52 protein-coding genes (1 of these 52 only partly in view) are annotated in these 55,888 nt (G+C 67.7%); 22 read left to right on the forward strand and 30 right to left on the reverse strand.

Features of this window, described 5'->3' with window-relative positions; all coding sequences use genetic code 11:
- Positions 1-20: 20 nt before the first annotated feature.
- From AC5I49_RS28285 to AC5I49_RS28295, 3 genes are all read right to left on the reverse strand, one after another.
- Positions 21-3,089: an efflux RND transporter permease subunit gene (locus AC5I49_RS28285; RefSeq protein ID WP_495790210.1), complete on the reverse strand. Its 3,069-nt coding sequence runs from the start codon at positions 3,087-3,089 to the stop codon at positions 21-23.
- Positions 3,082-4,248, reverse strand: a complete 1,167-nt coding sequence (locus AC5I49_RS28290; RefSeq protein ID WP_495790211.1) for an efflux RND transporter periplasmic adaptor subunit — start codon at positions 4,246-4,248, stop codon at positions 3,082-3,084. The genes AC5I49_RS28285 and AC5I49_RS28290 overlap by 8 nt, the downstream gene beginning before the upstream one ends.
- Positions 4,249-4,325: 77 nt before the next feature.
- The gene (locus AC5I49_RS28295) at positions 4,326-4,943 is read right to left on the reverse strand and encodes a TetR/AcrR family transcriptional regulator (RefSeq protein ID WP_046240240.1); all 618 of its coding nucleotides are present in this window, start codon (positions 4,941-4,943) and stop codon (positions 4,326-4,328) included.
- An 89-nt stretch (positions 4,944-5,032) separates the two neighbouring features.
- Between AC5I49_RS28295 and AC5I49_RS28300 the strand changes: the two genes are divergently transcribed.
- Positions 5,033-6,532: an efflux transporter outer membrane subunit gene (locus AC5I49_RS28300; RefSeq protein WP_495790212.1), complete on the forward strand. Its 1,500-nt coding sequence runs from the start codon at positions 5,033-5,035 to the stop codon at positions 6,530-6,532.
- Positions 6,533-6,674: 142 nt separating this feature from the next.
- Positions 6,675-7,001 carry a DUF4148 domain-containing protein gene (locus tag AC5I49_RS28305; RefSeq protein WP_016450897.1) on the forward strand — a complete coding sequence of 109 codons (327 nt, stop codon included), beginning with the start codon at positions 6,675-6,677 and terminating at the stop codon, positions 6,999-7,001.
- A gap of 71 nt (positions 7,002-7,072) precedes the next feature.
- Here AC5I49_RS28305 and AC5I49_RS28310 read toward each other — a convergent pair whose 3' ends face one another.
- Positions 7,073-7,540: a nuclear transport factor 2 family protein gene (locus tag AC5I49_RS28310; protein WP_495790213.1), complete on the reverse strand. Its 468-nt coding sequence runs from the start codon at positions 7,538-7,540 to the stop codon at positions 7,073-7,075.
- An 84-nt stretch (positions 7,541-7,624) separates the two neighbouring features.
- On the opposite strand from AC5I49_RS28310, the gene AC5I49_RS28315 reads away from it, so the two are divergent.
- Positions 7,625-8,203, forward strand: a complete 579-nt coding sequence (locus AC5I49_RS28315) for a TetR/AcrR family transcriptional regulator (RefSeq protein ID WP_160852866.1) — start codon at positions 7,625-7,627, stop codon at positions 8,201-8,203.
- A 101-nt stretch (positions 8,204-8,304) separates the two neighbouring features.
- Here AC5I49_RS28315 and arsC read toward each other — a convergent pair whose 3' ends face one another.
- From arsC to AC5I49_RS28355, 8 genes are all read right to left on the reverse strand, one after another.
- Positions 8,305-8,736: an arsenate reductase (glutaredoxin) gene (gene arsC, locus AC5I49_RS28320; protein WP_016450895.1), complete on the reverse strand. Its 432-nt coding sequence runs from the start codon at positions 8,734-8,736 to the stop codon at positions 8,305-8,307.
- 24 nt (positions 8,737-8,760) lie between these two features.
- Positions 8,761-10,050 carry an arsenic transporter gene (locus AC5I49_RS28325; RefSeq protein WP_473210059.1) on the reverse strand — a complete coding sequence of 430 codons (1,290 nt, stop codon included), beginning with the start codon at positions 10,048-10,050 and terminating at the stop codon, positions 8,761-8,763.
- A gap of 53 nt (positions 10,051-10,103) precedes the next feature.
- Positions 10,104-10,610, reverse strand: a complete 507-nt coding sequence (locus AC5I49_RS28330) for an arsenate reductase ArsC (protein WP_016445462.1) — start codon at positions 10,608-10,610, stop codon at positions 10,104-10,106.
- 6 nt (positions 10,611-10,616) lie between these two features.
- Entirely contained in the window at positions 10,617-11,117 is a 501-nt protein-coding gene (locus tag AC5I49_RS28335; RefSeq protein WP_016445461.1) for an ArsI/CadI family heavy metal resistance metalloenzyme, read from the reverse strand.
- 12 nt (positions 11,118-11,129) lie between these two features.
- Positions 11,130-11,453, reverse strand: coding sequence for an ArsR/SmtB family transcription factor (locus AC5I49_RS28340; RefSeq protein WP_016445460.1), 324 nt, complete (start codon positions 11,451-11,453; stop codon positions 11,130-11,132).
- Between the two features lie 678 nt (positions 11,454-12,131).
- A complete protein-coding gene (locus AC5I49_RS28345) occupies positions 12,132-14,690 on the reverse strand; it encodes a TonB-dependent siderophore receptor (RefSeq protein ID WP_495790214.1) in 2,559 nt (852 codons plus the stop codon).
- 58 nt (positions 14,691-14,748) lie between these two features.
- Entirely contained in the window at positions 14,749-15,750 is a 1,002-nt protein-coding gene (locus tag AC5I49_RS28350; protein ID WP_495790215.1) for a FecR domain-containing protein, read from the reverse strand.
- Positions 15,747-16,268: a sigma-70 family RNA polymerase sigma factor gene (locus AC5I49_RS28355; RefSeq protein WP_016445457.1), complete on the reverse strand. Its 522-nt coding sequence runs from the start codon at positions 16,266-16,268 to the stop codon at positions 15,747-15,749. Before AC5I49_RS28355 ends, AC5I49_RS28350 begins: the two co-directional genes overlap by 4 nt.
- Positions 16,269-17,327: 1,059 nt before the next feature.
- Between AC5I49_RS28355 and groES the strand changes: the two genes are divergently transcribed.
- Together groES and groL are read left to right on the forward strand one after the other, a co-directional pair.
- Positions 17,328-17,618 (forward strand): co-chaperone GroES, encoded by a 291-nt coding sequence (gene groES / locus AC5I49_RS28360; protein ID WP_016445456.1) that lies wholly within the window; start codon positions 17,328-17,330, stop codon positions 17,616-17,618.
- A gap of 48 nt (positions 17,619-17,666) precedes the next feature.
- Positions 17,667-19,310 carry a chaperonin GroEL gene (gene groL / locus AC5I49_RS28365; protein WP_016445455.1) on the forward strand — a complete coding sequence of 548 codons (1,644 nt, stop codon included), beginning with the start codon at positions 17,667-17,669 and terminating at the stop codon, positions 19,308-19,310.
- 108 nt (positions 19,311-19,418) lie between these two features.
- Here groL and AC5I49_RS28370 read toward each other — a convergent pair whose 3' ends face one another.
- A complete protein-coding gene (locus AC5I49_RS28370; RefSeq protein WP_034364479.1) occupies positions 19,419-20,696 on the reverse strand; it encodes an aminotransferase-like domain-containing protein in 1,278 nt (425 codons plus the stop codon).
- Between the two features lie 123 nt (positions 20,697-20,819).
- Entirely contained in the window at positions 20,820-22,235 is a 1,416-nt protein-coding gene (gene hglS / locus AC5I49_RS28375) for a 2-oxoadipate dioxygenase/decarboxylase HglS (RefSeq protein ID WP_160852860.1), read from the reverse strand.
- Between the two features lie 165 nt (positions 22,236-22,400).
- On the opposite strand from hglS, the gene AC5I49_RS28380 reads away from it, so the two are divergent.
- Positions 22,401-23,321: a LysR family transcriptional regulator gene (locus AC5I49_RS28380; RefSeq protein ID WP_012207461.1), complete on the forward strand. Its 921-nt coding sequence runs from the start codon at positions 22,401-22,403 to the stop codon at positions 23,319-23,321.
- Here the strand turns inward: AC5I49_RS28380 and AC5I49_RS28385 are convergent.
- Genes AC5I49_RS28385 through AC5I49_RS28415 form a run of 7 tightly spaced genes read right to left on the reverse strand, consistent with a single transcriptional unit; the run spans position 23,296 to position 31,497 of the window.
- Positions 23,296-24,255 carry a CobW family GTP-binding protein gene (locus tag AC5I49_RS28385; RefSeq protein WP_495790216.1) on the reverse strand — a complete coding sequence of 320 codons (960 nt, stop codon included), beginning with the start codon at positions 24,253-24,255 and terminating at the stop codon, positions 23,296-23,298. The two genes, AC5I49_RS28380 and AC5I49_RS28385, sit on opposite strands and share 26 nt — an antisense overlap.
- Position 24,256: 1 nt before the next feature.
- Positions 24,257-25,921, reverse strand: coding sequence for an amidohydrolase (locus AC5I49_RS28390; RefSeq protein WP_495790217.1), 1,665 nt, complete (start codon positions 25,919-25,921; stop codon positions 24,257-24,259).
- 19 nt (positions 25,922-25,940) lie between these two features.
- A complete protein-coding gene (locus AC5I49_RS28395) occupies positions 25,941-26,963 on the reverse strand; it encodes an ABC transporter ATP-binding protein (protein WP_016450885.1) in 1,023 nt (340 codons plus the stop codon).
- The gene (locus AC5I49_RS28400; protein WP_034397073.1) at positions 26,960-27,988 is read right to left on the reverse strand and encodes an ABC transporter ATP-binding protein; all 1,029 of its coding nucleotides are present in this window, start codon (positions 27,986-27,988) and stop codon (positions 26,960-26,962) included. Before AC5I49_RS28400 ends, AC5I49_RS28395 begins: the two co-directional genes overlap by 4 nt.
- Positions 27,988-28,896, reverse strand: coding sequence for an ABC transporter permease (locus AC5I49_RS28405; RefSeq protein WP_043790046.1), 909 nt, complete (start codon positions 28,894-28,896; stop codon positions 27,988-27,990). The genes AC5I49_RS28400 and AC5I49_RS28405 overlap by 1 nt, the downstream gene beginning before the upstream one ends.
- A gap of 4 nt (positions 28,897-28,900) precedes the next feature.
- Positions 28,901-29,878, reverse strand: coding sequence for an ABC transporter permease (locus AC5I49_RS28410; protein WP_012207467.1), 978 nt, complete (start codon positions 29,876-29,878; stop codon positions 28,901-28,903).
- A 17-nt stretch (positions 29,879-29,895) separates the two neighbouring features.
- Positions 29,896-31,497: an ABC transporter substrate-binding protein gene (locus AC5I49_RS28415; protein ID WP_310044458.1), complete on the reverse strand. Its 1,602-nt coding sequence runs from the start codon at positions 31,495-31,497 to the stop codon at positions 29,896-29,898.
- Positions 31,498-31,739: 242 nt separating this feature from the next.
- Here AC5I49_RS28415 and pdxR point away from each other — a divergent pair, with 242 nt between their 5' ends.
- Positions 31,740-33,251 carry a MocR-like pyridoxine biosynthesis transcription factor PdxR gene (gene pdxR, locus AC5I49_RS28420; RefSeq protein ID WP_495790218.1) on the forward strand — a complete coding sequence of 504 codons (1,512 nt, stop codon included), beginning with the start codon at positions 31,740-31,742 and terminating at the stop codon, positions 33,249-33,251.
- A gap of 18 nt (positions 33,252-33,269) precedes the next feature.
- Here the strand turns inward: pdxR and AC5I49_RS28425 are convergent, their stop codons facing one another.
- The 3 genes from AC5I49_RS28425 to tal form a co-directional block, all read right to left on the reverse strand.
- On the reverse strand, positions 33,270-34,169 hold the full coding sequence (locus AC5I49_RS28425; protein ID WP_016448714.1) for a transporter substrate-binding domain-containing protein: 900 nt from the start codon (positions 34,167-34,169) through the stop codon (positions 33,270-33,272).
- Between the two features lie 231 nt (positions 34,170-34,400).
- The gene (gene pgi / locus AC5I49_RS28430) at positions 34,401-36,023 is read right to left on the reverse strand and encodes a glucose-6-phosphate isomerase (RefSeq protein WP_016448715.1); all 1,623 of its coding nucleotides are present in this window, start codon (positions 36,021-36,023) and stop codon (positions 34,401-34,403) included.
- Between the two features lie 4 nt (positions 36,024-36,027).
- Complete coding sequence (tal, locus tag AC5I49_RS28435; protein ID WP_495790219.1) at positions 36,028-36,981, reverse strand: transaldolase; 954 nt, start codon at positions 36,979-36,981, stop codon at positions 36,028-36,030.
- A 208-nt stretch (positions 36,982-37,189) separates the two neighbouring features.
- Here tal and AC5I49_RS28440 point away from each other — a divergent pair, with 208 nt between their 5' ends.
- Entirely contained in the window at positions 37,190-38,035 is an 846-nt protein-coding gene (locus AC5I49_RS28440; protein ID WP_016448717.1) for a MurR/RpiR family transcriptional regulator, read from the forward strand.
- Between the two features lie 28 nt (positions 38,036-38,063).
- Here AC5I49_RS28440 and fabF read toward each other — a convergent pair whose 3' ends face one another.
- On the reverse strand, positions 38,064-39,350 hold the full coding sequence (fabF, locus tag AC5I49_RS28445) for a beta-ketoacyl-ACP synthase II (RefSeq protein ID WP_047218864.1): 1,287 nt from the start codon (positions 39,348-39,350) through the stop codon (positions 38,064-38,066).
- Positions 39,351-39,555: 205 nt separating this feature from the next.
- Here fabF and AC5I49_RS28450 point away from each other — a divergent pair, with 205 nt between their 5' ends.
- A complete protein-coding gene (locus tag AC5I49_RS28450) occupies positions 39,556-40,158 on the forward strand; it encodes a TetR/AcrR family transcriptional regulator (RefSeq protein WP_046240742.1) in 603 nt (200 codons plus the stop codon).
- A 15-nt stretch (positions 40,159-40,173) separates the two neighbouring features.
- On the opposite strand, the gene AC5I49_RS28455 is transcribed toward AC5I49_RS28450, so the two are convergent.
- The 3 genes from AC5I49_RS28455 to AC5I49_RS28465 form a co-directional block, all read right to left on the reverse strand.
- On the reverse strand, positions 40,174-41,400 hold the full coding sequence (locus AC5I49_RS28455; RefSeq protein ID WP_495790220.1) for a M20 aminoacylase family protein: 1,227 nt from the start codon (positions 41,398-41,400) through the stop codon (positions 40,174-40,176).
- Positions 41,401-41,534: 134 nt separating this feature from the next.
- Positions 41,535-42,683: a porin gene (locus AC5I49_RS28460; RefSeq protein WP_495790221.1), complete on the reverse strand. Its 1,149-nt coding sequence runs from the start codon at positions 42,681-42,683 to the stop codon at positions 41,535-41,537.
- Positions 42,684-42,865: 182 nt separating this feature from the next.
- The gene (locus tag AC5I49_RS28465; RefSeq protein ID WP_495790222.1) at positions 42,866-43,954 is read right to left on the reverse strand and encodes a porin; all 1,089 of its coding nucleotides are present in this window, start codon (positions 43,952-43,954) and stop codon (positions 42,866-42,868) included.
- A gap of 331 nt (positions 43,955-44,285) precedes the next feature.
- Here AC5I49_RS28465 and coq7 point away from each other — a divergent pair, with 331 nt between their 5' ends.
- Positions 44,286-44,903: a 2-polyprenyl-3-methyl-6-methoxy-1,4-benzoquinone monooxygenase gene (coq7, locus tag AC5I49_RS28470; RefSeq protein WP_016448723.1), complete on the forward strand. Its 618-nt coding sequence runs from the start codon at positions 44,286-44,288 to the stop codon at positions 44,901-44,903.
- A gap of 117 nt (positions 44,904-45,020) precedes the next feature.
- On the opposite strand, the gene AC5I49_RS28475 is transcribed toward coq7, so the two are convergent.
- Complete coding sequence (locus AC5I49_RS28475) at positions 45,021-45,473, reverse strand: OsmC family protein (protein ID WP_016448724.1); 453 nt, start codon at positions 45,471-45,473, stop codon at positions 45,021-45,023.
- 366 nt (positions 45,474-45,839) lie between these two features.
- Here AC5I49_RS28475 and ilvA point away from each other — a divergent pair, with 366 nt between their 5' ends.
- The 3 genes from ilvA to AC5I49_RS28490 are packed head-to-tail and all read left to right on the forward strand — an operon-like array spanning position 45,840 to position 48,818.
- Positions 45,840-47,393, forward strand: coding sequence for a threonine ammonia-lyase, biosynthetic (gene ilvA / locus AC5I49_RS28480; RefSeq protein ID WP_046240741.1), 1,554 nt, complete (start codon positions 45,840-45,842; stop codon positions 47,391-47,393).
- 22 nt (positions 47,394-47,415) lie between these two features.
- Complete coding sequence (locus tag AC5I49_RS28485; RefSeq protein WP_495790223.1) at positions 47,416-48,228, forward strand: adenosylcobinamide-GDP ribazoletransferase; 813 nt, start codon at positions 47,416-47,418, stop codon at positions 48,226-48,228.
- Positions 48,225-48,818, forward strand: coding sequence for a histidine phosphatase family protein (locus AC5I49_RS28490; RefSeq protein ID WP_310044440.1), 594 nt, complete (start codon positions 48,225-48,227; stop codon positions 48,816-48,818). Before AC5I49_RS28485 ends, AC5I49_RS28490 begins: the two co-directional genes overlap by 4 nt.
- A gap of 6 nt (positions 48,819-48,824) precedes the next feature.
- Here the strand turns inward: AC5I49_RS28490 and AC5I49_RS28495 are convergent, their stop codons facing one another.
- Positions 48,825-49,298, reverse strand: a complete 474-nt coding sequence (locus AC5I49_RS28495) for a type II secretion system protein N (RefSeq protein WP_016448728.1) — start codon at positions 49,296-49,298, stop codon at positions 48,825-48,827.
- A 22-nt stretch (positions 49,299-49,320) separates the two neighbouring features.
- Between AC5I49_RS28495 and gspG the strand changes: the two genes are divergently transcribed.
- The 9 genes from gspG to gspD form a co-directional block, all read left to right on the forward strand.
- On the forward strand, positions 49,321-49,797 hold the full coding sequence (gene gspG, locus AC5I49_RS28500; RefSeq protein ID WP_016448729.1) for a type II secretion system major pseudopilin GspG: 477 nt from the start codon (positions 49,321-49,323) through the stop codon (positions 49,795-49,797).
- An 82-nt stretch (positions 49,798-49,879) separates the two neighbouring features.
- Positions 49,880-50,335 carry a GspH/FimT family pseudopilin gene (locus AC5I49_RS28505; protein WP_016450872.1) on the forward strand — a complete coding sequence of 152 codons (456 nt, stop codon included), beginning with the start codon at positions 49,880-49,882 and terminating at the stop codon, positions 50,333-50,335.
- Positions 50,332-50,730: a type II secretion system minor pseudopilin GspI gene (gene gspI, locus AC5I49_RS28510; protein ID WP_016448731.1), complete on the forward strand. Its 399-nt coding sequence runs from the start codon at positions 50,332-50,334 to the stop codon at positions 50,728-50,730. The genes AC5I49_RS28505 and gspI overlap by 4 nt, the downstream gene beginning before the upstream one ends.
- Positions 50,731-51,438, forward strand: a complete 708-nt coding sequence (locus tag AC5I49_RS28515) for a prepilin-type N-terminal cleavage/methylation domain-containing protein (RefSeq protein ID WP_016448732.1) — start codon at positions 50,731-50,733, stop codon at positions 51,436-51,438. It begins immediately after the preceding gene.
- Positions 51,435-52,412, forward strand: coding sequence for a type II secretion system minor pseudopilin GspK (gene gspK / locus AC5I49_RS28520; RefSeq protein ID WP_016448733.1), 978 nt, complete (start codon positions 51,435-51,437; stop codon positions 52,410-52,412). The genes AC5I49_RS28515 and gspK overlap by 4 nt, the downstream gene beginning before the upstream one ends.
- 44 nt (positions 52,413-52,456) lie before the next feature.
- A complete protein-coding gene (gene gspL, locus AC5I49_RS28525; RefSeq protein WP_016448734.1) occupies positions 52,457-53,701 on the forward strand; it encodes a type II secretion system protein GspL in 1,245 nt (414 codons plus the stop codon).
- Positions 53,698-54,240 (forward strand): type II secretion system protein M, encoded by a 543-nt coding sequence (locus tag AC5I49_RS28530; RefSeq protein WP_034364462.1) that lies wholly within the window; start codon positions 53,698-53,700, stop codon positions 54,238-54,240. The genes gspL and AC5I49_RS28530 overlap by 4 nt, the downstream gene beginning before the upstream one ends.
- 2 nt (positions 54,241-54,242) lie before the next feature.
- Positions 54,243-55,046: a type II secretion system protein N gene (gene gspN, locus AC5I49_RS28535; RefSeq protein WP_495790224.1), complete on the forward strand. Its 804-nt coding sequence runs from the start codon at positions 54,243-54,245 to the stop codon at positions 55,044-55,046.
- Positions 55,047-55,049: 3 nt separating this feature from the next.
- A protein-coding gene (gene gspD, locus AC5I49_RS28540) for a type II secretion system secretin GspD (protein WP_277848976.1) crosses the window boundary here: on the forward strand, positions 55,050-55,888 show its 5' end (the start). 1,528 nt of this gene lie beyond the right edge of the window; 839 of the gene's 2,367 nt are visible here — the first part of the coding sequence; the start codon lies at positions 55,050-55,052; the stop codon falls past the right edge of the window.

Genomic DNA, 55,888 nt, shown 5'->3' on the forward strand with positions numbered 1-55,888 from the left:
GCTGGCGCATTTGCCGTGGATCAGCGCGGGGATTCGCCGGGCCTGATCCTGAACCAGATCGAGTACATGGCGGGCAGGAAGACCAGCGTCAGCACCGTGCCGGCCAGCGTGCCGCCGATCAGCGTATAGGCCAGCGTTCCCCAGAACACCGATTGGGTCAGCGGGATGAAGGCCAGGATCGCCGCCAGCGCGGTCAGGATCACGGGCCGGGCGCGCTGGACGGTGGCCTCCACCACCGCCTGGAACGGCGCAAGCCCCTCCTGCTCGTTGTGCTGGATCTGCCCGATCAGGATCAGCGTGTTGCGCATCAGGATGCCCGACAGCGCGATCAGCCCCACCAGTGCATTGATGCCGAAGGGCTGCTGAAAGACGATCAGCGTCGGCACCACGCCGATCAATCCCAGGGGGCTGGTCAGGAACACCATGACCATGGCCGATATCGACCGCACCTGCAAGATGATGATGATCAGCGTGATGGCGATCATGATCGGGAACAGGGGCAGCATGGCCGTCATGGCTTTGCCGGATTCCTCGATGGAGCCGGCCTCGTCGATGCGGTAGCCCGCAGGCAACGCCTTCCTGATGGGCTCCAGCTGCCGGGTGAGGGCCGCCGAGACATCGGGCGGCTGCAGGCTGTCATCGATGTCTCCGCGAACCGTGATGGTGGGCATGCGGTCGCGGCGGCGCATGACGGGCTCCTCCATCTGCACGGTGACCTCGCCCAGCTGCGACAGCGGTATGCGCTGGCCAGTGGCGTTGGTGAGCGTGAAGTCGCCGACCCTGGCCACATCGTGGCGGGTGCCGCCCGCAGAACGCGCCATCACCTGCACGGTGCGGATGTCCTCGCGCACGGTGGTCACGGGCACGCCGCTGAGCAGGAACTGCAGCTGCTGCGCGACCGCCGCGGAGGTCAGGCCCATGGCCTGCAGCCGGTCCTGGTCCAGGGTGAAGCGCATGACAGGGGTGCGCACGCCCCAGTCGGAGTTCACGGTCCGCATCATCGGGCTGTCGTGCAGCACCTGGTGCACCTGGCCGGCAATGTCGCGCAGCCGCTGCGGGTCGGGGCCGGAGACGCGATACGCCACGGGGAACGGGGAGTACGGCCCGAACACGATCTGCGATGCGCGCACCTGCGCCTGCGGGGCCAGTCCCTGGGCGATGGCCTCGCGCAACCTGAGCTTGAGTGCGTCGCGCTGCGCCTGGTTGGCGGTGCGCACGACGATCTTGGCGAACGACGGGTCGGGCAGCTCAGGGGAGATGGCCAGAAAAAAGCGCGGTGCGCCCTGGCCGATATAGGCGGTCACGATCTCCGATTCGGGCTGCTGCAGCAGCCAGGCTTCCACCGTGCGGGTGGTCTCGCTCGTCTGGCCGATGGAGGTGCCGTAGGGCATCTGCACCTCGACCATCACCTCGGGCCGGTCGGAGATGGGAAAGAACTGCTTCTTCACGATGGACATGCCCAGCACGGAAGCCACCATGAGCCCGCCCACGACTGCGGCCACCATGCCCTTGCGGGCGATCACCTTGCCCAGCACGCGCCGCAGGCGCTCGTAGCGGGGCGTGCCATACATCGCCGCATGTCCGCCTTCGACCTTTTTGAGAGGGGGCAGCATCTTCACGCCCAGATAGGGCGTGAACACCACGGCCACCACCCAGGACACGATGAGCGCGATGCCGACGATCCAGAACATGTTGCTGGTGTACTCGCCCGCCGTGGAGCGTGCGAATCCGTTGGGCATGAAGCCCACCGCCGTCACCAGCGTTCCGGACAGCATGGGCGCCGCGGTATGGCTCCAGGCGTAGGCGGACGCGGCCACGCGGTCGTAGCCCTCCTCCATCTTCACCACCATCATCTCGATGGCGATGATGGCGTCGTCCACCAGCAGGCCCAGCGCAAGGATCAGCGAGCCGAGCGTGATGCGGTCGAAATTCTTTCCCGTGGCGGCCATGATGATGAACACGGCCGCCAGCGTCAGCGGCACGGCCGCAGCCACCACCACGCCAACGCGCCAGCCCATGCTGGCGAAGCACACCACCAGCACGACCAGCAGCGCGGCCAGGAACTTGAGCATGAACTCATCGACGGAGGCGCTGATGTTCACGGCCTGGTCCGTCACCTTGGTCAGGCCCATGCCCAGCGGCATGTCTGCGTTGATGGCGCCCACCTCCCGGTCCAGCGCCTTGCCCAGGTCCAGCCCGTTCCAGCCGTCGCGCATGACGACGCCCAGCAGCAAGGCAGGCTCCGCACCGTTGCGGATGATGAAGGTCGAGGGGTCTTCGTAGCCGCGCTGGACGGTGGCGATGTCGGACAGCTTGACCGTGCGGCCCTGGGCCACGATGGGCGTGTCGCGGATCTTCTGCAGCGCGTCGAACGCCCCGTCGATGCGGATGAACACCTGGGGTCCCTGGGTCTCCACCGACCCGGCAGGCGTGAGTGCGTTCTGGTTGTTCAATGCCGCGAAGACGTCCTGCGGGCTGATGCCCAGCGTGGCCAGGCGCTCGTGCGAGAACTCCACGTAGATCCGCTCGGATTGCTCGCCGACGATGTTGACCTTCTTGACGCCCGGCACATGCAAAAGACGCTGGCGCAAGGCTTCGGCATCGCGCACCAGCGCCCGGGGCTCCTCGCCGCGCGCCTTGAGGGCGTAGATCGCAAAGGTCACGTCGGCGTACTCGTCGTTCACCATCGGGCCGATCACGCCTGCCGGCAGGTTGCGGGCCTCGTCACCGAGCTTCTTGCGGGCCTGGTAGAACTCCTCCTGCACCTCGCCGGGGGGCGTGGAGTCGAGCAGGGTCAGCGTGGTGAAGGCCAGCCCCGGCCTGACGAAGGTTTCGGTGCGGTCATACCAGCGCAGCTCCTGCAGGCGCTTTTCCAGCTTCTCTGCCACCTGGTCCTGCATTTCCTGCGGGGTGGCGCCAGGCCAGGCCGTGATGATGGTCATGACCTTGACGGTGAAGGCCGGATCCTCCGCCCGGCCCAGCTTCAGGAAGGCAAAGACACCCGTCAGCGAAATCAGCAGGATCAGGAACAGCGTGATGGAACGCTCACGGACGGCAAGCGCCGACAGGTTGAAACGGCCTTCACTCACGGGACACTCCCTTGGACACGGAGGACGCCGTGGACGTTGTTGCCGTTGTTGCCGTTGAAGGCGCCGGCGCCTCGCTGTCCAGCCGCACCTGCGCCCCCTCGCTCAGCAAATGCGCGCCGAGCGCGACGATCCGGTCCCCCTGGTCGAGCGCACCCACCACCTGGGCATTGCCGTCCTGCACCTGAACCACGGTGACGGGCTGGCGCCTGACCTGATCGCCCTGCACCACCCAGACAGCGGCGCCCTTGCCCTCGTCGAGGATGGCGCCGATGGGGACCTGCAGGGTTGACTTGCCGGCCGTCGATGTCGATGTCGATGTCCCGCCAATCCTGAGCGTGACCGTGCTGCCCAGCGGGGCGCTGGCCGCCGCGCCGGCGTCCAGCACATAGCGGGCCTCAAAGGTGCGGGTGGCCCGGTCGGCCACATCGGACAGCTGGCGCAGTCTGGCGGGGATGACCACATCCTCCCTGCCGAACAGGCGGGCCTGGGCCGCCGAGCCCAGCGCGGGGCGCAGTGTCTCGGGCAACTGGACGACCGCTTCGCGCCTGCCGGCATGGGCGAGGCGCACGACCACCTGGCCGGCACTGACGACCTGGCCAGGCTCGGCAAGTGTTTCCATCACGATGCCATCGGCATCGGCCAGCAGTTCGGCGTAGCGGCTGGCGTTCAGCGCTGCGGCGGCCTGCGCTTCGGCCGCCCTGAGCTGGGCGCGGGCGGCATCCGCGGCCGCCTTGATCTGTTCATGGGCCAAGGCCGAAACGGCACCCGTTCCCTGCAGGTCCCGGTAGCGCTGCTCCTCGTCGCTGGCCTGCTGAGCCCGTGCCCTGGCGGCTGCGACGGCCTCCTGCTGGGCATGGGCGGCCAGCTTCAGGTCCACCGGGTCGAGGCGCAGCAATGCCTGGCCGCGCCTGACCGTCTGGCCTGTATCCACCAGGCGCTCGAGCACCTTGCCGGCCACGCGAAATCCAAGATCGCCCTGCACCCTGGCCGCGATGGTGCCGGTGAAGACACGCTCGGAAGCATTGCCTGGCGCTACCAGGACGGTGCGAACGAGGGGTGGCTGGGTGCGCGGATCCGGCGGCGGGCTTTTGCCGCAGGCTGCGAGTGCAAGTGACAGTGCGCCGACAGCGGCGATGGACAGATGGCGGTGCCGAAGCATGAGGGGGTCCCGATCAATGAGCAGGACCCGATTCTGTGATTAGTGACCATTTATGTCAATGGTCACAACTGCAGGATTTAGGGCGACAGGCTTCTCAGCACCAATCCGGCCAGTTGTGCGGGCGCCTCGTCCGCATGGTCGAGGCTGTGCTGCAGCATCACCGGGTTCAGATAGGGGAGCATGACCAGAAAGATGGCGCGCCCGGTTTCATCCAGCGGCGTCTTGCGCTCGAAATCGCCCCGCTGGCGCCCGGCGTCGAGCACCTGCAGCAGCAGCTGATGCATGCGTTCCTCATAGGCCTGCGCTGCCTGCCAGCGCTCGGCCGACGCCGAAATGGCGATCTCGTACAGCTTGCGGTCCTCGGAGAAAAGCCGCAGCGTGGCAGCGACGATCGCCTTGAACAGGCGCCGCAGCTGCTCGGGAGGCGCATCCGTGCTGGCGACGGCCTGGCGGATCTCCGCCTCCATCTCCATCAGGCAGTTGGAACAGATCATCTCGCCGATGACCTGCTTGGACTCGAAGAACTTATAGATGTAGGCCTTGGAAAAGCCGATGGCCTTGGCAAGGTCGGACACCGTGGTTTTCTCGTAGCCGTAGCGGCTGAAATGCGCTTTCGCCGCAGTCACGATCTGTTGCCGGACATCGTGTTCGACCGGGCCGCGCGCAGAGGTCGGATAGACGTTGGTGGTGCTCATGCGGCCTAGCTTACTCCATCAAAAAAATACTATGCAAGTGACCATTTTGGAATATAGTCACAGCGTCACCACGCTTCTGACTGTTGAACATGCCGCGTCTTGCCGCCCCCGTCTTTCTGATGCTCGCCAGCCTTTGTGCAGGGTGTGCGGTAGGCCCTGACTACCAGCCGCCCGCCACGGCCCTGCCCCAGGCCTACATGGGGGGCCGCGTTCTGGGTGAGGGCAAGCCTCCCTCGCCGGACTCCCCCACGGACCTTGCAGCCTGGTGGGCAGCCTTTGGCGATGCGCTAATGGCGCGCCTCGTCACGGCGGCATTGCAGCAGAACCTGGATGTTGCCCAGGCCGCTGGCCGCGTGCTTCAGGCACGCGCCGGGCTGGACGCGGCGGCAGCTGCGTTGCTGCCGTCGGCCCAGGTCTCGGCGCAAACGGCCAGGAGCTATCAGTCGGTCGAGACTCCGCTGGGCCGGGTGCTCGACTCCATGCCGGGGTTCGATCGCTACGGCAGCGCCCAGGAGGCCAACCTCGGGGCCAGTTGGGAGCTTGATCTCTTCGGTGGCCTGCGCAAGGCCAGGCAGGCTTCCCTGGCCGAGTACCAGGCATCGGAAGCCGGCGCCACTGCCGTGCGGCTCGCGGTGGCCGCCCAGACTGCGGACATCTATATCCAGATTCGCGGCCTGCAGGCGCGGCTGGCAGTGGCACGCTCGCAAGTGCGGACCCAGCAGCAACTGCGCTCCATCGTCGAACTGCGGTTTGGCAAAGGCCTGGCATCAGAGCTTCAATTGCGCCAGGTCGAGGGGGCACTTGCGCGGGCGCAAGCAACCATCCCGCCGCTGGAGAACGCGCTCGAAGCCGCCCTCAACGCCATGGACGTGATGCTGGCCACGGCACCCGGCACGCACCGGGCAGAGCTGGCCGATCCCCGCCCGGTCCCCGTGCTGCCAACCCTTTCCCTGGCGGAGGCGCCCGGCGATCTGCTGCGGAGACGCCCGGACCTCATAGCGGCGGAGCGGCGCCTGGCAGCGTCGAACGCACGCATCGGCGTGGCGATCGCCGAGTACTACCCGAAGCTGTCGATCAGCGGCCTGATCGGCAGCGCCACCTCCATCTCCGCGGGCAATCTCTTCAGCGCCGGCGCGTCGCAGGCAAGCGTTGTGGGCGGCCTGCGCTGGCGGCTGTTCGACTTCGGTCGCATCAACGCACAGATCCACCAGGCGCAGGCACAGGAGGCGGAAAGCCTTGCCGCCTACCGGCAGTCGGTACTGCGCGCCACGGAAGAGGTGGAGAACGCCCTGGTGTCTCAGGACAAGCGGCAGGAGCTGATGGCCGTGCTCGCCAGGGGCGCGGATGCGCTCACGCGGGCCCGGCAGGCCGCAGGCGCCGCCTACGACAAGGGCGTGGTCAGCCTGATCGAGGTGCTGCAGGCGGATGAAAGCCTGCTGGGCGTGCTGGATGCACAGGCGCAGGCCCGGATGGAGTCGGCGCGCTCGACGGTGGCGATCTTCAAGGCGCTGGGCGGCGGCTGGACGCCGGAGCCTTCCAGGGCATTGGCGGCCGCCAGCCACGGTCTTCCCGCCAGCGTTGCCCCCTGAACCTGCCACTTCCCGAAAGGAGCCCCCTTTCCACACACAGCAAAGCAACTGAACACCCCTGCGGGACATGCGGCCCGGGCGCCCTGCCCACGCGGGCGGCCGAAGCCATGGCCCGGCTCCACCCACCCCCATCCGTCAAACCATGCCAAACACAACCCCCTCCCCCACCGTTGCTGCAGCCGCACGCATCCTGAAGCCGGCGCTTGCGGCCATCGCCTTCTCGAGCTGCTTCGCAGCCCATTCGCAGCCGCAAGACGCCTCGGCAGCCACATCGGACGCAGCGCTTTCCCGCGCCGAAGTCATCGCCGATCTCGCACTCTGGCGCCGCGCCGGATTGGACCGCCATGCGGAGATATCGATCTCCTACGGAGTCGAAACGCAGGAATATCGGGCCGCATACCAGGAGTACCTGCGCCTTCGCAACAGCGAGGCGTTCCAGGCGGAGGTCCGCAAGGCGCTGAGTCGGTAAGGCGGAGCGCCTTCCCGCCCAGGCCATCGCGGCAGCGGCTGGCTGCCCAGGGACGTGGCCCGGGGCTTTGCCTACAGGCCCAGGTCGGACAGACCGGGGTGGTCATCGGGGCGACGCCCCAGCGGCCAGTGGAACTTGCGCTCCGATTCCTGGATGGGCATGTCGTTGATGCATGCGAAGCGCCGGCGCATGAGACCGTCGGCCTCGAACTCCCAGTTCTCGTTGCCGTACGACCGGAACCAGTTCCCGGCATCGTCGTGCCACTCATAGGCGTAGCGGACTGCGATCCGGTTTTCCGCGTACAGCCAAAGCTCCTTGATCAGCCGGTAGTCCAGCTCCTTCTTCCACTTCCTCTCAAGAAGGGCCTGGGCCTCGGCGCGGCTGTTGGCGAACTCCGCCCGGTTGCGCCATTTCGTGTCGGGGGTATAGGCCATCGCGACCTCGGCCGCATCGCGTGTGTTCCATCCATCCTCGGCCAGACGGACCTTTTGGACGGCGCTTGCGAGAGAGAACGGGGGCAGGGGTGGGCGAGTTTCCATGATGTGACCTTTGAAAAGATGTAGAACGATCTGTCTACATGCGCCACTCTAACGGAGGTGGAACGATCTGTCTACAATGTCTTCATGAAAACTTCCCAACCATCTCTCGAGTCACTGCCGCCCCGCGAGCGCATCCTGGTGGCAGCCCATGGCCTCTTCTACGCGGAGGGCATCCGGGCCACGGGCGTGGACCGGATCATCGAGCGGTCGTCGGTCAGCAAAGTCACCTTCTACCGCCAGTACGCCAGCAAGGACGACCTGATCCGGGCGTACCTCGACTACCGCCATGAACGGTGGATTTCCTGGTTCCAGGCCAGCCTGGCGCAGGAGGCCGCCGGGGGCTCGTCAGCGTTGGATGCCCTGTCCACCACCCTCAGGAGCTGGTTCGGCCAGCCCGACTTTCGGGGCTGCGCCTTTCTCAATGCCGCTGCCGAACTGGGCTCGTCCGACCCTGAGATCCTGGCGACGGTCCGGCGGCACAAGCAGGAAATGTCGTCCGTGCTGGATCGCCTGTTCGGTGGCCGTTCCGTGTCCGTGGGCGCTGCGCTCACCCTGGTGGCGGATGGCGCCATCGTCCATGCGCAGATGGGTCAGCCGATCGATGAAGTCATGGCGAACTTCAAGGCAGCGGCCGAAGGGATCGTGAGCCGCCCCGGGTGGTGAGCAGGCTCAGGAGCGGGGCGCCGCTGAGGCTTCGGCGCGCCACAGCGGCAGGTCGTTGCTGCCTCGCCACCTTTGGCCACGCAGGGGCCGGATCTGGCAAGTCAGTGCTTTGCCACACGCTGCCCTGCCGCGTCGATGACGGCTTCGCCGTCCTCCTTGGAGAATGCCCCTTGCTGGGGACGCGGCAGTATGTCCAGCACCACCTCGGATGGCCGGCACAGGCGCGTGCCCAGTGGCGTCACCACAATGGGGCGATTGATGAGGATAGGGTGCCGGAGCATGGCGTCGATCAGCTGGGCATCGGTCCATTCCGGGTCACCCAGGCCCATCTCGTCATACGGCGTACCTTTTTGCCGCAGAACCTCCCGCACAGGCAGGGCCAGGTCCGCCAGCAGCCGCTCCAGCGTGGCCCGGTCGGGCGGTGTCTTGAGGTATTCGATGACGGCGGGCTCCTCGCCGCTGTTGCGGATCAGGGCCAGCACGTTGCGCGATGTGCCGCAGGCGGGGTTGTGATAGATCGTGATGGTGCTCATGGCAGATGGGTTCTGTGAGGGAATTCAGGCAGCCACGCTCAGGCGCAGCGCAAGGGCGGCAAGCGTGATGAGCAGCACGGGGGCCGTCAAAACCGTACCGACCCTGAAGTAGTAGCCCCATCCGATGGTCATGCCTTTGCTGGCCAGCACGTGCAGCCACAGCAGCGTGGCCAGGCTACCGATGGGCGCAATCTTCGGGCCCAGGTCGCAGCCGATCACGTTGGCGTAGACCATGGCATCCCTGACCACGCCGGTGGCACTGGAGGCATCGATCGACAGCGCACCCACCAGCACGGTGGGCATGTTGTTCATCACAGACGACAGCAGGGCCGAGAGCACCCCCGTGCCGATGGCTGCGCCCCAGACGCCGCCTTGGGCAAAGCGGTCCAGAACGGATGCGATAGAGGTGATCAGCCCGGCATTGCGCAATCCGTAGACCACCAGATACATGCCCAGCGAGAACACGACGATCTGCCACGGCGCGCCATGCAGCACCTTGCGGGTGCTGATGACGCAGCCGCGTGCCGCCACGGCCAGCAGCAGGGCGGCACCTGCGGCCGCGACCGCGCTGACAGGCACGCCCAGCGGCTCCAGCCCGAAGAAGCCGACCAACAGCAGGACCAGAACCACCCAGCCCGCGCGAAAGGTCGCCGGATCGCGGATCGCATCGGCCGGGCGCCTGAGCTGGGCCAGGTCATAGGTTGCGGGAATGCCGCGCCGAAAGAACAGCATCAGCATGGCGAGGCTGGCCAGCACCGAGGCGAGATTGACCGGCACCATTACCGAGGCGTATTCGTTGAAGCCGATGTTGAAAAAGTCGGCCGAGACGATGTTGACCAGGTTGGAGACGATCAGCGGCAGGCTGGCCGTGTCGGCGATGAAGCCTGCCGCCATGACGAATGCCAGCGTGGCGGAGGGCGAAAAGCCCAGCGCCACGAGCATGGCCATCACGATGGGCGTGAGAATCAGGGCGGCGCCGTCGTTGGCGAACAAGGCGGACACAGCCGCACCCAGCAGCACGATGAACGCGAACAGCTTGCTGCCCCGGCCTCCGCCCCAGCGTGCGAAGTGCAGCGCGGCCCATTCGAAGAAGCCGGCCTCGTCAAGCAGCAGGCTGATGATGATGACGGCTACAAAGGTGGCGGTCGCATTCCACACGATGCCCCAGACCACTGGAATGTCGGAAAGATGCACCACGCCGGCCAGCAGGGCAACGACCGCGCCCAGCGAGGCGCTCCAGCCAATGCCCAGGCCGCGCGGCTGCCAGATAACCAGCACAAGGGTGGAGATGAAGATCAGGACTGCCATGAGCACGGTGCTGGGAGATTCGGGTTTCAGAAGGCGCGCATTCGTGGACGAAGGGGGCGTCAGTGGGAGGCCAGTTCGCGGGCGGTGCCCTGCAGCCTTGCCTTTTCCAGCTTGTCGTCGGGCAGGTTGACCAGCAGCTCCAGACGACGACGCATCATGTGCAGAGTCTGTCGGAATGCTTCCAGCTTGACCTCTTCAGATGCGTCTCCCTGCGAGGGATCGGCGTATCCCCAGTGGGCGGTGGCGGGGTGGCCGGGCCAGATCGGGCAGACCTCGCCAGCTGCGTTGTCGCAGACGGTGATGATCAGGTCCATCTGCGGCGCCTGCGGGGCCGCGAACTCATCCCAGCTCTTGCTGCGCAGCCCCTGCACAGATACGCCGGCACGCTGCAGCACCTGCAAGCTCAAGGGATTGGGCTGCTGATTCGCGCGGGGGCTGCTGCCGGCCGAATACGCTTTGAAGCGCCCATTGCCCATGTCGTTGAGCAAAGCTTCGGCCAGGATGCTGCGCGCCGAGTTGTGAGTGCACAGGAACAGGACATTCAGGGGGGTGATGGAATCAGACATGGTGGCTTAGCAGCAGGACTTGGAGGAAGAGGCAGCTACGGTGCCTGGGGCGCAGCAGGCAGATGCGGCCGCCTGGCGCGGGGCCGTCGGCGCGCAGCACGCGCCGCTGGCTCCGACAGCTGCATCAGGGGCCTCGTGAAACACGGGAATGTTCTCCAGCGAATGAAAGTGCTCCCAGGCAATCCCCTGGGGATCGGTGATCCAGTGCTTGTCGCTGCGTGCATAGCAGCAGGTGGTGGCGCCTTCGTCGAGCATCGCCAGGTCGGCGGCCCTGGCGCGTGCCTTGAGCGCATCCAGCTCCTCGGCCTCATCCACTTGGAAGCCCAGGTGGTCCAGGCCGGCTTTCTCGCCTCGCGTCGAAATGGCGAAGTTCACCCGGGGCTCATCCAGCATCCACTTCGCGTAGTCGCTTTCCACGCGGGCGGGCTCGGCACCAAACAGCTGGGAATAGAACGCGATGTTCTTGGCCAGATCGTCGACGTGCATATGGACATGGAAGCGTTTCATCGTGGACTCCGTTCAGCAGTTGCAGGGCAAGGCATCCACCGTGGCGCATGCGGCGCCCTGGCAGCAGTTTTCGGTGAGGTAGGCGAGCAGGTCGTTCATCGCCGCAAAGGACGCCCGGTACAGCACATTGCGGCCCAGGCGCTCCTGGCTGACCAGCTCGGCATGGGACAGCTCCTTGAGGTGGAACGACAGCGCGTTGGGTGCGATACCCAACTGTTCGGCCAAGGCGCTGGGCGTAAGCCCCGCAGGGCCGGCGACTACCAGGGCGCGGAAAACGCGCAGGCGCGCTTCATGGGCCAGGGCCGAAAGCGATCGGATGACTTGGGTTTCTTGCATGCATCAATAATACAACTATTGTTGAATTATTGTTGAAAAAAATGAGGGCGGCCGTGCGGCTCCATTGCGCAAGCTCCGTGCGGAACGCCACTGAACACGCAGCGCGTCACGCAGATAACTCGTTGATTTCTCACGTCCTCGCAAGCCATGCGCCATCGATCTTTAGAGAGATGCGCCACTGGACTTTCGTCTGTACGGAAAACGCGCCACTGGACTTTAGTTTTTTAGACCAGTAAGGCTGAGGAGCGAGCTATCGGCCGAGGCGCAAGGGCTCAGGGCCGATGTGCGGCGGCGTCGCGGGTTGCCATGGGCTCTTGTGTGGCAGCTACCCGTTGCAGTCGTTTGTCGCAGGCCTGTCGGTGTCGGCTTTGCCTCGGCAGCTGCCGCCCCCCGCCGCCGGGCGAACTCACGCTGCATGGCGCCAAGCAGTCCTTAGCCCCTGCGACAAGCGCTGGCCCAAATGGTGGGGCTACTCGAAGGCTAGGACATTCTCCGGGCGCTCGCCCCGTGCCAGTGATCGTCTCACCCCCACTCAAACTTGCAGTCCCGAAACACGGATGGACGGCCAGGCTCGCCATGACACCCTGACAGCTCTACCCTCGCAAACATCGCCATCAACGGCGGACAGCACATCCACTGATGCTGACGACGTTCACACGGGGCGCAGCTGAAATCATTTCAGAACTTCATAGACACCGCCACGCGCATATTCCGCGCCTCCCCGTAGTACGACGAGGTCGAAACCCCTTGGTACTTGCGGTCGAAGACGTTGTAGAGGTTGGCCGAGACCGTGAGCTTCGGATTGATGGCGTATTGCACCATCAGGTCGGCCACAGCATAGCTTTTCTGCTCGACACGGCTGACGTTGGGCAGGCCCAGGAAGGAGAGGTCGCTCCAGGTGCCGCTTTGCCAGCGCGCGCCGCCGCCCACGGTCAGGCCGTGGCCTATGTGAGGCAGGCGGTAGGTGGTGAACAGCTTGAGGGTGTTGCGCGGGATTTCGGGGTTCAGGCGGTTGCGCTCGGCGTCGCGCGCGATGTTGCGGGCAAAGCCGACGGAGGCGTTCCAGTGGCGGCGGATTTCGCCGGTCATCTCCACCTCGAAGCCACGCGTTTCGGCGCCCTTGACGGCACGGTAGGCCTGCTCGCCATTGGGCGCGTAGCTGCCCGTGATGGCCTGGGCCACGTTGTCCTGCAGCAGGCGGTAGACGGCGGCGCCCACCTGCAGGCGCTTGTCCAGCAGCTCGCCCTTGAGGCCCAGCTCGTAGCTGCGGCCCAGTAGGGGATCGAGCTTTTTGCCGTGGATGTCCAGGCTGCTCTGCGCCTGGAAAATATCGGTATAGCTGGCATAGGCCGACCAATCGCGGCCCACGTCCAGCACCAGGCCGGCGAAGGGCGTGAGCTTGCCGTTTTCGGCCATGGCGCTGCCGCTGGTCTCGCCGCTGGCGAAATCGGTGTAGCTGTCGCGACGCTTCCAGTTCGTGATGCGTGCGCCCGCGATGACGGACAGCCGGTCCGTGGGGCGCAGCTGCAGCGATCCGTAAGCACTGCTGCTGCGTTCCACGGCCGCGCTGCGGCCTAGTACCGGGTTGTCGGGCTGCACCGGCGTGCGGCCATCCCAGGTGAAGAGGTTGTCTATGGTGTTGTCCCAGCCAGGGAAGGCCCAGCGGCCATGCGAGCCGCTGTCGTTGCGCGTGCGCGCCACACTGGCGCCGAAGGCGGCCTGGTGCTGGCGTCCCAGCAGCTGGAAGGGACCGGAAGCCGTGAGATCCAGCGTGTCCTGCCGAGGCCGCCCCGTCCACCAGGCGGCCCACAGGCCGGCACCTGCGCCGGTGGTGCGGTCCACAGGCTGTTCATTGGTCCAGCCCGGAATCTCGTCATAGCTGCTGCGGTCGAGCGTGTAGATGGCCTTCAGGCGCCAGTCGCTGGCCATGCGGTGCTCGAGCGAGGCGAAGACGCTGCGGTAGTCCCGCCGTGCCGAGGCCCAGCGCGCGCCCGAGGACGCGGAGCGGCTCCAATCGATGCGCGTGCCATCCGTGTAGAAGAAAGGCCGGCCCCCACGGCCTACGCCAGAAGCGTCGTAGTCCTGCGCGGAAAAGCCCACGGTGGCCAGCGTGGACGGCGACAGGTCAGCCTCCACCACGCCGTACAGCGAGCGGCTGCGGTCCTGCTCGTAGTCGACCTTGGAATGGCGGTTCTGCGACACGGCCACGATGCGCCCGCGCACCGATCCGGAGGCGTTGAGCGGCGATGACAGATCCACCTCGGCACGTGCGAAATCCCAGGAGCCTGCCGTGAGCCTGGCGCTGCCCTGGAACTCGGCCGTGGGCAGCTTGCGCACCAGGTTGATGGTGGCGCCGGGCGTGCCCGCGCCGCTCATCAGCCCCGAGGCGCCGCGCACGACTTCGACGCGGTCGAACATGGCCATGTCGCTGGTCTGGAAGATGGCCGGGTAGTCGCTGAACAGGCGGTTGACGCCATCGACCTGGAAGTTCTTGATCTGAAAGCCCCGCGCGAAGAACTGGTTGGTGTCGCCGCCCGTGGGACCATACTGCGCATAGCTCAGGCCCGTGGTCTGGCGGGCGATGTCTTCCTGCAGCACGATGCCCTGGTCGTCCATGCGCTGGCGCGTGATCACGCTGACCGACTGCGGCGTCTCGCGCAGCGACAGGGACAGGCCCGTGGCGGCCCGCGATTCGCTGGCGGCGTAGGACTGCGTGCCCTCGGTGACGGCGCTGCGCTCGGCCTGGGCGGTGACGCGCACCTCGGCCAGCGTGGCCGCGCCGGTGGGCGTTCCCACGGCCAGGGACGGTCGCACCACAAAGCCGCCGCCCTCGCGCGGCAGGGCCTGCAGGCCCGTGCCGGCCAGCAGCGCGGACAGGGCCTGGTCCACGGTTCGATCACCCTGCACGCCGGGGCTGGTCCTGTCTGTGGTCTGGGCGGTGGAGAAGGACAGCAGGATGCCCGCCTGGGCGCCAAAGCGATTGAGCGTGGCGGTCAGCGGCCCGGCAGGAATGTCGTAGCGCTGCACTGCCTGGGCGTGGGGCTGTGCCTGTGCGTGGGCCTGCGCCGGGGCAAGCACCGCCACCAGCGGCAGTGCCAGAACGGCGGGGCGCAAGGCCTGCCGCAGTTGAAATGCCAGTCGTGTGGCGCGAAAAGTCGGGTGATGGCCCATGGTGTGCGTGTCCCTCGGTCCTGGATGGTTGGCAATGGAATGCGGGCGCAGGAAAAAGCGCTTCATCTCCATTGCCCCGCGAGACGCGAAAAGCGATCAGCCAGGATCGACAAGAGCCAGGAAATCAGGCCGGCTCGACCACCACCCAGTAGCGCGTGGCCGTGCGCAGGCGCACCGGCAGGGTGGCCAGCAGCATGGCCAGCACCTGGTCGGTGTCGGCCAGCGGATAGGTGCCGCTGACGGGCAGCTGCGCCACGGCGCCATCGCAGCCCAGGTGGCCGGGCCGGTAGCGCGACAGCTGGTCCAGGAACTCGGCCAGCGGCATGTCCTGGGCCACCAGCATGCCGCGCGTCCAGGCTGCCAGGGCCGGATCGGCGGGCCCGGCCGGCGTGGTGGCCTGAGCGTCGAACTGCGCCTGCTGGCCTGTTTGCAGCAGATGGAGGTGGCCGGGCCGTTCGCGGGGCGCGATCTCCGTGGCGCCTTCAAAGACCGCAACCCGGCTGGGCCCCTGGCCGCGCTGGCGCACGACGAAGCGCGTGCCCAGGGCACGTATGCGGCCATGGCGGGTTTCGACGAGCAAGGGCGGCGCACTATCCTTCAGGCCCTGGGCCGTGGCCACCTCGATGTCGCCGCCGCGCAGGCGCACCAGGCGCTGCTGCGGGCTGAAATCCAGGTCGACCGCGCTGTCGGCATTCATCTGCAGCTGGGTGCCGTCCGGCAGGCGCAGGCTGCGCCGCTGGGCCGTGCCCGTGCGCAGGTCCGCCCCCAGGCCGGCCAGCCAGTCGCCCGAGGATGCCGGACCTCTCCATGCCACGGCACCGGCACCCGCGCCCGTGAACAGCAGCACGGCCAGGCTGCGCACCGCCAAGCGCCGCCCGCGCCCGCGTGCCGTGCGCGCGGCCTGGGCCAGGGCCACGCTGGCCGGCGTACCGGACAGCGGCTGCAGGCGTGCGCCCATGGCCTCTATGCGCAGCCAGGCGCGCTCATGGTGGGGATGGGATTCGCGCCAGTGCTGCAGGCGCTGCACCAGCATCTCGCGCGTGCCGGCGCTGTGATCATCGGACTGCAGCTCCACCAGCCATTCGGCGGCCTGCTCGCGCACCGCAAGAGGAATGGGCAGGCTCATGCGCCGTCGTCGTCCAGAAAGCAGACTTGCACCACGGCCCGCGCGATATGGCGGCGCACGGTGGGCACGGAAAGGCCCAGTTCAGCCGCGATGTCGGCCTGCCTCATGCCGTCGATCTGCGACAGCAAAAAGGCCTGGCGCACGGGCAGTGGGAGCAGGGCCAGCAGGCGGTCCACCTCGACCAGGGTCTGCAGCACGATGGCGCGGTGCTCGGGGGACTGGGCCACGGCCTCGGGCATGAGGGCCAGGGCGTCCAGATAGGCCTGCTCCACGCAGCGCTTGCGGTAGAGGTTGGCGGCCAGACCCTGGGCAATGGTCATCAGCAGGGCACGCGGTTCGCGAATGGCCTGGATCTCGGCGCCGCTGCGGCCCAGCAGGCGCACATAGGTGTCCTGGGTCAGATCGGCCGCATCAAAGGCATTGCCCAGGCGCTTGCGCAGCCAGCCCAGCAGCCAGCCGTGGTGGTCGGAGTAGAGAGTGGCGACATCGGGAACAAGGGCGCGGTCGGCGGCGGGCATGGGAAAGCGGCACGAGTGAAGCAGGAGGAAAGGCACCGGGGCAATATGCAGCGGCAAACAAGAATGCTTCTTATTTTCATTGTATCCAAATCCTACATCGTCATTGCACCAACCTGCGCACCAACGCCTGAGTGCGGACGCTCGGCGCGAGCACCATCGTGGGCTGATGCCACCTTCGTTGAAACCAGTCGGAGCGACGGCATTGAGTAGACAGGAATCAGCGGTGCAGCGCGAAATGGGGCCTTCGAGGCGAGGCACGGCGCACCGAAGAATCGACTGGCCACTTCCAAACGGTGAAGCGGTCGTCCAACAATGGAAGCCTTCAACGGCAGGTGTTGGTCGTCCCTGTCACTCTCGCTTTGCACAGTGAAGGGCGTAGATCAGCCTGATGCCATCGTTAGAAAGTCTGCAGTTGCCAACTGCTCCGCAGCGATTGCTGCTGCTCACGGCCACCTCGTGACCTATCAGTTGCAGCCACATGGTGGTCATCCAAGCTTCAGGGCTGGCGGCATCGCCAGATGCTTCGCTCCTCATCCGCACCCGACCTGGTGAAGCTCCCCTTTAGGACTGGCCCGTCATCGTGCCACGAAGGCGGAGCTTTTCTCCCTCTGACCACAGAGGTCACCAGACGAGGCCTCGGTCTCGTTCGCGCCTGATCAAGGGCAGTCACTCTGCACGGCTGGCTGATCTTGGGTGCGCTCAGCACCACGGCCAGGGCGCCTTCGATGCGACGTTAGGTCACAGCCCGCAAGGCTGCATGGTGATTCAGCGACAGCCTTTCGCCGGAAGTTCTGTGTGCTCCTGCAGGCCGCGCTTCGCCGCTGGCCAGCGCGGGCGCGCCCCGAAAAAACTAAAGATCAGTGGCGTTCCGCACTCCGCGCCGGATGTGCCGTCTTGCGGCACATCCGGCCCTACCCCTTGAAACCTGGCCGAATTGCCTTATTATTAGCACTCGTTGGGTATGAGTGCTAACAATCCTCTGTCCCACATTGCTTCGAATGCCGGCCCGCCGGGCCGGCAAGTCTTTGTTTCAACTTTGTTGATGATTTAGGAGTTGGTATGAACCTGCGTCCCCTGCACGATCGCGTGATCGTCAAGCGCCTCGAAAACGAAACCAAGACGGCTTCGGGCATCGTGATCCCCGACAACGCCGCCGAGAAGCCCGACCAGGGCGAAGTGCTGGCAGTGGGTCCCGGCAAGAAGAACGACAAGGGTGAAGTGATCGCCCTGAACGTGAAGGTCGGCGACCGCGTTCTGTTCGGCAAGTACAGCGGCCAGACCGTCAAGGTCCATGGCGACGAACTGCTGGTGATGAAGGAAGACGACCTGTTCGCGGTCGTCGAAAAGTAATCCACGCGCTTCGAAACCGCACTTTCCAACTGAATCCGGAGAATTGAAATGGCAGCAAAAGACGTAGTTTTCGGCGGCGAAGCACGCGCCCGCATGGTTGAAGGCGTGAACATCCTGGCCAACGCGGTCAAGGTCACGCTGGGCCCCAAGGGCCGCAACGTGGTGCTGGAGCGCTCCTTCGGCGCCCCCACCGTGACCAAGGACGGCGTGTCGGTCGCCAAGGAAGTGGAACTCAAGGACAAGCTGCAGAACATGGGCGCCCAGCTCGTGAAGGAAGTGGCCTCCAAGACCAACGACATCGCCGGTGACGGCACGACCACCGCCACCGTGCTGGCACAGGCCATCGTCCGCGAAGGCATCAAGTACGTGGCCGCCGGCCTGAACCCCATGGACCTCAAGCGCGGCATCGACAAGGCTGTCGCCGCCCTGGTGGAAGAGCTGAAGAAGCAATCCAAGGCCACCACCACCTCCAAGGAAATCGCCCAGGTCGGCTCGATCTCCGCCAACTCCGACGAATCCGTGGGCAGCATCATTGCCGAAGCCATGGACAAGGTCGGCAAGGAAGGCGTGATCACCGTTGAAGAAGGCAAGTCGCTGGCCAACGAACTCGACGTCGTCGAGGGCATGCAGTTCGACCGCGGCTACCTGTCGCCCTACTTCATCAACAATCCCGAAAAGCAGGTTGCCCTGCTGGACAACCCCTTCGTGCTGCTGTTCGACAAGAAGATCAGCAACATCCGCGACCTGCTGCCCACGCTGGAAGCCGTGGCAAAGGCCGGCCGTCCCCTGCTGATCATTGCAGAAGACGTCGAAGGCGAAGCCCTGGCAACGCTGGTGGTCAACACCATCCGCGGCATCCTGAAGGTTGTGGCTGTCAAGGCTCCTGGCTTCGGCGACCGCCGCAAGGCCATGCTGGAAGACATCGCCATCCTGACGGGCGGCAAGGTCATCGCTGAAGAAGTGGGCCTGGCGCTGGACAAGGTGACCCTGGAAGACCTGGGCCAGGCAGTGCGCATCGAAATCGGCAAGGAAAACACCACCATCATCGACGGTGCTGGCCAAGCTGCTGAAATCGAAGCCCGCGTCAAGCAGATCCGCATCCAGATCGAAGAAGCCACCAGCGACTACGACCGCGAAAAGCTGCAAGAGCGCGTGGCCAAGCTGGCCGGCGGCGTGGCCGTGATCAAGGTCGGCGCTGCCACCGAAGTCGAGATGAAGGAAAAGAAGGCCCGCGTTGAAGACGCCCTGCACGCTACCCGCGCTGCTGTGGAAGAAGGCATCGTGGCCGGCGGCGGCGTGGCTCTGCTGCGTGCCAAGCAAGCCGTGGGCGAACTGAAGACCGGCGACGCCGAGCAGGACGCCGGCATCAAGCTGATCATGAAGGCCATCGAAGCGCCCCTGCGCGAAATCGTGGCCAACGCCGGTGGCGAGCCCTCGGTGGTGGTCAACGCCGTGCTGAACGGCTCGGGCAACTACGGCTTCAACGCCGCCAACGACACCTACGGCGACATGCTGGAAATGGGTATCCTGGACCCGACCAAGGTGACGCGTACGGCCCTGCAGAACGCCGCTTCCGTGGCATCGCTGCTGCTGACGACCGAAGCCATGATCGCCGAGTCCCCCAAGGCTGAAGGCGCCCCCGCCATGCCCGACATGGGCGGCATGGGTGGCATGGGCGGCATGGGCATGTAATTGCCCGCCGCAACCGGGCAGGCCTTGCGCCATGCCCGGTTTGCCCCGCAAGAAAAAGGCCGCCCTCGGGCGGCCTTTTTCATTGCATGAACGCTGTTGCCGATGTCCTCAGGACACGGCCTGGCCCCAGGCCCGGCCCAGGCGCGCCACGGCCTCGGTGATCTGGGGCACGGTGGGCGCCGCATACGACAGGCGCATGCACAGGCCGGCCTGCTGCGCCGCCTCGGCCGGGAAGAAGGCCTTGCCTGGCACATAGAGCACGCCCTGCTCCACAGCGGCCGTGAACAGCGCCCGGGCCAGGGCCTCGGGCTCGCCCGCATGCCGTTGTGGCGGCAGCAGCTGCGCCCAGACGAACATGCCGCCCGCAGGCCGCACGAAGCGGATCTGCTCGCCCAGGGCCGACTGCATGCCCGAGCACAGCGCATCCATGCGCGCCGCGTACTCGGCGCAGGCCTGGGCCAGCTGGGGTGCATAGCGGCCCGAGCGCAGATAGTGCGCGGCGATCATCTGCGCCAGCGGCGAGGTGCACAGGTCGGCCGTCTGCTTGGCGATGGTGCAGCGGCGCAGCAATTGGGCGTCGGCCAGCATCCAGCCGATGCGCAGCGCCGGTGCCACGGTCTTGGACAGGCTGGACAGGTAGACCACGGGGTTGGACTGGGCGCCGCACTGCGCCAGGCCTGTTTCGTAGATCGACGGCTCGCGCTGGCCGGTAAAGCGCAGCTCGCCATAGGGATCGTCCTCGACGATGGCAAAGCCGTGCTGGCGCGCCAGCGCCACCAGGGCCTCGCGCCGCGCCGCGGGCAGCAGCGTGCCGCCCGGGTTGGAGAAGTTGGGCACGGTGTAGAGCAGCTTGGGGCGGCGCGCATGGGGCCACTGCGCCAGCAGGCTGGCCAGGGCACCGGTGTCCAGGCCGTGTTCATCCGTGGGCACGGCCACGACCTGTGCCTGGGCCAGCTTGAGCGTCTGCAGCGTGGCCGGGTAGGCGGGCACCTCGACCAGCACCGGATCGCCAGGCTCCACCAGCACCTTGACCAGCAGGTCGAAGGCCTGTTGCGAGCCCGTGGTCACGATCATGTCGGCCGGCGTGCAGGCAATGCCGCGCGTGGCGCACAGTGCGGCCAGGGCTTCGCGCAGCGGCAGCTGGCCTTCGCTGGCGCCGTACTGCAGGCTGGCGGCAGCGTCCTGCTGCAAAGCGGCCATCGCGGCCTGTTGCAGGCCTTCGGCATCGAACAGGCTGGGCGAGGGATAGCCGCCCGCCAGCGAGAGCATGCCGGGGCGGCTCAGATAGGGAAACAGCTCGCGTATGGGCGAGCCTTCGGGATGTGCGAACAGCGGGTTGAACAGATGGGCGGTGGGCGACTGAATGCCCAGGTCTGCAGTGCTCATGAAGGCCTCTTGCGGCTTTGCAAAAAACAAAGGGGCGCGTGCACAGGCCTGGCGCCTGCGCATGCGCCCCGGGAAAGGGGATACAGGGTGGATGCCGGCCAAAGCCGGCCTCCAGGCAGCCGGTCAGGCCACAGCCTGGGCGGCCTGGGTGCGCAGCGCGCTGCGCAGCTGGTCGATGGAGCGCTGCTGCGCCTGCTCGTACAGCGCGATCTCGTCATGCACGCGGGCACCCAGGTCGGCCTCGAAGGCCTGCTGGGCCGCATGGGCCGCGTACTGCTTTTGCTCTTCGCCGCCCAGGTTGGACTGGAAGATGCCGGCCGCGCTCACGGGCAGGAAGTCCTCGTAGACGATGGGCTCGGCCTGGGCCAGGCCGCGGGCGATCAGGGCGTCCAGGTCCGAGGCGGCGGCCGCGGCGGCCTCGCCTGCGGCCAGGGCGGCGCCCTCATCGCTCAGCGTGAAGCGGTAGAAGGCCAGGTCCTGGCGGCGCAGTTGCTCATGGGTGTCGGGGAAAGCCTCGAAGACCTGGGCCAGGCGGCTGCCGTAGTCGGGTGCGGCACTGCCCGCGCTGCCCATGTCGCGCACCTGGGCCAGCAGCTGGTCGTAGAGCGCGCGGCCCTTGCGCGTGAGCGCAACGCCGCGCTGCTCGATCTCGCCGAAGCGCGCCGTGTGCGAGCCTGCGCCCGTGGCATCGCCGGCGAAACGCACGGTCTCCTTGAGCGCCTTGAAGCTGGTCTGGCGCAGCAGGATGGGGCAGGCGCGGCGCGGCGGGCCTTCGACCACGTCCTTGGCATCCATGCCGCGTGCGGGCATGGCGGCCTGGGCCGCGTCGATGTCCAGGGTGCGCGGCGTCAGGTGGTTGATGTGCGGGCCCTTGAAGCAGACCACGTCGGCGATCAGGCGGTGGGCCTTGTGCAGCGCGTCGTAGGTGGTGCCGTCCACGGTGGACTCGCTGTGCCAGCGGAAGGTCTCCAGCGCCTCGCCGACGAATTCATCGGCCTCGGCATCGGTGAGGCCGCCGTTGGCCTCGGACTGGGCGATCAGCGCCAGCGCGCGCTCGGTGAAGATGTTGCGGCGCGCCAGGATGGCGGCGGCCTGGGCGCGCAGCGCCTCGTCGGCGATCAGGTCCAGGCGCAGCAGCGAGGTGAAGACGCGGAAGGGATTGGCCAGCAGCGCGGCATCGCTGACGGGACGGAAGGCCGTGGAGTGCACGGGCACGCCGGCCACCGACAGGTCGTAGTAGCCCACGGGCTCCATGCCCATGATGGCGAACAGGCGGCGCAGCATGGACAGCTCGGCGGCCGTGCCCACGCGGATGGCGCCGTGGCGCTCCACGCCCAGGCGGGCCAGCTCGCCGCTGCGCTGCATCCGGGCCAGCAGCTCAGGCTCGGCCTGCAGGGTGCGCTGGTTGATGTCGGCCACGAGCTCGATCAGCGTGCCGTACTGGGGCACTTCATCGCGGTACATCTCGGACATGGCGCTGGAAAAGCGCGCGCGGATCTCGTCGGAAGGCACGAAGGCGTTGGCGGACGTAGAGGACATGGTGCTCGTGGGGACTGATGGTGGGGCCGCAGATCAGCCTGCGGCATGGTGAATTCCTGGCACGCATGCTAGGTCTGCGCCTTGAGCCTGGTCAAACGATAATCGGGCCCATAGGTCATTCCCAAACAGAATGCCCCTCCCACGATTGCCCCACCGCCCTCTGCCATGCTGCTGTCCCGCCGTTTCCTGCCCCCCATGTCCCTGCTGTGCGCCTTCGAGGCAGCGGCCCGGCACCAGAGCTTCACGGCAGCTGCGGCCGAGCTGCACCTGACGCAAAGCGCCGTCAGCCGCCAGATCCGAGCGCTGGAGGAGCGGCTGGAGGCAGAACTCTTTGTGCGCGAGCGCCAGACCGTGCGCCTGAGCCCGGCCGGCCAGGCCTATGCGCAGGAAATCCGGGGCGCGCTAATGCGCATCTCCACGGCCACGCTGGGCTTTCGGGCCAACCCGCGCGGCGGCAGCCTGAACCTGGCCATCCTGCCCACCTTCGGCACGCGCTGGCTGGCGCCGCGCCTGCCGCAGTTCTTCAGCGCCCACCCGGGCATCACCATCAACCTGACGACGCGGCTGTCCCAGTTCGACTTCCAGCTCGAAGCCGTGGACGCCGCCATCCATTTCGGCCTGCCGCACTGGCCGGGCGCCGAGCTGGCCTTTCTGATGAGCGAGACCGTGGTGCCTGCCTGCAGCCCCGCCCTGCTGGCCCAGCATGGCTTTGCCCAGCCCCAGGACCTGCTGCAGGCGCCGCTGCTGCACCTGGCCTCGCGCCCCGATGCCTGGCAGCGCTGGCTGTCCGTGCACCATGCGCCCATGGCCGAGGGCCAGGGCATGCTGTTCGACCAGTTCGCCACCGCCGCCCAGGCCGCCATCGCCGGCGTGGGCGTGGCCTTGCTGCCGCGTTTTCTGATCGAGCGGGAACTGGCCCAGGGCGATCTGGTGCGTGCCCTGCCCCATCTGCCCGAGATGGAAAGCGCCGAGCGCTACTACCTGGCCTGGCCCACGAGCCGCGGCAACTACCCGCCGCTGCAAAGCCTGCGCGAGTGGCTGCAGCAGGCGGCCCAGGATTTCATGCGGGACGGCCCGCAGCCCTGACGCCCGCAGCGCCTGCCACCAGCGCCTGCAGCGCCGCCACCGGCAACTGCCCGGCCAGGCCGATGGCCACGATGGCGGGCACCTGCTGCTGCTGCACGGGCGCTGATGCGGCACGCAGCCGGCCGCTGCGCCCGGCAAACTGAAGCTCGCTCCACTGGCCCGCCCCGGTCTGCACCACGCCCTTGAGCCGCAGCACGCCAGCCGGCATGGCCTGCAGCCACGCCTGCAGGGCCGTCTCGCACAGCCCCCCGGGCGGCTGGCAGGACCAGGTCTCGAACTGCCGGCCATGCATGGGGCGCGCAGTGCCAGTACCCCATGAGACCTCCCGCGCACCACGCAGGAGGGCTGCGCCGCTGAGCAGTTGCACGGGCACCCGGGCTTCGTGCACATCGCAGCGTTGCGCGGCTGGCGCGTGGCTGGCTATCCAGCCGTGCACGCGCTCCAGGGTCCGGGCATCGGCCAGATCGGTCTTGTTGACGATGACCAGATCAGCCCGGGCCACCTGGCGCTGCAGCGTGTCGGCCAGCAGCGGATCGGCGGCCTGCGAGAGCAAGGTGCCGGCATCCAGCACCACGATGACTCCATCGAGCGCCAGACCCGGATCGGCCAGGCCCAATTGGGCGATGCGCCAGGGGTCGGAGACGCCGCTGGCCTCGACCACCACGGCGTCGAAGCGCTCGCGCTGCTGCAGCACGCCGATCAGGGCCATGGACAGGTCATCGCCGATCTGGCAGCACACGCAGCCATTGGTCAGCGCGATGGTGTCGCCGCTGTGGGCCTTGATCAGGCCTGCATCGATGTTGAGCGCACCGAAGTCATTGACCAGCACGGCCAGCCGCTGCCCATCCGCATGGCGCAGCCAGTGGTTGAGCAGCGTGGTCTTGCCGGCGCCCAGGAAGCCGCCGATGACCGTGAACGGCAACCGCTGTCCCATGTCATGCCGCCTTGAAGACGCGCCCCGACAGCACCGTGCCCCAGACCCGGAGGTCCTTGAGCACCATGGGGTCCAGGGACAGCGGATCGTCCTCCAGCACGCAGAAGTCGGCGCGCTTGCCGCATTCGACGCTGCCGATCTCGTGGTCCAGCTTCAGTGTCCAGGCCGCGCCCAGCGTGACGGCATGCAGGGCCTGGGCCACGGTCAGGCGCTCGGCCGCGCCCAGCACGCGGCCCTTGGGCGTGATCCGGTGGACCGCGCACCAGGCGGTGAACAGCGGCCCCAGCGGCGTGACGGGCGCATCCGAGTGAATGGCCAGCGGCACGCCGGCGGCCAGCGCGCTGGCGCAGGCATCGAGCCGCATGGCGCGGTCCGGCCCCATGGTCATCTCGTAGTGCTGGTCGCCCCAGTACCAGAGGTGGTTGGCGAACAGGTTGGCGCACAGGCCCAGCGCCGCCATGCGGCGAAACAGCGGCGCATCGATCATCTGGCCATGCTGCAGCGTGTGGCGGTGGTCGGGCCGGGGCGCGCGGGCCAGCACGCGGCCTATGGCGTCGATGGCGGCCTCGCTGGCCTCGTCGCCATTGGTGTGCGTATGGATGAGCAGGCCTGCGCGGTGGTAGGTCTCGAAATCGGCCTCGTACTGCGCGGGCGCGGTGACCCAGATGCCGTTGGGCGCGCCGTTGTAGTGACCGGGCCAGCGCAGGCGTGCCGAAAAGCCCTGGATGGAGCCGTCCAGCATCATCTTGACCAGGCCGTAGCGCAGCCTGTCGGTGTTGCGCGCCATGAGCGTGCGCACATGCTCGGCACCGGCCTCGGCGCCATGCGTGCCGTGGAAGGCCTGGAAGGCGGGCAGGATGCGGATGGGCACCTGGTCGTCGCCCAGCGCGGCCTCCAGCACGCGGCAGTCCTGCTCACCCAGTTTGTTGACCAGGTCGGTGGCCGTGGTCACGCCCTGGCGGCAGGCCAGGCGAGCGAAGGAGCGCACGCCCGCCTCGGTCATGGGCGCCAGCAGCCCGGCGTTGCCGATCTTGCGCAGCACCAGGAACATGGCGGCCGGCTCCTGCAGCTCGCCCGTGGGCTCGCCGGCCAGGGCGTGGCCGGGCGCAAAGCGCACCACGCCCTCGACCTCGTTGTCGCGCGTGATCTCGGCCAGGCGCAGCATGGCGCTGTTGACGTTCATCAAATGGCCGTTGGCGTGCGAGATCACGACGGGACGGCCTGCGGCGGCCCGGTCCAGGTGCTCCACCGTCATGCGCTCGCCGCCGAAGTAGATGGGATCGAACCCCCAGGCGATCAGCGGCTGGCCGGGCGGCAGGCCCTGCGCATCCATGCGCGCCGCCACCTCGGCCAGGCGGTCCACCACGGCATCCATGGAGCGCAGGCCGGGCCAGGTCTTTCCGTCGGGGTCGCGCCGGTCGAACCAGCCCGTGTATGTCCAATCCCACATGCTGCCTTCCTTGAGGTGGCAGTGGCCCTCCACCAGCCCGGGCAGCAGCACCTGGTCGGCAAAGCGCTCGTCGATGCGGCATTCGCCCCAGGCCGTGCAGCGCGCCAGGTCCCCGACCGCGAGGATGCGCCCGTCGCGCACGGCCACGTGCGTGGCCTCGGGCTGCATGGGGTTCATGGTGATGATCTTGCGGGCGGCGTAGACGGTGATGCTCATGGTGGCGGGTGCTCCGGGTTCAAAGGGCCAGCGGCGCGCGCGGCACGCCATCGATGTGGTCCACGCGGATGCAGCGCACCCAATGGCCGGGGGCGGCTTCGCGCAGCGGTGGCGCCTCGGCCGAACACGCAGGCACGGCCACGGGGCAGCGCCCGGCGAAGCGGCAGCCCGCGGGCGGGTCGATGGGACTGGGCGGGTCGCCGGCCAGCCGGATGCGCCGCGCCGCGCGCTCGCGCCCGCCGCGCACCGTGGGCACGGCCGACATCAGGGCCACGCTGTAGGGATGCAGCGGCCGCGCAAAGAAGGCCTGGCGCGGTGCGCGCTCCACGATCTGGCCCAGGTACATGACGGCGATGTCGTCGCAGATGTGCTCGACCACGGCCATGTCGTGCGAGATGAACAGGTAGCTCAGGCCCAGCTCGCGCTGCAGCCGCGCCAGCAGGTTGAGGATCTGGGCGCGGATGGCGATGTCCAGCGCCGACACGGGTTCGTCGCAGACCACCAGTTCGGGCCGCGTGGCCAGGGCGCGCGCGATGTTGATGCGCTGGCGCTGGCCGCCCGAGAACTGGTGCGGGAACAGCTGGCGCTGTTCGGGCCGCAGGCCGACCTGGGTGAACAGCTCGGCCACGCGCGCCTCGCGCTCGGCCGGCGTGCCCACGTCCATCAGGTCCAGCGGAGCGCGCACCGCATCGCCCGCGCGCTGTCGCGGATTCAGCGAGGAGAACGGGTCCTGGAACACGATCTGCATGCGCCGCCTCGCCTGGCGCAGGGCCTCGCCCGACAGGCCGCCCAGGTCGGTATCGCCCAGCTGCATGCGGCCTGCCGTCACGGGCGCCAGACGCATCACGGCCAGCGCCGTGGTCGTCTTGCCCGAGCCCGACTCGCCCACCACGGCCAGCGTGCTGCCGCGCCGCAGGCTGAAAGACACGCCGTCCACGGCCTTGACCACCTCGGGCCTGCCGAACAGGCCCTTGCCCGGGCGCGGAAAGTGGACCTGGAGATCGTCCACCTGCAAGAGGGTATCGTCCATGCGTGCGTTCATGCCAGGGCCTCCGTGTGGGCGCGGATGCGGGAAGCGGGAGCGTGCAGCCAGCAGGCCACGCCGTGGGATGGATCATCCAGCGCGGTCAGCGGCGGAGCTTCGCTGGCGCAGCGCGGCTGGGCCTCGCGGCAGCGCGCACGAAAGGCGCAGCCGCTGCCCAACTCCCAGATCGAGGGCACGACGCCGGGGATCTCGGGCAGCTCGGTGCGCCCGCCTGCCTGGCTGCTGCCCAGCTCGGGCAGGCAGGCGATCAGGCCGCGCGTGTAGGGATGGGCGGGCGCTGAAAGCACCTGTTCGCAGCGGCCCTGCTCGATCACGCGGCCCGCATACATGACCATGACGCGGTCGGCCATCTCGGCCACGGCCCCCATGTCATGCGTGATCAGCACGATGGCCGTGCCCTTGTCGCGCTGCAGCTCGCGCAGCAGGTCGAAGATCTGCGCCTGCACGGTCACGTCCAGCGCCGTGGTGGGCTCGTCGGCGATCAGGATGTCGGGCCGGCAGGCCAGGGCCATGGCGATCATCACGCGCTGGCGCATGCCGCCCGACAGCTGGTGCGGGTACTCGTGCACGCGCCGCTCGGGCGCGGGGATGCCGACCTGCCGGAGCATTTCCACGGCGCGTTGGCGCGCGGCGGCCGCGTCCAGGCCGGCGTGCAGGCGCAGCGGCTCGGCGATCTGCTCGCCCACGGTGAGCACCGGGTTCAGCGAGGTCATCGGCTCCTGGAAGATCATGGAGATGCGGTTGCCGCGCACCTGGCGCATATGGGCCTCGCCGGCGGCCACCAGGTCCTCGCCCTGGAAGCGCACCTGCCCGCCCGTGATGCGGCCCGGAGGCGAGGGAATGAGGCGCAGCAGCGCCAGCGCCGTCATGCTCTTGCCGCAGCCGGATTCGCCGACCACGCACAGGGTCTCGCCCGCGCGCAGATCGAAATCCACGCCGTTGAGCACCGTGGCCTGGCCGCGCCGGCCCTGGAAGGCCACGCGCAGGCCGCTGACTTGCAACAGGGGGGTATCGGTGTCCATCAGCGCTCCCTCAGCTTGGGGTTGAGTGCATCGTTGAGGCCGTCGCCGATCAGGCTGACGGCCAGCACGGTGACGAAGATGGCAGCACCAGGAAAGGCCACGGCCCACCAGCACGACAGCAGGTATTGGCGGGCCGACCCGATCATCAGGCCCCAGCTCATCTGGTTGGGGTCCCCCAGGCCCAGGAAGGACAGGCCGGCCTCGAACAGGATGGCGGCGCCCACGGCCAGCGTGGCCGACACCACCAGCGGCGGCAGCGCATTGGGCAGGATCACCTTCCAGATGATGCGGCCGTGGCGCGCGCCGATGGCGCTCTCCGCGCGCACGAATTCAAGCTGGCGGATGCGCATGAACTCGGCCCGCGTCAACCGCGCCGTGGCCGGCCAGCTCACGCTGCCGATGGCCAGCGTGACCGTCACCAGCGAGGGCGAGAACAGCGTGACCACCACCATGGCGAACAGCAGCGCAGGCAGCACCTGGAAGAACTCGGTCACGCGCATCAGCAGCGCATCGACGCGGCCGCCGTAGTAGCCGGCCATCGCCCCCAGCGTCACGCCGATGCACACCGACAGCAAAGCCGCGAAGGCGCCCACCATCAGCGTGGCGCGGCCGCCGTGGATGATGCCCGTGAGCACGTCGCGCCCCAGCTGGTCGCTGCCCAGCCAGGCCTCCTCGCTGAACGGCGGGCTCAGCGGCATGGTGCGGATCTCGAACGGGTCCGCAGGCCAGATCCAGGGGCCGGCAATGGCCACCAGCAGCACGATGAGCAGCATGGCCATGCCGGCAATGGCCGAGGGGTTGCGCAGGAACATGCGCAGCGCCTCACGGGCCGGGTGCTCGGCATGGGCTGCGGCCTGCGGCGCGGCGACGCTCGGCACGGACACGGAAGGTGGTGTGATGGCATTCATGGTCTCAGGCCGCCTTGATGCGGGGATCGATCAGCCGGTAGCACAGGTCGGTGACGAGGTTCATCACGACCACGACGATGGAGGAGAACAGCAGCACGCCCAGGATGGTCGGGTAGTCGCGCCGCAGCACCGAGTCGAAGGCCAGCCGGCCCAGGCCCGGCCAGTTGAAGACCGTCTCCACGATGATGGCGCCGGCCATGACGTTGCCGAACTGCAGGCCCAGCATGGTCACCACGGGCAGCAGCGCGTTGCGCAGCGCATGGCGGTAGAGCACCACATGCTCGGCCAGCCCCTTGGCGCGCGCCGTGCGGATGTAGTCGGCGCCCAGCACGTCCAGCATGGACGAGCGCGACAGCCGGCTGTACTGCGCCAGGTAGACCAGGGCCAGTGTCAGCGCAGGCAGCACCAGGTGCCGGGCCACGTCCAGCAGGTCGGCAAGGCCCGCGCCGCCTGCGGCATCGGCCGAGCGCATGCCCGACACCGGCAGCACGGGCCACCAGGAGGCAAACGCCAGCACCAGCAGCATGCCGGTCCAGAACACGGGCGCCGCAAAGCCCACCAGGGACAGCACGGTGATGCACTGCGACAGCAGACCGTTGGGCCGGCGCGAGGACAGCACGCCCAGCAGCGTGCCCACCACGAAGGCCGTGAGCACGGCGGCCAGCACCAGCAGCAAGGTGGCGGGCACGCGCTCGGCAATCATCTGCGCCACCGGCAGGTTGAAGAAGTAGGAGTAGCCCAGATCACCACTGGCCACGCGCGCCAGGTAGATGCCCAGCTGCACGGGCAGCGGCCGGTCCAGCCCGTAGCGTGTGCGCAGCTCGGCCATGAGCTCGGGCTCCATGCCGCCGCTGGCGCCGGCAATGGTCTCCACGGGATCGCCGGGCGCCGCATGCACCAGCATGAAGTTCAGCACCACCACGGCCAGCACCAGCGCCAGGCCCTGCAGCAGCCGCTTGAGGAGTGTGCGAAGAAAAGCCATGGACTGCACCTCCCCGACTACTTCAGAAAGATCTCGTCATAGGGCGAGGCCGGCCCCCAGACCGTGGTCGGCAGGTTGCCCACGTTCTTGCGCGCAGCCGTGTGGTAGGGCGAGTTGTTGATGAAGATCACCGGCAGCTCGTCCGTCACGGTCTTCTGGAAGGCCGCATAGAGCTTCTTGCGCTCGGCCGCATCCAGCGTGCTGCTGGCCGTGTTCAGCAGCTCGTCCACCTTGGGATTGCGGTAGGACTGGGTGTTGGTCCAGACCACGGGCTTGATGTTGGTGGACAGGTAGCTGCGGTGCACGCCGATGACCGGGTCGCCCCAGTTGAAGACGATGTCCATGGACAGGTCGAAGTCATGCGTGGCCAGGCGCCGGGCCCAGGCCGGGAAGTCGGCCGAGGCGCGCACCTCGACCGCGATGCCCACCTTCTTGAGCTGGGCACGCACGTACTCGGCCACGTTCTTTTGCTGCTCGTCCGTGCCCGGCAGGTAGTCGATGGTGATCTTGAAGCGCTCGCCATTGGCCCCGGGCTTGAGGCCGGCCTCGTCCAGCAGGGCCGCCGACTTCTTGAGGTCCAGCGGATAGCGCACCAGGTCGGCCGAGGCAAAGGGGCTGGCCGCCACGATGGGGCCGTCGGCCACGCTGGCGAAGCCGCCCATCAGCGCCTTGGTGATGAAGTTCTTGTCGATGGCATGCGCAATGGCCTTGCGCACGCGCACGTCGTCCAGCGGCTTCCTGTCGGTGTTGATGGCCAGCCAGTTGATCGAGCCTATGCCCTCGAAGCCCTTGCCGGTCAGCGTGATCTGGGGATTGGTGGACAGGCGCTTCAGGTCGATGGAGGCCTGCAGGTAGGGCACCATCTGCACGTCGCCGCGCTCAAGGCTCAGCAGCAGGCTGGAGGAGTCGGGCACGATGTTGAAGACCAGCTTGTCCAGATAGGGGCGGCCGGGCAGGAAGAACTTGTCGAAGCGCTCCATCACGATGCGCTGGCCCGCGCGGAACTCGGTCAGCTTGAACGGCCCCGAGCCCACCACGTCGGCGCTGTTGCGCGCATGGGTCTTGAGGTCGGCACCGTCGCCATAGATGTGCCTGGGCAGTATGGGCGCCAGCGCCGGGCTCATGGCCAGCAGGATGGCCGGATGCGGCGCGCTCATGCGGATGATGGCCGTGTAGGGGTCGGGCGTGTCCACCTTCTCCACGGGCCCCAGCATGGTCTGGAACGGATGGTTGGCCTTGATGGCCATGATGGAGAAGGCCACGTCGGCCGAGGTGATGGGCTTGCCGTCGTGGAACACGGCATTCCTGCGCAGGTTCAGGGTCAGCGACTTGCCGTCCTCGGCCAGCTTCCAGGACTCGGCCAGGTAGGGCTGGGGCTTCCACTGGTCATCGAAGCGCAGCGGGCTGGCGAACAGCTGGGTGGAAGGCATGGCCGTGGCAATGCCCGATTGCACGGCGCCGTTCAGGTGCCGTGGCACCTGGGTGCTGCCCACGATCAGGGTGCCGCCGCGCTGCGGCTCCTGGGCCTGGGCCTGCAGCGGCGTGGCCGCCAGGCCCGCCAGCGCGCCGGCCAGGGCCAGGGCCGCCAGGGCGCGGCGTCGGAAAGTGATGGTGTGCATGGACTGTCTCCCTCGTTGGATCGCCAGGCCGCGCGGCTCGCTGCCTTCAATCCAGAATACGCAACAAGGGCGCGGGCCGCGGGGGCCACAGCCGTCCAAACGTAGGAGCCAGAGGCCCGGTGTTTACCCGCGTCAGCCGGCCCAAACCTTTACTTGCCCGCACCCGCACCGCAACATGGCGCCGACCGCGCGCCCTCTGCCCGGTCGCGCCAAGAACGCCCCCCGATTGCCTCCGTTGCGCCATGAGCACCCCTTCCGCCACAGACCCACGCCACCAGTGGGCCCGCCTGTTCGCGCTGCCCGAGCAGCCCGGCCTTCCCCTGAAGGACCGCCTGCGCCTGGCCCTGGTCCAGCCCATCCTCGAAGGCCGCCTGCCGCCCGGCGCGGCCATGCCGCCCTCGCGCGAGCTGTCGCGCCTGCTGGAGGTGTCGCGCAATACCGTGACCACGGTCTATGAGCAGCTGGTGGATGAAGGCTTTCTGGAAGCCCGCCCGCGCAGCGGCGTGTTCGTGGCCCGGGATTCGCGCCTGGCTGGTGTGGACGGCGCCCTGGCCCTGCCTGCGGCAAGTCCCGGGGAGCCCGCACCGGACTGGTCTGCACGCGTGCTGCGCTCGCTGACGGACAGGCACACGCTGTCCAAGCCGCTGCAGTGGCGCGAGTACCCCTACCCCTTCGTCTACGGCATGCACGATCCCGCGCTGTTTCCCACCGAAGGCTTCCGGGAATGCTGCACGCGCAGCCTGGCGCGCGCCCAGCTGCCGCAGTGGACGCCGGACTTCGAGACCGACGATGTGCCCGACCTGATCGAGCAGATCCGCCTGCGCCTGCTGCCCCGGCGCGGCGTGTTCGCGCTCAAGGAAGAGATCCTGGTCACCGTGGGCGCGCAGCAGGCCTTCTACCTGCTGGCCGACGCGCTGCTGGACCCCTCGCAACGCCTGGGCTTCGAGGAGCCCGGCCACCCGCATGCGCGCAACACCTTTTCGCTGCGCCGCCCGCATTGGGTGCCCGTGGCCGTGGATGGGGAAGGCGTGGTGGTCGATGGCCTGCCGCCGCTGGACTATCTGTTCGTCACGCCCTCGCACCAGAGTCCCACCACCGTGACGCTGAGCCTGCAGCGGCGCGAGCAGCTGCTGCGCCGCGCCGAGCAGGGCGATTTCGTGATCATCGAGGACGACTACGAGGCCGAGAACCTCTACCAGGGCACGCCCATGCCCGCGCTCAAGAGCCTGGACAAGAGCGGGCGCGTGATCTATGTGGGTTCGCTGTCCAAGAGCCTGTCGCCCGCGCTGCGGCTGGGCTACATCGTTGCGCCGCGCGCGCTGATCGACGAGTTGCGCGTGCTGCGCCATGCCATGGTGCGCCACCCCAGCGCCTTTCTGCAGCACGCCTATGCGCTGTTCCTGTCGCTGGGCCACCATGAGGCCCATGCGCGCCGCGTGAACCAGGCCATGCTGGAACGCGTGGCTCAGGTGGACCGCTCGCTGCGCGCGCACCTGCCGGATTTCATCTTCCGCCAGCCCCAGGGCGGCGCGTCGCTGTGGGTGCAGGCACCGGCCTGGCTGGACGCCGATGCGCTGGCCGCCGTGGCGCGCCGCCACGGCGTGCTGATCGAGGCAGGCAGCGCGTTCTTTGCGACGCCGCGCCAGCCCTGCCCCTTTTTCCGGCTGCGCCTGTCCTCCATTGCCACCGATCAGATCGATGCAGGCATTGCGGCACTGGCACAGGCGGTGGCCGAACTGGCCCGGTCGCGATGACCGGGTCCGGGCCCGTGGTCACTGCTGCGCGTAGGACTCCAGCGGCTTGTCGTTGGGCTTTTGCAGCAGCTGCTTGAGCATGTCGCTCATGGGCAGGTTCAACGGGGCATTCTTGGGCGGAATGGGCTGCACGAACCACTTGTCGTAGATCTTCGCCACTTCGCCCGAGGCCATCATGCCCACCAGCACGTCGTCCACGGCCTTCTTGAAGGCGGGATCGTCGCGGCGAAACAGGATGGCGATGGGTTCGGAGCCCAGCACCTCGCCCACGATCTTGAAGCCTGCAGGGTTCTTGGAGTTGGCGATGACGCCGGCCAGCAGGTTGTCGTCCAGCACGAAGGCATCGGCACGGCCCGATTCGAGCATCAGAAAGCTCTCGAAATGGTCCTTGCCCAGCGAGGTGGGCAGGTTCACGCCATTGTCGCGCCCGTACTTGCGCAGCAGCTGCACGGCAGTCGTGCCGGCCGAGGCCGCCACGGGCTTGCCGTCGAGCTGCTTGAAGGAGGTGATGCCCGAGTCGGCACGCACGGCCATGCGCACCTGGCTCACGTAGGTGGTCACGGCAAAGGCCACCTGCTTTTGGCGCGCGAGGTTGTTGGTGGTCGGGCCGCAGCCGATGTCCACGGTGCCGTTCTGCACCAGGGGCATGGTGTTCTGCGAGGTCAGGGCCATGTACTCGATCTTGGCCTTGGGCACGATCTGGGCCAGCACCTTCTCGCACAGCTCGACGTGGTAGCCCACGTACTTCTGCGTGGTCCCGAAGGCATAGGCCATGGGCGCCGAGCTTTCGCGCACGCCCATCACCACCTTGCCTGTGCTCTGGATCTTGTCCAGCGTGCCGGCCGCTTCCTGTGCATGGGCAGCGCCAGTTGCCGCCACCACACATGCCATCGCCACATGGGCCAGTACGAATCGCATCGAGGGTCTCCTTGGATAGTTGTTGCAGGTCCGAAGGCGCGCTGCGCCTCCACCCTGCCGAGCCGCCGTCACTGGCTGCATGCAAGCAGGGCCGCCGTCAAGGCGATTGCATCAACTATCGAGCAATCAGGCGCCTGTGCATAACGATGAAATGGAAGAAGGTCATGCTCCACCCACATGACCCGGCACCCTGCTGGTGCGCCGCGGGGGCCACAGGCCCGCCGCGCCCGGTCAGCCGGCCGACCCTGCCGCAAGCCGGTGCATGAGGCCCTGCGTCGAGGCATCGACGCCCTGCCAGTCGCCGCTGTCCTGGCGCGCATGCAGCTGGCGCGCCAGGTGCTTGCCCAGCTCCACGCCCCACTGGTCGAAGCTGTTGATGCCCCAGACCGCACCGGCCGAGAAGACACGGTGCTCGTACAGCGCGATCAGGGCGCCCAGCGATGCCGGGTCCAGCTGCTGCAGCAGCAGGAAGCTGCTGGGCCGGTTGCCCGCGCAATGGCGCTCTGCCCCTTCTTCGCCGTGGCGCCCCTCCATCAGGGCCTGGGCCTGGGCAATGGCGTTGACGACCAGGCTCTGGTGATGGGCACCCAGGTATTTGCCGCCGTCGCGCAGCGCGATGAATTCCACGGGAATCACGTCCTGGCCCTGGTGCAGCATCTGGAAGAAGGCATGCTGGCCATTGGTGCCGGGCTCGCCCCATATCACGGGCGCCGTGCGCACGGGCAGTGTCTGCCCGTCGCGCGTCACGCCCTTGCCGTTGCTCTCCATCTCCAGCTGCTGCAGATAGGCGGTCAGCCGCCGCAGGCCATGGCTGTAGGGGGCAATGCAGCGGCTGGAGAAGCCGCAGAAATCGCGATACCAGACGTCCAGCAGGCCCAGGCGCAGCGGCAGGTTGCCCTCCACGCCGGAGGAAAAGAAATGCGCGTCCATGGCATGGGCGCCGTCCAGCAGCGCACGGAACTGCGCCGCCCCGATGGCGATGGCCACCGGCAGGCCGATGGCCGACCACAGCGAAAAACGGCCGCCCACCCAGTCCCAGAATCCCAGCGTGCGGCGGATGCCGAAGTCGGCTGCGGCCTGCACATTGGTGGTGAGCGCCACGAAGTGCCGGTCGATGGAGCACGCGGCCTGCGCATCCTCGCTGCCGCCCTGCTCCAGGAACCACCGGCGCGCCGAGTGCGCGTTGAGCATGGTCTCGGCCGTGGTGAAGGATTTGGAGGCGATCAGGAACAGCGTGCTGTGCGGGCGCACGCGGCGCAGCACATGGCCGAGCTCATGGCCATCGACGTTGGAGACGAAATGGAAATTCTTGCCCGCATCGACCCAGTCCTCCAGCGCATTGACCACCACTTCGGGGCCCAGGTGCGAGCCGCCGATGCCGATGTTCACGATGTCGGTGATGCCCTCGTCGCCACGCACCTGCTCGGCCAGGGCCAGCATGGCGTCCAGCGTCTCGTGCACCTGTGCCAGCGCCTCGTGCATGGCCGGCTGCCACTGCTGCACGGTGGCGCAGTGGCGCAGCTGGCCGCCGTCGCGCGGCATGCGCAGCAGCCAGTGCATGACGGCGCGGCCCTCGGTGCAGTTGACGGGCTCGCCGGCCAGCATGGCGTCGCGCTGGGCCAGCACGCCGGCCTGCTGCGCCAGCTCGCGCAGCAGCGTCTCGGTGGCTTCGGTCCAGAGGTTCTTGGACAGGTCGGCGAAGACATGCGGGGCCTGCTGGCTCAGCGCGTCCAGCCGGCCCGCGTCCGCGGCAAAGGCCTGGCGCAGATCCAGGGACCGGATGTCTTCGTTGAAATGGCGTTCAAGTGCCGACCAGGCCGGCAAGGTGTTGCACAAAACGGGCAAGATCTTCATCCAATCAGTCTGCGCCCTGCTGCATCAATGCTTCGAGCTTGCTGGTGTCGGCAGCGAAGGCGCGTATGCCTTCGGCCAGCTTCTCGGTGGCCATGGCGTCCTCGTTGAGGGCCAGGCGGAAACCGGCTTCGTCGTAGTGCACGGGATCGAGGGCCAGGGTCCGCGCGGCCTCGGGGTCCAGGGCGCGCGCCAGGGGCGCATCGCTGGCGCCCAGCTGGGCCAGCAGTTCGGGGGCGATGGTCAGCAGGTCGCAGCCCGCCAGCGCCACGATCTGGCCCGTGTTGCGAAAGCTCGCGCCCATGACCTCGGTGGCGATGCCGAAGTGCTTGTAGTGCTCGTAGATGGCGCGCACGGAGCGCACGCCGGGATCGTTGGCGCCGGCCATGGCGGCCTCGTCCCACTGGGCGCCGGCCTGCTTCTTGTACCAGTCGTAGATGCGGCCCACGAAGGGCGAGATCAGCTGCACCTTGGCCTGGCCGCAGGCCACGGCCTGGCAGAACGAGAACAGCAGGGTGAGGTTGGTGTGGATGCCGCGCAGCTCCAACTGGCGCGCCGCCTCGATGCCTTCCCAGGTGGAGGCGATCTTGATGAGCACGCGGTCGATGTGCACGCCTTCGGCCTGGTACAGCTCGATCAGGCGCTCGGCACGCGCCACGGTGGCCGAGGTATCGAACGACAGGCGCGCATCGACTTCGGTGGAGACGCGGCCCGGAATGGTGTTCAGGATCTCGCAGCCGAAGCGCACCAGCATGCGGTCCATGACCTCGTCGAGGCGGCGGCCCTTGTACTGGGCCACGGTGGCGCGCATCAGCGGCGCGTACTCGGGCTTTTGCACCGCCTTGAGGATGAGCGAGGGATTGGTGGTCGCATCCCGCGGCTGGAACTGGGCCAGTTGGTGGAAGTCGCCGGTATCGGCCACCACGGTCGTGTACTGTCGAAGCGCATCAAGCTGGTTCATGGAACATCCTTTGGGCGGGAGCCTGGCGAGGGGCGGCATCGCACCAGGGCGGTGCGGTTGTACCGGCAAATCCTCCGAGTGTATGCGCGCGCATGGATTGCATCGGCGTCAGGAAAGTAAGCGAAGGCTGCCGCTCATGCAAAATGCGCGCTGGACCTGCCTTGCGGCAACCGCTTCCCTTTACCCATAGAACAACGCCCACCGCCTAATGCTGGACCGCATCACCGCCTCGCTGCCCTCGCTTGCTCCCGCCGAACAACGCGTGGCCCGCCTGGTGCTGGCCGATCCACGGGCCTTCGCACGGCAGCCGGTGCGCGAACTGGCCGAGCGTGCCCATGTCAGCAAGCCGACGGTGGTGCGCTTTTGCCGCAGCATGGGCTACGACGGCCTGGCCGATTTCAAGCTCAAGCTGGCCGGCAGCGTCAGCGAGGGCGTGCCCTTCATCCACCGCAGCGTGGACACCGACGACAAGACCAGCGACGTGATGGTCAAGGTGGTGGACAACGCCGTGGCCGCCTTCCTGCAATACCGCAATGCCGCCAGCACCACGGCCATAGAGCAGGCGGCGCAGGCCATCGCCTCGACCTGGCAGACAGGCCGGCGCATCGAGTTCTACGGCGCGGGCAACTCGGGCATCGTGGCGCAGGACGCGCAGCACAAGTTCTTTCGCCTGGGCGTGACCAGCCTGGCCACCAGCGACGGCCACATGCAGGTGATGAGCGCCACCCTGCTGGGACCCGGCGACTGCGCGGTGATCATTTCCAACTCGGGCCGCACGCGCGACCTGATGGACGCCGCCGACATCGCGCGCAAGAACGGCGCCACCACGATTGCCATCACCGCCAGCGGCTCGCCCCTGGCCTCGGCCTGCCACATCCATCTGGCCGCCGACCATCCCGAGGGCTACGACCGCTACAGCCCCATGGTGTCGCGCCTGCTGCACCTGCTGGTCATCGACGTGCTGGCCACCTGCGTGGCGCTGCGCATCGGCCCGGCCCTGCAGCCTGCGCTGGAGCAGATGAAGAACAACCTGCGGGCCAAGCGCTACACGTAGCACCGGCCCCCAGGCCCACCCGCCTCGTTCAGCCCTGCCAGCGCCGGAGCACCAGCGAGGCGTTGACGCCACCAAAGCCGAAACCGTTGACCAGGGCATGCTCCATGGCCCAGGGCCTTGCCGCGCCGGCGATCAGGTCCAGCCCCTGGGCCAGGGGATCGGGCTCCACGAGATTGCGCGTGGCCGGCGCCATCTGGTCGCGCAGCGCCAGCACCGTGAAGATGGCCGCCACCGCGCCCGCCGCGCCCAGCAGATGGCCCGTGGCCGACTTGGTGGAGCTGATCGCCACGCCGCTGCCCTCGCCAAACAGGGAGCGCATGGCTGCCAGCTCGCCCCGGTCGCCCACGGGCGTGGAGGTGGCGTGGGCATTGAGGTACTGCAGCTGATCCGGCGACAGCCCGGCCATGGCCAGCGCCTGTGCCATGCTGCGGCGCGCGCCGTCGCCATCTTCCGGGCCCGAGGTGATGTGATAGGCATCGGCACTGGTGCCGTAGCCCACCACTTCGGCCAGCGGCACGGCGCCGCGCGCCAGGGCGTGGTCCAGTCCCTCCAGCACCAGGGCGCCCGCGCCCTCGCCCATGACAAAGCCGTCGCGGCCCGCGTCGAAGGGGCGTGAGGCCTCTTCGGGCCGGTCGTTGTATCCCGTGGAAAGGGCCTTGGCCGCCGCGAACGCGCCCAGGCTCACGCGGTCGATGGCCGCCTCGGCACCGCCGCACAGCGCCACGTCGGCCTCGCCCGAACGGATCATGCGCAGGCCGTCGCCCAAGGCCTGCACGCTGGCTGCGCAGGCAGTGACCGGCGCACCCAGCGGGCCCTTGAGCCCATGGCGTATCGACACATGCCCGGCCGCGAGATTGACCAGGAAAGACGGCACGGTGAAGGGCGACAGGCGCGACACCCCCCGGCTGTCCGTGGTGCGCACGGCCTGGGCAATGGCGCCAAAGCCGCCGATGCCCGAGCCAATGATGCAGGCCGTGCGCGTGCGCTCCTGCTCGCTGGCCGGCTGCCAGCCGGCCTGGGCCAGGGCCTGGTCCGAAGCGTCCAGTGCCAGCGGAATGAAGCGGTCCATCTTGCGCTGGTCCTTGGGCGAGACCACGGCATCGATGTCCCAGCCGCCTTCCGGGTCCCGGGCCAGGTCGGGCACCTGGCCTGCCACCTGGCCCGGCACATCGGGCGCCAGATCCTCGGGCAGCCGGCTCAGGCCCGATGCGCCGGACAGCAGCCGCCGCCAGGCCAATTCAGTGCCCCGCCCCAGCGGCGAGACCATGCCCATGCCCGTGATGACCACGCGGCGTGCGAGAGGACCCGTGCTCATGAACGCTCCCTGATGGACCATGCAGAGACTGCAGCGCGCACGGGGCACAGGCTGCTCGGGATTGAAGAGGCGTTCATCGGTTCTTCCCTGTAGAGTGCACAGCCCCTGCCGCAGATGGTGAGCATTGCCTGCAGGCACGGACTTATGATGATGGCCGTCATCATAAACGCATTTTGATGACAACCATAATCATTGGACAGTGCACATGAAAGTCACGAAAGCCCAGGCCGCGCAGAACCGGCAGGACATCCTCGAAGCCGCTGCGCGGCTGTACCGCGAGCACGGGCTGGACGGCGTCGGCGTGGCCGAGGTGACGCGCGGCGCGGGACTCACCCACGGCGGGCTCTATCGCCACTTCGAATCCAAGGACGCGCTGGTGCGCGAAGCCTGCGCACGCGCCTTCGACTGGTCCATCGCGCCGCTGGACGGCCTGCAGGGTGAACAGGCCGGCAGCCTTGCCGCGCGCGTGCAGTCCTATCTGTCGCCGCAGCACCGCGACAGCCCCGGCGAGGGCTGCCCCGCTGCGGCGCTGGCCGTGGACGTGGCTCGGGCAGGCGGTGATCTTTCAGCGGTGTTCGCCGAAGGGGTGGAACGCAACATCGGCAGGTTTGCGCGCGTGATCGGCACACTTGGCGACGATCAGGCACCCGATGCCGCACAGCGCGCCCAGGCCATGGCCATGCTCAGCAGCATGGTGGGCGCCCTGGTCCTGGCACGTGCCACGGTCGCCGCCAATCCAGCCTTGTCCGACGAGATCCTGGAAACGGTAAAGGCCCACCTTCTTGCGACCGAGGGACAGCCCCGCTGACCGGCTCCGCCTGCGCTATACGTCCTGCGAAGGCAGCGGCATGGCCTGCTCGATCAGGCTGGCGTGCAGGGCAGCGCCCAGCGGCAGCACCTCGTCGTTGAAGTCATACCGGCTGCTGTGCAGCGGCACCCCGGGCTGGGCGCCCGTGGATTGCCCCAGGCGCAGGTAGGCGCCGGGTTTGTGCTGCAGCATGAAGGAAAAATCCTCCGCGCCCATGCTGGGCTCCAGCTGCCGGTCCAGGTTCTCCGCGCCCACCAGCGCCTGGGCCACGTCGGCCGCAAAGGCGGCCTCCGTGGGGGAATTGATGGTGGCGGGATAGATGCGCTCGTAGTTGACCTTGGCCGTCGCACCCAGCCCCAGCGCCACCGCGCTGCACAACTCCTGCAGGCGCTGCTCGACACGGTCCTGCACGGCGGGATCGAAGGTCCGCACGGTTCCCACCAGCGTTGCCGTGCCCGGCATCACGCTGAAGGCGCCCAGGTCCCCGGCCTGCACGGCACACAGGCTGATGACGGCACTGTCGATGGCGCGCACATTGCGCGAGACGATGCTCTGCACCGCCGTGGTGATGTGCGCGGCCGCCAGCACCACGTCCACCGTCTGGTAGGGATGGGCGCCGTGGCCGCCGCGCCCCGTGATCTCGATGGTGATGCGGTCGGCCGCCGCCATCATCGCGCCCATGTTGATACCGACGGTGCCGGCGCGCATGGCGGGCCAGTTGTGCATGGCGTACACGGACTGCATGGGAAAGCGGTCGAAAAGCCCTTCATTGATCATGGCCCGCGCGCCGCCCCGTCCTTCCTCGGCAGGCTGAAAGACCAGCACGGCCGAGCCGTCGAAACGCCGTGTCGCAGCCAAGTAGCGGGCGGCGCCCACCAGCATGGCCGTATGGCCGTCATGCCCGCAGCCGTGCATCAGCCCCTGCTTGCCCGATTTCCAGGGAAATTCGTTGTGCTCGACCATGGGCAGTGCATCCATGTCGGCACGCAGGCCCACCATCGCTCCCGAGCTATGCCCCTGGCCACGGATCACGGCCACCAGGCCCGTGGTGCCCAGGCCTTCGTGGATCTCGTCCACGCCGCATTGCCGCAAGGCCTCCTTGACGCGCGCAGCCGTGAAGCGCTCCTCGAACCCCAGCTCAGGATGCGCATGCAGCTCGCGGCGCAGCGCCGTCAGCTCGGGGTGGTACTGAGCGATCTGGGCAAAGACCCGACCGCCTGCCTTGTATCGAGTGGCTTCCATAGCCTTGGTTCTTTCGCTTCGTTGGCCTGCGCATTACCTTAACGCAGGAAATCGCGCCCGCCCACCGTCAGCCCTTCGACAGGAAACAAAAAGGCCTCCCGAAGGAGGCCATTCGTTGCGCAGACGCCGCGTGTTCAGAAGCGATGGCGCAGGCCGACGGTGAAGCCCGTGCGCTTGGTGGCGCCATTGGCGTCCAGCATCACGCCCGAGCCGCCACTGGTCTTGGTGTGGTCCAGGGCCACATAGGCATCCGTACGCTTGGAGAAGGCGTAGTCGAGCACCGCCACCAGGAAGTCTGCCTTGCCATTGAAATTGCCCGTGCCCGAGCCCGACTGCTTGGCATGGTAGTAATGCGCGCCCACATTGATCTGGGGCGTGATCTGGTAGCCGAAGCCCATCTTGTACATCTGGCGCTTGTTGGCGTCGCCGGCCACGAAGCCGCCGTTGGACGAACCCGTCCAGAAGGAGTTGAGGATGGCCTGGTCGAATCCACCGCCTGCGGTTGCCGCCGGGAATGCGTCCTTGCGCTTGTTCAGGCCGTAGCCCAGGTTGACGTACCAGGGACCCACGCGGTAGGAGCCGCCCAGGGTATAGGCATCGACCTTGGTGCCGGCCGGCAGCGTCGTGCCCAGGTAGCCGGCGCCTGCGGAAATGCCGCTTTGCGAGTAGCGCAGATAGCCGCCAGCCGTCTTGATGGCGCCACCGGGCACCACGCCAGTGCCGACCTTGTCGAAGGTGTTGTTCTCGTCGAACGAATACTGCAATGCGCCGCGCACGGGGCCGAACTCGGCCAGGTACTTGACCATGTTGCTGGCGCGCGCGCCCATGGACATGCCGATTTCAGGCTTGTAGGCCTCCATGTACGGCGAATACGGGAAGGAGGCATAGGTGGACGTCACCAGATCGAACAGCATGTTGTACTGGCGACCCAGGGTGACCTGGCCGAAGCTCTTGCTGCGCAGGCCCACCCAGGATTGCTGGAAGTAGCTTGCCGCAGCCTGCTCGCCGGTGTCGGTGAGGAAACGGGCTTCCAGGTTGGCAATGGCTGCCAGACCGCCGCCCAGGTCCTCGGTGATGTTGATGCCCCAGCGGCTTTGCGACATGCCGCCGCCGATCATCTGGGTCTTGCCGCTCTTGGTCGGGCCTTCATTGGTGGTGTGGCGCACGCCGGCATCGACGATGCCGTACAGCTGTACGCTGCTTTGCTGGGCGAATGCTGCCAAGGGTGCCGTTGCTGCCAACACCGCCAGTGCCACGCTCTTTTTCACGAATGAAGAATTCATTGTGTTGTCTCTCTCTTGTTAACGATTGGTTGGTGGAAATTTCATTCTAGAAACGCTTTTCCCGCCTCGTCACCGTTGGCACAAGCACAACACAGGTCTTTCCCTAGCACAAAACAAAAGAGCCAGTCCGAAGACTGGCTCTTTTTTGCTTCAAATGGCAACTGGCTTACGCCAGCCGTTCATTAGAAAGCGTGGCGGATACCGACTTGCACGCCAGTCTGGCTTTCGCCAGCGGCCACTGTGGCGTTGGACGAGTAAGAACCCAGACCCTTGGCAGCCAGACCCAGAGTGGAGCCATCCTTGTTCTTCAGGAACGCCAGGTTGCCGTACAGAGCGGTGCGCTTGGACAGGTTGTGCACGTAGCCCAGAGAGATCTGGTGAGCCTTGGAATCGTTGAACTTCTGATCGTACAGAGCGTACTGCAGCTTGACTTCGCCCACACCGCCGACGGGAGCCGAAGCGCCCAGCATGTAGGAGTTCACCTTGTCGCTTTGACCCAGAGCCTTGTACTTGGTTTGCTGGATCAAGCCGGTCAGCTTGGCAACGCCGAAGTTGTAAGAAGCGCCCAGAGTCATTTCATCGCGGTCAGCCGCGGTAATGGCAGGCAGCGTAACGTAGGTTTTTTGCTGAGCCAGGCCCAGGCTCACGCTCAGAGGGCCATTGTCATAGGCAACATAACCACCAACGTAGCGGCCGACGTTCTTCACGGTGCCCACCGTGGTCTTTTCGTCGAAAGCGTAGCCCACACCAGCGTTGAAACCGCCGAAGTTGGGAGTGTAGTAAGCGATCAGATTGTTGGCGCGAATGCCGTTGTCGTCGCCGACTGCGGGAGTTTGAGCACCAGCAACGCTAGCCCAGTTACGGAAACCCATGAACTGGCCGATACCAGTGGCGCTGAACAGGTCGTAGGAGGTCAGCTTTTGGAAGGTCGGCACTTGATCGCGGCCCAGGCGCACTTCACCGAAGTTGCCAGACAGGCTCACGGTCGAACGACGCTTGAAGTCGAAGCCGTTGCCACCGGTGTCACCGAAGATTTCGCCTTCCAGCCAGAAGCCGGCCTTCAGGCCGCCACCCAGGTCTTCCGTGCCACGCAGGCCCAGACGGCTCGTGGAAGAGCCGCTGGTGCCCAGGCCGTACACGCTGTCGCCCGCTTGGTTCTTGTTCACGTAAGCAACGCCAGTGTCGACGATACCGAACAGGGTCACGGAGGATTGAGCCATTGCGGCGCCGGAAGCAGCCAGCACTGCCAGGGCAATCAGAGATTTTTTCATTACGAGTTACTCCAAGGTTTAGAAGGGCGCCGGTCGTGAGGAAGAGAGGCTTGGCCTGAGGCTCCACCGGTTTCCCGCGCCAACCTCCTGGTGGGGAAGTTAGGGCCTATTGCACCAGACCGCCGCTGCCCATGCAAAGAAATTCACCCACAAACGGGCTTGAACCCCCGTTTTTCGTTGCACTGCCGCAACAAACCTGCAGACCAACACAATCAGGCCCAACCCGAACATCGCGCCGGCCTTGTTGCGCTTGCACAAAGAGAGGGCATGTCGTCCTGGTGTACCGTTCAGACCCTGAATTTGCCAAGATTTTCCGCTCTAGGGACCGCCCATGGACAAGATACTGACTGCCGCCGATGCGGCGCTTCGCACCCTGTTTGCACAGCCTTCCGCGGCCGAGCGCTCTCCCGCCACCGGCATCGCGGAAGGTGAGCTGACCGAGGCACAGCGCCGCCTGTCGGGCGCCTTGATGCGCGTCAATCATGTCGGAGAGGTCTGCGCCCAGGCGCTGTACAACGCCCAGGCCATGGTGACGCGCGACATGGTGCTGCGCGAGCATCTGCTGGAGGCGGCCCGCGAGGAAACCGACCATCTGGCATGGACCCGCGACCGGCTCAACGCCCTGGGCGACCGACCCAGCCTGCTGAACCCGCTGTGGTTTGCTGGGGCATTCGCCATCGGCGTGGTGGCCGCCAAGATCAGTGACGCCGCCAGCCTGGGCTTCGTGGTGGAGACCGAGGAGCAGGTTTCCGCCCACCTGGAATCCCATCTGGGCCGTCTGCCTGAGGAGGACCGCCCTTCGCTGGCCGTGGTGGCCCGCATGAAGGACGATGAGGAGCGCCATGCCGCCGCTGCGCGTGAAGCCGGCGCGCTGGAGCTGCCGCCGCCCGCCCGCGCCTTGATGCGCCTGGCCGCCAAGGTCATGACGACGACCGCTCACCGCATCTGAGATCCGAAGCTTCTGAAACGACGGGAGCTGCATCCAGCCAAAAAAGAAGCGGGCCCGGCCCGCTTTCTTCATTCTTGCCGAGTCCCTGTCGAGGCACGGACCCAAGCACCAGATACCTCAGGCCTCGACGATGTCGAACCCCGTGGTGATCTCGGCCGTCTTGCCCAGCATGATGGTGGCCGAGCAGTATTTGTCGTGGCTCATGGCAATGGCCCGCTCCACCGCGCCCGCTGGCAGGCCGGTGCCGCTGACGGTGAACTGCATGTGGATCTTGGTGAACACCTTGGGGTCGGTGTCCGCGCGCTCCGAAGTGAGCTTGACGCTGCAGCCTTTGACCGCGTGCCTGCCGCGCTTGAGGATCAGCACCACGTCGTAGGCCGTGCAGCCGCCTGCGCCTGCCAGCAGCATTTCCATGGGGCGGGGTGCCTGGTTCTGGCCTCCATTGGCAGGATTGGCCGCATCCGGCGCCCCGTCCATATTGACCACATGGCCGCTGCCCGTTTCCGCCACGAAGCCCATGCCCGAGCGCATGCCGGTCGTGCCGCCTGTCCAACTCACTGTGCATTCCATTGTTGCGTCCTCAAAAAACTGTTGCTATTTTGCATCAACTACACAAAAACCCTGATTTTGTTGCAACGCAGCACCTGCCGTGCATACAATGCACCCAAGCGTTATCTGAAGGGTTAACCCGGACACCCCTCCAGATGGACTGCAGATTGTGAACCAACTTCACCCTGTATCGCACCAGTTGTCTCCTCCACCTCCTCTATTGGTGGATTCAGCCCCCGGCTTTACAGCCTGGGGCTTTTTTTTGCCTTTGTCGTCCCTGGCCCAGCCTGGACGCTGCACTGCAGCATGAGTCACAAGCGCCTATGATGGCCGCCTGACACCGACGGGCCGCCTCCCGGCCTGCTGCTCTCCAGCCTTTCGCCGACGATGAACCACCCCCTGACCCCTGCCGACTACCTGACCAAGATCCTTACCGCGCGCGTCTATGACGTGGCCGTGGAGTCGGACCTGGAGCCCGCCAAGGCGCTGAGCCGCCGCCTGCACAACAAGGTGCTGCTCAAGCGCGAGGACCAGCAGCCGGTGTTCAGTTTCAAGCTGCGAGGCGCCTACAACAAGATGGCACACCTGTCCGCCGAGCAGCTGGAAAAGGGCGTGATCTGCGCCTCGGCCGGCAACCATGCGCAAGGCGTGGCGCTGGGCGCACGCAAGCTCGGTTGCCGCGCCGTGATCGTGATGCCCACCACCACGCCGCAGGTCAAGATCGATGCGGTACAGGCGCTGGGCGGCGAGGTGGAACTGGCCGGGGAAAGCTATTCCGACGCCTACAAGCACGCCGTCAGGCTGCAAAAGGAAAAGGGCCTGACCTTTGTGCACCCCTTCGACGATCCCTATGTGATCGCCGGCCAGGGCACGATTGCCATGGAAATGCTGAGCCAGCTGCAAAAGCTGGGCAGCCCGCGCCTGGATGCCGTATTTGTCGCCATCGGCGGCGGCGGCCTGATCTCGGGCGTGGCCAACTACATCAAGGCCGTGCGCCCCGACGTGAAGGTGATCGGCGTGCACACCAAGGATTCGGACGCCATGCTGCAGTCCGTGCGCGCCGGCCACCGCGTGGAGCTGGCCGACGTGGGCCTGTTCGCCGACGGCACGGCCGTCAAGCTGGTGGGCGAGGAGACCTTCCGCATCGCCCAGGGCCTGGTGGACGACTACGTGGTGGTCGATACCGATGCCGTCTGCGCCGCGATCAAGGACATCTTCGTGGACACGCGCTCCATCGTCGAGCCGTCCGGCGCCCTGGCCGTGGCGGCGATCAAGCAGTACGTCGCGAAGAACAAGACCAGGGGCGAGACCTATGCCGCCATCCTGTGCGGCGCCAACATGAACTTCGACCGGCTGCGCTTCGTGGCCGAGCGTGCCGAGGTGGGCGAGGAGCGCGAGGCGCTTTTTGCCGTGACCATCCCCGAGGAACGCGGCAGCTTCAAGCGCTTTTGCGAAGTCGTGGGCAAGCTGCCTGGCGGCCCGCGCAACGTGACCGAGTTCAACTACCGCATCAGCCACGAGAACAAGGCCCATGTCTTCGTGGGCCTGACCACGGCAGCGCGCGGCGAGTCCGAGAAGATCGCCAGGAACTTCGAGAAGCAGGGCTTCGAGGCGCTGGACCTGACCTTCGACGACATGGCCAAGGAGCATCTGCGCCACATGGTCGGCGGCCATTCGCCGCTGGCGCAGGAAGAGCGCCTGCTGCGCTTCGTCTTCCCCGAGCGCCCCGGCGCACTGTTCAAGTTCCTCAGCCTGATGGCGCCGACCTGGAACATCTCGCTGTTCCATTACCGCAACCAGGGCGCGGACTACGGCCGCATCCTGGTCGGCATGCAGGTGCCCGCCAAGGATGGCCGTAAATTCGACGCCTTCCTGAGCAATCTGGGCTACCCCTGGGTCGAGGAAACCGGCAACCCTGCCTACCAGCTCTTCCTGAAGTAGGCCCCGCCTCGGCTGTCCAGACATGCAGCCCATACGCCATTTCCTGCTGGCCCTGCAGTTCTTCAGCCGCATTCCGGTCACCGGGCGGCTTGCGGCCTGGGCCGGCTGGAGTCCGGCAATGCAGCACGCCAGCGTGGCCCATCTGCCGGGCGTGGGCTGGCTGGTCGGCGCCTGGGGCGCGGCGTGGCTGCTGGCCGCAGGCTGGCTGCTGGCACCCAGCCCCTGGATGCCTCTGGTGGCTGCCGTGCTGTCCACCATTGCCACGCTATGGATGACAGGCGGCTTGCACGAGGATGGATTGGCCGACGTGGCCGACGGCCTGGGCGGCTTTGTCCCGCCCCAGCGCGCGCTGGAAATCATGAAGGATTCGCGCCTGGGCGCCTACGGCGCCATGGCGCTGGTGATGGCGCTGATGACCAGGATCTCCCTGGTCGCGCTGCTGATCGGCATTCGCGCGGAATGGGCTGCCTTGCAGCTGTGCAGCATCCATGTGCTGTCGCGCATGGCGCCGCTGGCCCTCATGCAATGCCTTCCCTATGTGGGCCAGGCCACCCACTCCAAGGCCTTGCACGCCGCGGGTCGGCCATTGGCTGCCAGGGGCCTGGTCGCGGCAATCCTCTGGTGCCTGCCCGCCCTGGCGCTGCCGGCGTGGCTGGCGGGCCTGCCGCTCGTCATCGGCCTGGTACTGCCCGGCGCCCTGGTCACGGCCGCCATGGTGCGCTGGCTGCGCCGTCGCCTGGGCGGCATGACGGGCGATTGCCTGGGCGCCGCCCAGCAGGTCTGTGAACTGGCCATGCTGCTGGGCGCCGCCGCTGTGCTGATGCGCATGCAATGAACGCTCTCCCAACGCCGCACCTTTGGCTGGTACGCCATGCCCGCCCCCTGGTGGAGCCCGGCATCTGCTATGGCCGGCTCGACATGGAGGCCGACGCCCAGGCCACGGCCGATGCGGCGCAGGCCCTGCACCTCGCCCTGCCTGCGGATTGCCTGCTGGCGCATTCGCCACTGCGCCGATGCCATCAATTGGCACAGGCCCTGCAGGCACTGCGGCCCGGCCTGGCATCGGCGGCGGACAGCCGCCTGCTGGAGATGGACTTCGGCGAGTGGGAAGGCCAGCCATGGGATGCGCTGGACCGCAGCGCCATCGATGCCTGGGCGGCAGACCTTGCCGGGCACGCGCCGGGCCGGGGAGAGTCCCTGGCCGCCATGCTGCGCAGGGTGGATGAGGCCTTGCAGCAGGCGAGCAGGGGCTCGGTGGGCGATGGCGCCGCACGCGACATCGTCTGGATCACCCATGCCGGTGTGGCACGCTGCGTGCAATGGCTGATGCGTGAAGGCAACGCCCTGCCTCAGGCGGCCCAGTGGACGCTGCCGGCGCCTGACTTTGGCGGCTGGCTGGTATTGGAACTGCAGCCGCCGCACTGACCGGACTCAGCGCTTGTCGGGCAGGGACAGCTGCAGCGTGATGGAGGCGGGGCCATCGACGCTGGGGCCCAGGCGCGCCTCGCGGCCCGAGACCGACTGCAGCACCACGCCCTCTTCCACGGCACGCCCCACGCGAAACGGCTTGGCCGGCTGGTTGCCCACGGCGATGACCGCCGCGCCGCCGCCGCTGTCGCGACCGGCCAGCACACCCACCAGCGCATAGCGCGAGACCACAGGCGCCGCGACGGGCACAGCAACACCCTGAGCAGCGGCCACGCCCCCCAGGGCCTGCGCCAGCGCGGGTGCATCGACCTGCAGTGCCTCGGGGGGAGCCGGTGGCACGGGCGCCCCCGCGCCGCCATTGCCCAGGCGCATGGCCCAGAAAGCCACGATGCCGGCCGCCAGCAGCCAGAGCACGAATGTGGCCGCCTTGACGTGCCAGGTCCGGGCCTGGCCCCGGTTCAATGAAAGTGTCACCATCGCGCGATTATGATGGAGCGATATGTCCAATTTGCTGCACCGTTCCATGACCAGCCTTCCCCGCCGTCCGCTGCCTGCCCTGCGCACCGCCGTCCAGCGCGGCTTCACGCTGATCGAGCTGATGGTGGTCCTGGTCATCATCGGCGTGCTGGCGGCCCTGATCGTGCCCAACGTGCTGGACCGCGCCGACGATGCCCGCGTCACGGCTGCACGCACCGACATCACCAACATCTCCCAGGCGCTCAAGCTCTACCGCCTCGACAACCAGCGCTATCCCACGGCCGAGCAGGGCCTGCAGGCGCTGATCATCCGTCCCACGAGCGGACCGCTGCCCAACAACTGGAAGCCCTATCTGGAAAAGCTGCCCAATGATCCCTGGGGCCGTCCGTACCAGTACCTGAATCCGGGCATCAAGGGCCCCATCGACATCATGTCCTTCGGTGCCGACGGCCAGGCCGGCGGAGAGGGCAAGGATGCCGACATCGGCAGCTGGCAGTAAGTCGATGGCCCGGGCGATGGCCCGCAAGCGCCGCGCTGCACCGCACCACAGGCCCGCACTCCCGGCGGGCCTGCCTGCTCTCATGCCCCACCAGACGGTTGCGCCCACCCTGACCACTCCTTCGCGCGGCTTCACCCTGCTGGAACTGCTGGTGGTCATCAGCATCATGGCGATTGCCGCTGCCGGCGCAAGCCTGTCTCTGCGCGACAGCGGGCAGGCCCAGCTGGAACGCGAGGCCGAGCGCTTGGCCGCACTGCTGGAATCGGCCCGCGCACAGGCACGAGCCAACGGCGTGCCCGTGCGCTGGCGGCCCATGCCGCAGGGCTTTCGCTTCGAGGGCCTGCCGGCCAGCGCGCAATTGCCTTCGCAATGGCTGCAGCCCGGGGTGCAGGCACAGCCGGCGACGCCGCTGATCCTCGGCCCCGAGCCACTGATTCCTCCCCAGTCCGTCACGCTGACGCTGCGCGACTCCAACAGCCCGCCGCTGCGCGTGGCCACGGATGGACTGCGGCCCTTTGCCGTGCAATCCCTGCCATGACAGGCATCCACGGACCACGCCGCAGGCACGGCGCGCCAAGGCGCCTGCCGCACGGCTTCACGCTGATCGAGGTCCTGGTGGCCCTGGGCATCGTGGGCATTGCCCTGATGGCAGGCCTGCAGGCCACATCGGCCCTGACTCGCAATGCCGAGCGCCAGTCCGAGGTGCTGCTGGCCCAGCTGTGCGCGCAAAACGAACTGGTGCGCCTGCGCCTGTCGCGCCAGATGCCGCCCGTGGGCGACAACAGCTTCACTTGCGAGCAGGGCAGCCGGCAGCTGCAGGTCCAGCTCAGCGTGCGCCCCACGCCCAACCCCAGCTTCCGCCGCGTGGATGCCCTGGTCGTCACGGCCGAGCATCCGGTGCTGCGGGTATCGACCATTGTGGGCCGCTTCTAGATGCGTTTGCGCCCTTTCTCCCGCGCGCAAGGCTTCACCCTGGTGGAGCTGATGGTGGCCATCGCCGTCATGGCCCTGCTGGCCCTGGTGAGCTGGCGCGGACTGGACAGCATGGTGCGCTCGCAGGAGACCATTCGCGCGCGCAACGAGCAGCAGATCGTGCTGCAGACCGTGATCGCCCAGTGGAATGCCGACCTCGAAGCCCTGATGCCGCTGGAGCACGCCCAGGTCATCGACTGGGATGGCCAGGTGCTGCGCATGACCCGCAAGAGCAGTGCCGCCGTGGACGATGGCGCCGTGGTCGTGGCCTGGGCCCGCCGCCAGACAGCCGGACGCGACCAGTGGCTGCGCTGGCAGTCGCCACCGCTGCGCACGCGCGCCCAGTGGCGCGAGGCCTGGAACCAGGGGGCGCAATGGGGACGCAATCCTTCGGACGACCAGCGCCGCCGCGAAACCGTGCTGCTGCCCCTGGACCAGTGGCGCCTGTACTACTACCGCGACAACGCCTGGAGCAACCCGCAGTCCAGCGGCTCGGACAACGGCACGGGCACGCCCAATCCACCATCCGGCGGCACCAACAGCAGCGCACAGCTGCCCACGATTCCTGACGGCATACGCGTCGAACTGACCCTGCCGCCCGACAGCGCCGTCCCCGGCCGCGTCACCATGGACTGGGTCAACCCCCTGCGATCCAACAGCCGATCATGATGCGCGCACCCCGCACCCTGCCCGTCCGCCGCCGCCATCGCGGCGTGGCCCTGCTGGCCGCCATGCTCACGGTCACACTGGTCGCCACCTTTGCCGCCACCGCGCTGTGGCAGCAGTGGCGCAGCGTGGAGGTCGAGACCGCCGAGCGCAACCGCATGCAGGCCGCCTGGATTTTGCTGGGTGCGCTGGACTGGTCGCGCGTGGTGCTGGCCGAGGATGCGCGCACCAGCCTGCAGGTGGACCACCTGGCCGAACCCTGGGCCGTGCCGCTGCAGGAGGCGCGCCTGTCCACGTTTCTTGCGGCGCAGAACAACGTCAGCCAGGTCGATGACGGCATGGCCGACATGCAGGACGCCTTTCTCTCGGGCCAGATCATCGACCTGCAGTCGCGCCTGAACCTGCGCAACCTGCTGGGCGCGCCCGACAAGCCCGAAACCCTGCGCCCGCTGGCACGCCTGCTGGAACGCCTGAACCTGCCGCCCGCCTATGCCGCCCAGATCGTCCAGGCCCTGCGCGCAGCGGCCACCGCCGGCGAGGGCGCGCAGTTCCTGATGCCGCGCACGCTGAGCCAGCTCGGCTGGCTGGGATTGCCGCCCGAGGTCGTCTCGCGCCTGGAGCCCTACATCACCCTGCTGCCCGAGAACACGCCCGTCAACCTCAACACCGCCAGCGCCGAAGTCATCTGGGCCAGCGTGGAGGACCTGACCTGGTCCCAGGCCAGCCAGCTGGTGCAGCTGCGCGCATCGCGCCCGCTGCGCAGCCTGGCCGATGCCTCCAACGCGCTGGGCCTGCCGCAGAAATTCGAGGGACAGAACCTGTCGGTCGCCACCAGCTTCTTCGAGGCGCGTGGCCGCATGCGCCTGGGCGAGATCGTGGCCAGCGAACGCTCCATGTTGCGGCGCAACAACATGACAGTCACTACCATCTGGCGCGAGAGGGGGGACTGGGGATTGCCCGAAGCTCCCGCGCCGTGACAGATGCCTGTCACACTCGGCCCCTACAATGCCCGCTTCCGTCCATGAGCACCTTGATTCTTCATCTGCCTGCGGGCCCCGCTGGCGAATACGCCTACGCACTCAGCAGCGACGGCCTGCGCGCCGACCGGCATGGCCACGCCGCAGCAGGCCTGCTGCCCGATCCTGGCCGCACCGGCCAGACGGTTGCCGTGGTGCCGCACCAGGCCTTGTCCTGGCATCTGGTCAGCCTCCCCCATGGCGTGCCTACGGGGAGCCGGCGTGGACATGTGCGCCTGCGTGCCGTGCTCGACGGGCTGCTGGAAGAGCGCCTGCTCGACGACCCCTCCCAACTGCATCTGGCGCTGCAGCCTCAGGCACGCGCGGGCGAGCCCTGCTGGGTTGCCGCCTGCGACAAGGCCTGGCTCCATGCCCATCTGCAGGCCCTGGAGTCCGCAGGCCGGCCCGTGGGCCGCATCGTGCCCGAATGCCCGCCCCAGTCCACGCCCCAGCTGTGGGCCGTGGGCACGCCTGAATCGGCCTGGCTGCTGGCCACCGGCCTGAGCACGGCCCCGCAAGGCATGGACTCGCTGGCCTGCCTGCCGCTGCGCACCGACAGTGCCGACCCCGCCATGCTGGCCGCCCTGCTGCAGGCCCTGCCCCCCGACACCCCGATCCAGGCGGACCCGGCGCTGGCCCGCGCCGCCGAGGCCCTGCAGCGCCCCGTCAGCCTGCTGACGGACGCCCAGCGCGGCCTGGCGGCCCGCGCACAAAACTGGGACCTGGCGCAGTTCGACCTCGACCTGGGCGGCGGCAGCCGCACCCGCCGACGCATGCTCGACGGCTGGCAGAGCTTTCTGCGCGCGCCGCAATGGAAGGCCGCGCGCTGGGGTGCCGCGCTCGCACTGCTGGCCCAGGTGGTGGGCCTCAATGCCTGGGCCTGGACCGAAAACCGCGCCATCGCGGCCAAGCAGGTCCAGGTGCGCTCCACGCTGGCCACCAGCTTTCCGCGCGTTCCCGTCATCGTCGATGCGCCCGTTCAAATGCAGCGCGAAGTCGCCACGCTGCGCCAGAGCGCCGGCGCGCTGACGCAGGGCGACCTGGAACCCCTGCTGGCCGCCGCATCCCGGGCCCTGCCTGCCGGCCAGTTGCCGCAGGCCATGGACTACCAGGACCGTCAGCTGCGCCTCAAGGGCGTCTCGCTGGAGGCCGAGGCACTGGAGCAGGCACAACAACATCTGGCCGCAAGCGGCCTGCGACTGCAGCGCGACGGCGCCGACCTGCTGCTTGCCCAGGAGGCCCGGCCATGAACATGCGCGCATCCCGCCAAAGCCTGGCCCCACTGCGCGCGCGCTGGAATGCCCTGGCGCCGCGTGAACAGAACATGACGCTGCTGGCCGGTGGCGTGGTGGCACTGGCCCTGCTGTGGTGGCTGGCCCTGGCCCCCGCCCTGCACAGCCTGCGCACCGCGCCCGAACGCCATGCCCAGGCAGACCGCCAGTTGCGCCAGATGCAGCTGCTGCAGGCCGAGGCCGAGCAGCTGCGCGGCAACGCACGCCCCGTGGTCGGCGATGCCAAGGCGCTGCTGCAAAGCTCGCTGTCCGCCGAACTGGGCGCCTCCGCCCAATTGAACTGGATGGGCGACCGCGCACAGATCACGCTCAAGGCCGCGCCCGCCGCCGCGCTGGCGCGCTGGCTGGCCCAGGTCCGCAGCAACACGCACGCCGTTCCCGCCGAGATGAAGCTGGCCCGCAGTGCATCTGCAAGCGCCGCAGGCGCTGCCGATGCCGTGCGCTGGGATGGCAGCCTGGTGCTGGACCTGCCTGTCGATCCGTCGCGGGCACCTTGAGCATGCGCCGCCAGCCCCGCTCCCAGCCTGTCCTGCGCTCACCGCGCGGGTGGGCGCTGGCAGGCGCCCTGTGCGGCCTGGTGGCCACCACCGTCGTCTGGGCACCCGCCGCCTGGCTGGCACGCGGCGTGGATTCCGCCACACAGGGCCAGGTACTGCTGCTGCAACCGCGCGGCACGCTGTGGAAAGGCTCGGCCTCCCTGGCCTTCACCGGAGGCGCCGGCAGCCGCGACCGCACGGCCCTGCCCACGCGGCTGGAATGGACGCTGCGCCCGCGCCTGGACGGCGCCCGCATTCAGCTGCGCAGCGAATGCTGCACACCCACGCCCGTGGTGCTGGACCTGCTGCCGCGCTGGCAGGGCCTGAGCGCCGTGGTGCACGACAGCGACACGCGCTGGCCTGCCTCGCTGCTGTCCGGCCTGGGCACGCCCTGGAACACGGTGGACCTGCAAGGCCAGCTGCGGCTGGCCACGCAGGCCCTGCAACTGCAATTGCTGTGGCAATCGGGGCGCTGGCGCAGCGACGGCAGCACGCGGCTGGAGGCGCTGGCCGTATCCTCGCGGCTGTCCCCTCTGCGCCCGCTGGGCAGCTACCGGCTCGACATCCTCGGGGGCGACAGTCCGCAGCTGCAGCTCAGCACCCTGAACGGCGACCTGCGCCTGAGCGGCCAGGGCCAATGGGTAGGCCAGCGGCTGCACTTCCAGGGCGAGGCCTCGGCCAGCCCCGAGCGCGAAACCGCGCTGTCCAACTTGCTCAACATTCTGGGACGGCGCCAGGGGCCCCGGTCCATCATTTCCTTTGGTTGATCCATGACTCAGCAGCACACGACCCCGTTCTGGCGCAACACCCTGCACACGCTGGCCGTCAGCGCCATGCTGGCCTGCACCGCTGGCACCGCCCAGGCCCAGCAGACCAATGCACCGGCAGGCGCCACGCCCAGCCTGCGTCCGGGCGAGCCTGTGACGCTGAATTTCTCGGGTGCCGACATCGAGGCCGTCTCGCGTGCCATCGGCGCCATCACCAACCGCAACGTGGTGGTCGACCCCCGCGTCAAGGGCCAGATCACGCTGCTGACCGACAAGCCCGTGCCGCCCGCCACCGCCTACCAGCAGTTCCTGGCCGCGTTGCGCCTGCAGGGCTTCACCATCGTCGAATCGGCCGGCCTGTACAAGGTCATCCCCGAAGCCGACGCCAAGCTGCAGGCCAGCGAAGTGGCCGTGGGCGCGGGCCGCAGCAGCACCGGCAGCCAGATCGTCACCCAGATCTTCAAGCTCAACTACGAGAACGCGGCCAACCTGGTGCCCGTGCTGCGCCCCCTGATCAGCCCCAACAACACCATCAACGTCAACCCGGGCAACAACTCGCTGGTCATCACCGACTACGCAGACAACCTGCAGCGCATCTCGCGCATCGTGGCGACCATGGATGTGTCCAACGCCACCGATGTCGAAATCATTCCGCTGCGCCATGCCGTGGCCACCGACATGGTGGCCCTGGTCTCGCGCCTGATCGAAGGCGGCACGGCCAGCCCCGGCGGCCTCACCGTGACCGCAGGCGGCGCCAATATTCCGGGCCAGAGCGACAACGCCTTCAAGACCTCGCTGATGGCCGAGCCGCGCAGCAACTCCATCGTGCTGCGCGCGGCCAA

This window comes from Delftia sp. (assembly GCF_059499305.1).

Coding starts and splice junctions, on each gene's coding strand:
- AC5I49_RS28290 (WP_495790211.1), bottom strand. CDS start 4,248: ATGCTTCGGCACCGCCATCTGTCCATCGCCGCTGTCGGCGCACTGTCA.
- AC5I49_RS28295 (WP_046240240.1), bottom strand. CDS start 4,943: ATGAGCACCACCAACGTCTATCCGACCTCTGCGCGCGGCCCGGTCGAA.
- AC5I49_RS28300 (WP_495790212.1), top strand. CDS start 5,033: ATGCCGCGTCTTGCCGCCCCCGTCTTTCTGATGCTCGCCAGCCTTTGT.
- AC5I49_RS28305 (WP_016450897.1), top strand. CDS start 6,675: ATGCCAAACACAACCCCCTCCCCCACCGTTGCTGCAGCCGCACGCATC.
- AC5I49_RS28310 (WP_495790213.1), bottom strand. CDS start 7,540: ATGGAAACTCGCCCACCCCTGCCCCCGTTCTCTCTCGCAAGCGCCGTC.
- AC5I49_RS28315 (WP_160852866.1), top strand. CDS start 7,625: ATGAAAACTTCCCAACCATCTCTCGAGTCACTGCCGCCCCGCGAGCGC.
- arsC (WP_016450895.1), bottom strand. CDS start 8,736: ATGAGCACCATCACGATCTATCACAACCCCGCCTGCGGCACATCGCGC.
- AC5I49_RS28330 (WP_016445462.1), bottom strand. CDS start 10,610: ATGTCTGATTCCATCACCCCCCTGAATGTCCTGTTCCTGTGCACTCAC.
- AC5I49_RS28335 (WP_016445461.1), bottom strand. CDS start 11,117: ATGAAACGCTTCCATGTCCATATGCACGTCGACGATCTGGCCAAGAAC.
- AC5I49_RS28340 (WP_016445460.1), bottom strand. CDS start 11,453: ATGCAAGAAACCCAAGTCATCCGATCGCTTTCGGCCCTGGCCCATGAA.
- AC5I49_RS28345 (WP_495790214.1), bottom strand. CDS start 14,690: ATGAAGCGCTTTTTCCTGCGCCCGCATTCCATTGCCAACCATCCAGGA.
- AC5I49_RS28350 (WP_495790215.1), bottom strand. CDS start 15,750: ATGAGCCTGCCCATTCCTCTTGCGGTGCGCGAGCAGGCCGCCGAATGG.
- AC5I49_RS28355 (WP_016445457.1), bottom strand. CDS start 16,268: ATGCCCGCCGCCGACCGCGCCCTTGTTCCCGATGTCGCCACTCTCTAC.
- groES (WP_016445456.1), top strand. CDS start 17,328: ATGAACCTGCGTCCCCTGCACGATCGCGTGATCGTCAAGCGCCTCGAA.
- groL (WP_016445455.1), top strand. CDS start 17,667: ATGGCAGCAAAAGACGTAGTTTTCGGCGGCGAAGCACGCGCCCGCATG.
- AC5I49_RS28370 (WP_034364479.1), bottom strand. CDS start 20,696: ATGAGCACTGCAGACCTGGGCATTCAGTCGCCCACCGCCCATCTGTTC.
- hglS (WP_160852860.1), bottom strand. CDS start 22,235: ATGTCCTCTACGTCCGCCAACGCCTTCGTGCCTTCCGACGAGATCCGC.
- AC5I49_RS28380 (WP_012207461.1), top strand. CDS start 22,401: ATGCTGCTGTCCCGCCGTTTCCTGCCCCCCATGTCCCTGCTGTGCGCC.
- AC5I49_RS28385 (WP_495790216.1), bottom strand. CDS start 24,255: ATGGGACAGCGGTTGCCGTTCACGGTCATCGGCGGCTTCCTGGGCGCC.
- AC5I49_RS28390 (WP_495790217.1), bottom strand. CDS start 25,921: ATGAGCATCACCGTCTACGCCGCCCGCAAGATCATCACCATGAACCCC.
- AC5I49_RS28395 (WP_016450885.1), bottom strand. CDS start 26,963: ATGAACGCACGCATGGACGATACCCTCTTGCAGGTGGACGATCTCCAG.
- AC5I49_RS28400 (WP_034397073.1), bottom strand. CDS start 27,988: ATGGACACCGATACCCCCCTGTTGCAAGTCAGCGGCCTGCGCGTGGCC.
- AC5I49_RS28405 (WP_043790046.1), bottom strand. CDS start 28,896: ATGAATGCCATCACACCACCTTCCGTGTCCGTGCCGAGCGTCGCCGCG.
- AC5I49_RS28410 (WP_012207467.1), bottom strand. CDS start 29,878: ATGGCTTTTCTTCGCACACTCCTCAAGCGGCTGCTGCAGGGCCTGGCG.
- AC5I49_RS28415 (WP_310044458.1), bottom strand. CDS start 31,497: ATGCACACCATCACTTTCCGACGCCGCGCCCTGGCGGCCCTGGCCCTG.
- pdxR (WP_495790218.1), top strand. CDS start 31,740: ATGAGCACCCCTTCCGCCACAGACCCACGCCACCAGTGGGCCCGCCTG.
- AC5I49_RS28425 (WP_016448714.1), bottom strand. CDS start 34,169: ATGCGATTCGTACTGGCCCATGTGGCGATGGCATGTGTGGTGGCGGCA.
- pgi (WP_016448715.1), bottom strand. CDS start 36,023: ATGAAGATCTTGCCCGTTTTGTGCAACACCTTGCCGGCCTGGTCGGCA.
- tal (WP_495790219.1), bottom strand. CDS start 36,981: ATGAACCAGCTTGATGCGCTTCGACAGTACACGACCGTGGTGGCCGAT.
- AC5I49_RS28440 (WP_016448717.1), top strand. CDS start 37,190: ATGCTGGACCGCATCACCGCCTCGCTGCCCTCGCTTGCTCCCGCCGAA.
- fabF (WP_047218864.1), bottom strand. CDS start 39,350: ATGAGCACGGGTCCTCTCGCACGCCGCGTGGTCATCACGGGCATGGGC.
- AC5I49_RS28450 (WP_046240742.1), top strand. CDS start 39,556: ATGAAAGTCACGAAAGCCCAGGCCGCGCAGAACCGGCAGGACATCCTC.
- AC5I49_RS28455 (WP_495790220.1), bottom strand. CDS start 41,400: ATGGAAGCCACTCGATACAAGGCAGGCGGTCGGGTCTTTGCCCAGATC.
- AC5I49_RS28460 (WP_495790221.1), bottom strand. CDS start 42,683: ATGAATTCTTCATTCGTGAAAAAGAGCGTGGCACTGGCGGTGTTGGCA.
- AC5I49_RS28465 (WP_495790222.1), bottom strand. CDS start 43,954: ATGAAAAAATCTCTGATTGCCCTGGCAGTGCTGGCTGCTTCCGGCGCC.
- coq7 (WP_016448723.1), top strand. CDS start 44,286: ATGGACAAGATACTGACTGCCGCCGATGCGGCGCTTCGCACCCTGTTT.
- AC5I49_RS28475 (WP_016448724.1), bottom strand. CDS start 45,473: ATGGAATGCACAGTGAGTTGGACAGGCGGCACGACCGGCATGCGCTCG.
- ilvA (WP_046240741.1), top strand. CDS start 45,840: ATGAACCACCCCCTGACCCCTGCCGACTACCTGACCAAGATCCTTACC.
- AC5I49_RS28485 (WP_495790223.1), top strand. CDS start 47,416: ATGCAGCCCATACGCCATTTCCTGCTGGCCCTGCAGTTCTTCAGCCGC.
- AC5I49_RS28490 (WP_310044440.1), top strand. CDS start 48,225: ATGAACGCTCTCCCAACGCCGCACCTTTGGCTGGTACGCCATGCCCGC.
- AC5I49_RS28495 (WP_016448728.1), bottom strand. CDS start 49,298: ATGGTGACACTTTCATTGAACCGGGGCCAGGCCCGGACCTGGCACGTC.
- gspG (WP_016448729.1), top strand. CDS start 49,321: ATGTCCAATTTGCTGCACCGTTCCATGACCAGCCTTCCCCGCCGTCCG.
- AC5I49_RS28505 (WP_016450872.1), top strand. CDS start 49,880: ATGCCCCACCAGACGGTTGCGCCCACCCTGACCACTCCTTCGCGCGGC.
- gspI (WP_016448731.1), top strand. CDS start 50,332: ATGACAGGCATCCACGGACCACGCCGCAGGCACGGCGCGCCAAGGCGC.
- AC5I49_RS28515 (WP_016448732.1), top strand. CDS start 50,731: ATGCGTTTGCGCCCTTTCTCCCGCGCGCAAGGCTTCACCCTGGTGGAG.
- gspK (WP_016448733.1), top strand. CDS start 51,435: ATGATGCGCGCACCCCGCACCCTGCCCGTCCGCCGCCGCCATCGCGGC.
- gspL (WP_016448734.1), top strand. CDS start 52,457: ATGAGCACCTTGATTCTTCATCTGCCTGCGGGCCCCGCTGGCGAATAC.
- AC5I49_RS28530 (WP_034364462.1), top strand. CDS start 53,698: ATGAACATGCGCGCATCCCGCCAAAGCCTGGCCCCACTGCGCGCGCGC.
- gspN (WP_495790224.1), top strand. CDS start 54,243: ATGCGCCGCCAGCCCCGCTCCCAGCCTGTCCTGCGCTCACCGCGCGGG.